The sequence below is a fragment of the Campylobacter sp. RM16192 genome, assembly GCF_004803855.2.
GTDB lineage: Bacteria > Campylobacterota > Campylobacteria > Campylobacterales > Campylobacteraceae > Campylobacter_A.
The window spans coordinates 804,877-859,805 of the sequence record NZ_CP012552.1 but is presented as its reverse complement, the minus strand read 5'-3'; the positions used below and the strand labels follow the sequence as shown (position 1 = coordinate 859,805).

Genomic DNA, 54,929 nt, shown 5'->3' with positions numbered 1-54,929 from the left:
CTTCTCTATCGGGGGTGATAAGCTTATTTTGATAATCAAAAAATAACTTTATAAACTTAGCATATGACAGATCTCTAGTCTTTGGTATGTTTGCCATGTAGTAGTCTAAATTTGAAATAAAGCCTTCGTCCCAAACATAATAGTTGTCTATAGCACTATTTATATCGTAAGGTTTTGCCCAGCCTTTTGCTCTCAAGGATGAGTCAAGATCATAACTTCGCTCGTCAAAATTATTTAACTCATAATTTATTAAAGCCTTGTTGTAGTCTTTAATATATTTTTTATATCTATTTGTATCTATACATCTTTTTAGTGCTATTCCGCAAAGCAAGGCTCTTATAAGCATTTGGTCAAAAAAATCTATCTCAAAATTATTATTATCTTCTAAATCCTTAAATTTCCTCACAAAATACTTATCGTCTATAAAATAATCCGCCTCAAAATGCTTAGTGTCTATCTCTATCTTTTCAAGTGGAGTCACGGCTATGTGTATCTCTCTTGCCACTTCGCTCGCAAGCTCGCTAAGCTCGCTAAAATCAGGGGGATTTATATCCCCTCTTGTATATAGCGTTAATTTATCTCTAAATTCGGCTAATTTCATTAACTAGCCTTTAAATTTTTTAACCAACAAAACGCAAAAGGAGTACATACTCTAAGCGTAAACTCACTGATAATCTCTTTTTTGATAGCATCATCTGTTGTTACTCTGTCTTTTGTATGCATAGCTCTCCAGTTCACCTTATATATGTCTTCAGGGCGGTAAACTATGATCTCGTTTTGCGCTAAGAACGGGTTTAGCAGTATTTTTATATTAGATCCGTAGCTTGTGTTTTTTATACTCTGCACGACGGTACCTAAGAAATTTGTATCCATAGTCGCTCTTGTTTTGCTGTCGAGCAAAGCATTGAGTCTGTCTGTCTGCTTATCTGCAAGCATCAGAATTTTATACGGCGCTCCGTTTAAGTAACCTATTTTTAAAATTTCTAATATATGCTTCCACTCAAGTTCGGCTCCGCCTGCGTCTATACTGTTTGCAGAAGTTGCAAAGCTTTTTAGCCCTCCGCACTTTCCGGCAGATAAAGATCCCGGCGTATTTACTCTAGCCTTCGCTGCTTGATCGCTTAACAATATTTTTTCTAGCGTCTTTTTATGGATATTGCTAGTTGCCTCAAGCTGCTTTGCAAGACTAGGGCTACCGTCTACATTTGTTCCCACGTCCTCACTTCCGGTTACTCCGTAAGCGTTTTTGACTATCTGAAAGTGATTTGACAAACTTCCGCCGCTAACTTTTTTTATCTCTGCCATCGCTCCGCCCTCTACGTGAGCGTTGTCAAGCTCACCGTCAGGAATTTGATCATAAAACCACTTGTGACCCAAAGCTACGTTTGAACTTCTATCACTTGGTGCAGCTGTTGATATAGTTGCCAAAAACGGCGTTTCAGCCCAGCCTATCTTCTTTATCGTATTTTCAAGCATTACGCCTTTTTTACCAAAAGCCTCTTCAGTGCTTACTAGCCCTGCTCTAATTGCTACTCCCATCTGTCTATCCTTTTTTAACTAAATTTCGCATACAAGGAGAGTGTGTCTTCGTAGCTCGCCTCTCCACTATTTATCTTGGATATAAGCTCATCCTGGCTTATTCCACCGTTTATCCCTCTACTCACGTCAAACTCATCATCAGTCTCTACGCTTTTGCCTTTAAAATGATTTAGGTATATATTCTCGATGCCTATCTCGTTAAAATACATCTGCGCGACTCCCGGGTCCTTTTCGTCCATGTCAAGAATCTTTTGGGTAATCTTTTCCATATTAAAGTCCGGGTATTTCTTTTTAAAATTAGACTCTAGATCCCTCAGCGCCTCTTGTTGTTGCATCCTCTTAAGCGCCGTATATTCATCCTGGCTTAGCCTTATGCCTTTGTCTTCAGTAGTTTTTACAGGCTCTTTCGGTGCTTTTTCCTCCGCTTTTTTTGGAGTGGTTTCACTCTGCGCAGGAGCAGCTTCTGCCTCTTGAGTATCTTCCGACTCTGCCGCATCTATTCCGTCCAACTCTTGATCATAAATATCAGGCATCTTTACTCCTTGTCCTTCTCGTTATTTTCTAAAAACTCGTCTTTAGCGCCTATAGCTGGTTTTTCGTCTTTAGCGCTATTGTCCGCTTTATCGCTCTTTTTAGCTTTGGCTTTTTTTAGTTCTTCTTCAAGCTCGGCTATTTTGTTTTTGGCCTTTGTAAGCTCATCTTTTAAATTCTCCTGGCTTCTGCTAGCCTCTTCTATCTCGACTGCTGTCTTTTCATCTTTTGGCATCGCCTCCCACTCCTCTTCTGTGATTATCATTATGGAGGTTGGCCCACCGTCAATCTCCCTAACCACCACATCGCCGATATTGCCTCCGCTGACTCTTCCCTCCTCTTTGCCCTTTTTATAAAGAGAAAGTCCGTTTGTTTCCATGGCAACGATAGTCCCCAAAAACAAAAACATAGCCTTATGTCGCATCTTTTTACTCCTTTTAAAATTTTTATAGTTATTTTATGTATGAGCGTCCTAATTTTTTTATACTTTTCGAGCACTCACACCCCTCCGTTCATTAGCGCCATCATCTCCATCTCTTCTTCGCTTGGTGGCACTTCCTCTTGTGGCGCGCCCGCCTCCGCCATAGCTTGCTCGCTGGCAACAGCCATCATCTCTTGCATGGCTATATCTATCTCTTCTATTGGTGCATTTTCACCAAGGATTAACGTTAAAATTTGTTTCAAAATTTGAGAAGTTATTGCAGGAGCATTCATTCTGTTTTGCGCAAGCACACCAAGAAGCCCGTTAAGTTGATTTATTTTTACTTCATTTGCTATCGTAGTGCCAAAATTTACACTCACATCAAAATCAAGTTTTAGTTTCTTGCGCTCGTTTAGAGTTCCGATTTTTGAGATTATCTCTACATCTTCGGTTAGTTTTATAAACTCTTCATCACTTACATATCTATATAAAAGCTCCACAAAGTGCTGAGCATAGCTTTGAAGCATTGTTTCAAGCAGGGTTTGTAGCATTGATTCTATTCTCATCGAGCTTGCGGCATTAACTGTTTGAAGCGCGCCCATAGCTCTTCTATCGCTTGGGCTGGTTTGCCCTGTCATCACGCTATTGACACCTGTTGCTATCTCATACTCTTTACTTAGCATCGCTATCTCTTCACTAAGTTGATATGTGCCGGGAACAGGCATTGGCATTATCACATCGCTTATTCTAACTCCAGTCCCAAGCTGCGTTCTCACGACTTTTTTTCTCTGCACCAGATCGCTTACTGCGATACTTCCGTCTCCGCTTGTATTAACGGCTACTGGCGGATCTATTTGATTTTCTGTTATGTCTATCTTTTGATTTCTTTTGATGTTGTATTCTTCTTGGATTTCAGCGGCAATTTCAGGCACGCATGAACCGTATACGGCGTTTTCGTTTTCACGCTCATCAAGCGCAATGCTTGGCATCGCCTCTATGCAGTATCCGAAGTGAAAAGGTAGTCTCGAGAACGTAGCCTCTCTTACAAGAACGCCATTCGCATAGCTTTTTAAATTCCACCTTACTTCGCCGTTTTCATAGCTTTTTTCATAAAGATCTTCCATCTTTACTCTGTCGCTAGCCCTTGAATTGTAAGCGAATATCAAGTCTTTGTCTTTTTGCTTGTAAAATTTGCTGCTTAACTTTTGCCTTACTTCCCTAACCGACTGATTCCACCTGTAAGCCACGTATTCTATGTCATTTATATCGCTTGCTCTTTTATCAAATGCCAAATCAGTTATTGGTATAAACCTGGTTCTTATGTCATTCATCTGCTTGTCAAAAAACAGACTCACAATCCCAAGCGGCAGATACAAAGACGACAGCACCGCCTTAGATAGCCCTATCTTGTGTTCTTTTTTCGCCCATCTGTTTTTAAGCGCAACTGTAAGAGCGTTTTGAAGTATCAGATCGCTTTCATTTCTTAGTCCGATTCTGGTTATCTCTATCGGGCAACGATCCGACATAAACGAGGTTTTAAATATTGCGTGGATGATAAATACGGTAGTTTTTACAAGCGGTATATATAGTTTTGAGCGTGAACGATCGCCTGCCTTTAGTTTAGTAGTGCGGCCTTTTTTATCCTCTTTATATTTGGCCTTAAATATCCTTTCACACTTTAAAAATCTATTCTTTTGCTCTTCAAGATTATCAAACGCTTCTTTTATAAGCTCAAGATCATAACTCATCTAAACTGCTCCAATGTTTTTAGAGTAGTTTAAAAGTGATTTTCCTAAATTTTATATATTTTATTGATTTATTTTCTAAAAAGCTGTATTATTATATGTATTATGATATGGTAAAGGAAAAACAATGACACAGGTTAAAAAGATTACCGTTACGCTTCCTGAAGGCTTAGTTCTAGGGCTTAACGACTTTTCTAAAGAGCTTGGCAGATCAAAAAGTGGGCTTATTAAAGAGGCTATCGAATACTACTTTGATATTTTGGATTTGAAGATAGCTGAACACAGAGCCTCGACAAAAGGTAAAACATACACGCTAGATGAAGTCAAGGCGTTGATAAATGAATAAATGGTCACTAGAGTTTGAAGAAAGAGCAGTAAAAGAGCTTAAAAATTTAGACAAGCCTATTGCAAATTTTATTCTCGCAGCACTTGAGGAATTCATAATAAATTTTAGCCACGACTATGAAAAGGAACTCATAAAAACAGGCAAGATAAAACATCTTAAAGGCAGTCTGTCAGGTCTTTATAGACTTCGCCTTAGAAGTTTTAGAATAGTTTATGAAAAACTAGAAGATAGACTTATTATCTATGTCTTATCAGCCGCAGATCGTAAAGATGTATATAAAAAACTAAACAAATAAATAAAAATTTTAGCTATATTTTAACGTTTTCTCCACTCCCACGGGGCGATAGGCTCTTTATCAGCCCACAGTCCAAATTTCTTTGACACTGCGTATTCTTGGAGCTTTACGTAGTCTTTTGAGTATTTTACAAACGCCCAAGCATAGCCGTTTGATACCATTTGAGCGTTTATGTCTTGTCCGCTACGATAAACTATCCCTAAAACACGTTTATATTTATCTTTGCCTTTTTCTTTGACTTCTACATTTTTGCCGGCTATCATCTCAGCTAAAAATTTTCTTGACTTCTCACCATACGCCTGCTTTCTCTCCGGCGCATCTATGCCAAAAAGTCTTACTTTTATTTGTTGTTTCTGTGAGTTTAATATAGTAATAGTATCGCCGTCAGCTACTTTGATAACTTTACCAGAAAAGGCGAAGAGAGGCAAAAGGGATAACATAAATATAAAAAAATATTTATTTATTGAATATTTTTTTCTTGATTTTTTCAAAGCAGCCTTTAATTTTATTTTTAAAATTTAAAAACCCCCAATGGCCTTCTGCATACTCCATAAATGGTATTTCCGCATCATATATTTTTTCAATAAGTATTTTATAATCACTCGCAAAAGCCTCTTCCCCTATGATTTCATATTTAAAATCATTTAAAGATAATATAAATTTTTTAAGCTCATTCTCTATGTTGTTAATCCTTATAATACTTAGATAGCACAGGTTCTCTACATTAGAGTTTAGTTCTGTATAATTAATATTAACTCTGTTTATAGCTTTTGAAAAACATTCTTTTAAAACAGATAAACATTCTTTTCTTTCATTTTCCGCCTTTAGCAACCTATCTTTAGACAATAAGTATAAAAAATTGATAGATGTAAAAAAAATTGCAATTACAGATAATATAAAAGAAGATCCATTAGACATTTTAAGCAACCGGTTTCGCGAACAGTTTAAATTTTTCTTCTAGTTTTTTGTTGTCCGTACTAAATAGCTTTACTCTTCTAAAAAACTCATTCTCACCATATTTTTCATATAAAGGCGAAAAAGCTTCTGACAAAAAAGATGGGTTAAACGATGTCTTTATGCCAGTCCCGTCTATTTCTATTACATCATACTCATCTAAAAGTTTTTTCAAAACACTTTCCCTAAACTCTTCACCAGATTTGTCCCCTAAGATTATATATCTAGGGCCAGGTGCATCTGTAAAATTTTTCACAAAATTATATATTATTTTTTCTTTCATTTTTTTACACTCCTACACTTACACCTCTTATAGACCACCTAACAAAGGTTCCTTGCATTTTGGATTTTAGCCTTATTATTGTATCGTTTTTTGTTGAATATAAAAATTCATCTGTAGCAACTTCTAGTGACGCATCCCTATTGCTGCTATTTTTTATCGTGTCTATAAAATTTTTAAAAGCTATCATGCCAAAGCCTCTGTTTTTGTTTTTATCTTTATATTTTGATAAATTTGACTTACATAGGGTTCTAAGAGTGTTTGCTTTCCCAATGCGCCTTGATAACCGATGGAAAGCTTTTGAAAATTTATTTTTTTCACTTTCTAGAGATTTAAATATACCAATCCCCGTATCATAGAATATAAATTCTAGCTCTTTTTCGTCTTTATTATACGCCCCCATAAACCAAATCTTTTTATCTCCATCAAAATCAATAAAAGCATGCTCTTTTGAGTTTGCCATAGCCTCAAAAATTGCATCATATAAACCATCTCTATAGTCATAAAGCATTTTGTCTTTGCTTGTAAAAAATTCAATAATATCATGATGAAAAATATTGTTTATACTACTTCCATCCCTATAATCAATTTTTAAATATTCAAGATCGCATTTATTTCCAAAGCACTTAGGGTTTATACACAATGCATCCCAATACCCTATAGCGTAAAGACGTTCGTTTATTGGGTCTTTAGGGGCTATTTTTTTATTTTTTATTAGCTTTTCCCCTTTAAAAATGCTATTAATACCAACTGTCATCAATAAGATAGATGTATTATCTATAGTTAACATATTTCTATGATCTATGGATATTGTATGGCTGTGGCGTTTTTTTGCATAATCTCTTAGCTCCCCAAGCTTAGAAGTTAACATTTTAAAGTCATCAGGGAAAGTCATTTTTTCAGGTATGGTTATTTTGTATGGAATTTTCTTTTTATAAAAAAAATTCTCTTTTGGCATTATAAAATGTTCTCGCCTGTCCTTTATTTTGTTTCTTTTAAAAAATTTTCTAATCTTTCTTTTTGCATTCGAGATATTCTTTGTTGAAGAAAATTTGCTAAATTTTATTATAACCCTCATTGTCCCATACTACCCTTTTTATAAACCATCCTTTATCTGTTTTATTAGCTCTTTTTCGTTTGTCATATTTTTTTACCTTAAAAATATTTATTTCTCAAAAGTCGCCGTTATAGTTTTCTGCAAATAAAATTTTTAAATTCCCCAATATAACCTTTGTAGCCATATAGGTAGTCTCCCACTCCCCTTTGTCTATTTTTCTTTTTGCCGCAGCCTCCAAAGCCTCTTTGTGTTTAGGTGAATATGCGGATAGCTCTAAATTGTACTCTTGTATCATTTTTTTATATTCGCTGTCTGCAAGATAATAAAAATCATCTCTTTTCATTAAGCTTGTGCTGTCAGCCATATATTGTGTATATTTTGAAGTAGGTTTTATCTGTTTTGCTTCATAAGAGTTTAAAACAGATTTAAAAAATTCAATCTGCAACAACAAATTTGTATAGACGCCATTCTTCATAATTGCTAAAAGCTTTTTCTTGTCCTTTTGTTTATTTGCAAATTCCCAAAAATCACTATATTTTTCTTTTGTCAGTACTTCTCCTTGAGCCACGCCTATAACCAAATTTTGGAATTCTTGTGGCGTAAGTTGTTTTGCCCAGACTAAGCTTGCCATCAAAAACAATAAAAACAAAACCTTTCTCATCTGCATCTCCTTATTTTTTTAGCTTTTTTGATTTAAAATTTATTTCGTTTTATCAAAAAAATAGTAGTAATAATAATTAGTAACCAAATCGCAAAAGTTATGTACCCGTACATAGTAAGTTTGCCAATTTTAAAAAACTCAAAAACTGCATACCAAATATTATGTAAAAACCAAATTTGTGGAGCGCCGTTTAAAACCACAACTGCCAATATGGATATCAATATCGAATCATAAATTTGGTATAACCCAATTCCCGCAGCCAATCCGCCGATTAAATTCAATATAAACATAAGCATTTTCAAAAAACCTCTCAAAACACCTTCATATTGATAGAAAAATTTCGCACTCTTTCCTACCACCTTTTACTCTTCTATCTTCCGTTATTTTGGGTATTGTTGTCGCCTATTTGATTATTTCCGCCGATTATTATCGTCGATCCGCCACCACCGCCGTCTCTTTTGTTTTTATCGTTGCGCCCTCTTCTTTTCTTTTTAAAATAGTCTATTAGCGCGCACAAAGCGAACAGCCCCAAAAACAGCGCAGTTACTCTATATCCTCCCATACTAGGATCTGGGTGATTATTCAAAAGCTTCACAAAGCTCACCAGCGAATCAAGCAAAAAGGTAACTAACGATCCCATCATGTTACCAAAGCCTTCAAAAACATATTTAAGTATCTGATCCAGCACAGCTAACCTCTCTTATTTTTTTAGCATATCTCTTATTTTGTCAAATTTTGCTACAACTTAGTCTTATCTGCTTTTTTGTGTTTTATTTGCCAAGACCTTAACCCAAAGCTCTATGCAGTCCCTTTTGTCTTTTTGTTTAAATTTAGCCTCTACAATCTCCTCATACTCGACATCCAAAAACTCAAGATACTCCTCAGCCATTATCAAAGCATCAAAGCTGCATACATTACAAAGCCTATCCTGTCTAACAAAGACATACTCCTTTACTTCATAGCAATCCACCTTCACATCTTTGTCATTGATGCTTATTGCAAACTCTCTTTTTTCTTCCATCTCTATAACATTTCAAACTTCTCTTTTTCGTCTTTAAGTGTTGCTATGAAATTTTTTAGTAGCGCCTTGCTACCGTATTCGTCAAACAGCTTCACAAACTCATCCCACTCTTTGCCTCTGTTGGTTTCGTAGCCGTAATTGTTTTGAGTATTTGAGCTTCCCATCTGGTTATTTCCGCCGTTTATGATATTTATGCCGCTTTCAAGATACTCAGGCGTTACCTCAAGCCTGTTAGCTATCTCAAATAGCTTACCTTTAGGGATCTTTTTTCTATCTTTCCAAGTTCCTATTGTTGCATATGGGATATCTAAAATTTCAGACATCTGTTTATCCGTCTTTATCCCTAAAACAGCCCTTATCCTTGCAAAAATAGCTTCTAAACTTTCCATTTTTTACCGCCTTTTTAGATAAAATGAGTAATTTACTATTGACAATTTATCCAAATGAGGTTATAATTACCTCAAAATATTTAAAGTTATCGTTAAATATTTTTACATTATACCAAAATAACACTAAAGGGATTTAAGATGCAAAACAAAAAAGTCCGTTTTAAAATTTCCATATCAAGATTTCTCGTAGACGATCTTGAAGGGTTTGTAGACACCATAAAAAGAGTTGAAACGACATTTGCAGATCTTTTAGACAGATACCCGACCTCTTGGATAGGCATAACGCCTATGATTACAAATCGAACCAGCGAGGTATCGGAAAACGGCATCATCACTAGGATAAACTATTCCGACGTTTTAAAAAAGGCTCCATCTCCTCTGCCTAGATATAACCTAAGCTTTCAAATAGAGCTTAAAGACGTTTTAATCCCTGCCGGAGAAGAGATTTCTTTCTTTAATTATCTTGAGACGCTCATCTCTTCTTTATCAGACAAAAGATATATAAAAGCGACGATAGAGCCTTCTTTGTATTTGAACCAAGATAAAGATACCCCCGGCAGACTAAAAATCATTAGAAGAAACTACCCTAGTAGATTTTTTATGCCACAAGAAGAGTATGAAAAGGTAGTTAAATCCAAAATAAATTCTATCGATTTTTGCGACTATACTGATTATTCATCTGAATATAAAGACGAGAAATAAAAATGAACATCGTATATCCCGTCACTCCAAACGACCTAAGCACCCCGGGCAAAAGGCTTGATATGGCTAGGATGGCGCTTGGACTTCCAAAGGTTGAGTTGGCGGTGAGAATTTTCCGCAGCTCTATGTTTATCTATAACCAAGTTATAAAAGGCAAAGTCCTCTTCCCTCTTGAGTGGGCGTATATGCTTAAAGACTACTACGGCATCAACATGGACTGGCTCTACTACGGCAAAGGCGAAATTTATATTAAAAATTTAGGAGATGAAAATGCCTGATTTTCAAAAGCAAAAGAGCGATATAAAGCTATTTTTGCAAGCGGATATAAGTGCGAATGAGCTTGAAATTTTAAAGCTTCAAGCTCAGATAGCTAAGTGTGAGGCTCGAGTAGCAAAAGCTAAAGAGCTTCTGGAAGTAGTTGAGTCTAAAAAGAGCTTGCAAGAGGTTAAAGATCTCCTTACAAACATCTTTAGACAAAGAAAATACTCGGCTGAGAGCTTAGAGAGGTCTCTTTCTAGCTTCATTTATGAGGTCGTGGGCGAGATCGGCAAGGGGGACTAGTTCGGCCTCTCTGCCGTCCTGCTCAAAAAACTTGCCGAAAAACATGCTGACATCGGCGTTATATTTCAGCATGAGTTCTAAAATTTTTAAGTCGTTTGACACTTTGAGCTCTTCAAGAAGTTTTTCTAAGAGCTCAGTTTGTTTTTGACTATCGTTCATTGTTTTGGCTCCTTTTGGGTTAGTGTTTTGAGGACTCCATTCTATCCCAAAGGAGCTTAAAGAGTGAATTTTAAAGGAGGGCAATATGCCTGATTTCATATTTTACGGGTGGCGCTTTAATCGGTGGCATCGCATTTTATCTTTTTTCAGGGGATTAAGATGAGCCGCGAATTTATCTCGCTTAACGCCGTAGAAACCTACTTTGAGACCACCAAAAAGGACATACAAAACTTATCTTATTTGGATAAGAAAAACGGCAGGCAAGATAGATTTATCTTTAAAGACGGGCTTTTGTACGTTCATAGCAACTACAAATGCCCTCATTTTGAAGAGATTTCAGAGCTTTATTATAAAGCCCTTGAGTGTGGCGCTAGTGAGAAAGACATTGCCCGTTTTGTAGCCAAAAGAGTCGGCAAAAGCGAGCATTGCGTCTATCACTATTTTAGGAATTTTAAGTTTAAAAATCCTGATTTTGCACGCATTGTCGGCAAACTTTTAAAAATTTACATCAAGCAAAGCAGCCTATTTGCGGATGAAATTTTAGCAGAGAGTAAAAATGGATAATATATTTCAGACTATAAAACAAACCGTATCAAAAGAGCAGTTTAAAGATTTTGTTACCTCTATTTACGGCATGGAGTTTAGAGGCACAAATGCTTTTTGCCCTTTTCACGATCATAACCGGTCTACTCCAAGCCTTGGTATTACCTCAAACGGAGACGGAGCCTTTTTTAAATGTTTTGCATGCAATACAAGCGGTGATATAGTTAAATTTATAGAGCTCAAAGAGCAGCTTAGCCCAACACAGGCGGCTAAAAAGGTATGTGATTTTTTCAATATCCCAAACAACATCAACGTAAAAGCCATGAGTGAAGAAGAGCGTGCCGCTTATGAAGCGCACCAAAAGCTTATGCGCGAAGAAAACGAAGCAAGATTGGCTAAAGAGGCGGCAGAGAAAGAAAAGCGCGTTAAAAATTTAAAATTCCGCCTTGCAAAGACAGCACCGGAGCTTTTACTAGCAAGGAAAAATAACTACGATCTGTTAAAAGATAAGATTGAGGACCTTTTCCCTGCATATTTTTCGCAGACTTTTGAGGCCTATTCAAAAGAGCTTTTAGGTTACGACATGGAGCAAAAAAGCTTTGTCGTCATCATAAGAGACGAAAAAGGCGAGCCTGTAAATTTTAAATATAGACAAAAATTCAGATGGGACAAAGAGGCTAAAACCCTTACAAGCGAGAGGATGCCCGGCAAGTGGATAGGCGAAGCTGACGCAAGCGCATATCCGTTTCCTATATCCTACTTTAAAGCGCATACCGACGATAGAGTTATCATCTGCGAAGGTGAAAAAGATGCGCTAAATTTGCTAAGTTTTGATGTAAACGTGCTTACTCTAGGTGGGGTTACGGCAAGTTTTGAACCTCACAAAGAGCTTTTAAGGGACAAACATGTCTATATATGGTTTGATCATGACGAGGCAGGATATAAAAACGCTATTAAGAAATTTTATGAGCTAAAAGATATTGCAAAAAGCGTGCAGATAGTTTTGTTTTACGCCATAGCAAAAAACCTACCGCACAACTACGACATAAGCGATTTTATAGCCTCAAATATGCCAAGGCTTGCCACAAACCCTATATTTGATCTTATCGCTTTTAGCTGTTTTAAACCTACAAATGCGATACTGGATGAAATTTGCGAATACTATCCGGAGGCAAGAAAAGAATTTGAAGCGTTTAAACAAAAGAAAATCGTTAAGTATTTTGATGAAGTTACAAACGAATTTTTAGCGCGCGATGAAAACGGAAACTATATCAACATCTTCCCGGTTAAAGGCGAACTTGACGATGAATATATCGATAGTGTTTTAGATAACGCAAAAGCTCTTAAAAAATCCATAGGCAGCGAAAGATACGAATGCTTTAAAAATGAGTATCTTAAAAATTTCCTTGTAACCGAGGTAGAAGAAGAGAGGTTTGATCGTTTTGCAAAGGCGTTTGATGAAGCCTTTAAAATATCCTCAACTCTTCGCAAGAACTACCACCAAACGCATATTATAGATATGGTGGCTAGTTTTGAAAGCTCTCTTTATAAGCTAGGCTATCACTTGGCCCAATATCAAAACGAGCTTTATTTTTGGACGGGAACACACTACGCGAGGCTAAATTTGACTACGCTTAGCAACTTCTTGCAAAACGTTTGGATGAATATAGCCTACGTAGATACTAAAAAACGTAGCGTAAATAATTCAAAAGAGATTATTGAAAACCTTGTAAACAAAGCCTATGTGCTAGATCATATAAAAAGAGACGAGCAAAGACGTATCATAAATTTATTAAACGGCACGATTTTTATAAGCAAAAACGGGCATATCACCTTTAAAACGCACCACGACATAAAAGACGGAGCACTAAACATACTTGAATTTAAATATGACAAAGACGCCAAGTGTCCTAAGTGGGATAAATTTTTAAAAGATGTTATGAGCGATGAAGACGACATCAAGACGCTAATGGAATTTATCGGTTATTGCTTTTTGCCAAGTCACGATTTTGAAAGCTTTTTGTTTTTATACGGTAAAAGCGGTGCCAACGGCAAGAGTGTTATACTTGATACTATTCGCAACTTCTTCGGAGAAGACAACGTGTCAAGTCTCCAGCTGCAACAATTTGAAGGACACCAGCTATATGGGCTTGCCAATAAGCTTATAAATATAGGTAGCGAGATCGATAAAAACGGAACCGACAAGGGGCAGATGGCCAACCTTAAAGCCCTAGTCTCTACAAAAGACTCCATCATGATCAACCCGAAAAACGAAAAACCGTTTAACCTAATGCCAAACGAAAAACCAAAGCTAGCCTTTGCCGGCAACGAAAAACCGCGCCAAGGCATAGACAACGGCGTATTTAGACGTATGGTTTTGATTAGTTTTGATAAAGAGGTAAAAGATAGCCAAAAGATAAGAGGTCTATCTGAGCGCTTTAACGACGAGATGGCGGGCATTTTTAACCTTGCTCTTAGCGGTCTTAAACGCCTTATCACTCAGGGCAAATTTACACGCTCTAAACGCATGTTGGCAGAGCTTGAAGAGTATAAAGATGAAGTAAATCCTATACGCGCTTTTGTTAGAGATGCGATTGTTGCAGATGAAAACTATATGGTGCCAAACAAGTATCTATATGGAGTTTATAAAAGCTTCATAGAGGAAAAAGGCGGCACACCGCTTAAAGAGAAAAACTTCTTTAGAGCTTTGCGCGATGAGTGTCTGATTAATAACATTGTCATAAGTGGCGGACAAAAGCGGCTGCAAAAGTGCTATGTCGGGCTTACGAACGATAGACCGTATTGCACTTTCGGTATTAAGCTTAATTCAAATTTAGACTTTGACACCGTGAATTTTGGCGGTCAAGCGGTTATGATTGAAAGCATGAGTATATACCAAGCAAACGGAGCAAAAGCAGATGTTTAGGCTTGCTGTCTTGCGATTGTCTTATGATTTTTTATCCATCACGAGCCAAGCAAAAAGCGATTTTATAGGGGCTAGGTCTGCCTTGTCTTATTGTCACACGATTTTTGCCCACATATTACTTTTGAAAAATATTTTTTGTTTTTATTTTTTTATTTCTATAAGTAATATAGTAAAAATCATAAGACAGATAAAAAACTTAATAAAGAAAGTAAAGATAGTATCGTATTTAAATGCTGTCTTACGATTTTTAAACTTAAAAAGACAAGTTTTTATTAAATATCCTATTTTAGGCGTTTTAGCTGTCTTACGATTTTTTTCAAATCATAAGACAGACAAGACAAAGGGTTAAAAGATGAACGAAATTCAAAAAATCGCCTTTGAAATGTTTTTAGATAGCGCTTGCTACGAAAACGACTTTAAGCCTATAAGCGAAGAGGCTCTGGCTGAGAAATTAAAGGATCGTGGGTTAAAAGCTTCAAGCTCAAGCATAAATCGCTGGAAAGCTAAATTTAACTGGAATGAAGCGGTTAAAAACAAAGTAACTCTAGCCATGAGTGAAAACAAAGATGTAGTAGCTCTTATCACAAGAAGCTCTCTTGAAAGCGCGGTTAAAAATACCAAAGTCGACATCGAGCGAAATAATGTCTTGATAGCGGCAAGTTACGAGGCACTTGAGATTGAAGCTCTTGAAATTTTAGAGAAGAAAAAACGTGGCGAGAAATTAACCAAAGAGCAAGCAGACATGCTTAAGTTTATAAGCACTCTTAGCACTATGCGCCATGACAAGATGCTTGATCGCCAAGCCATGATGCCGCCTGAAGCGGTAAGCGCAAATGAGATTATAGAGAGATTTAATCAAATAGAAATCGAGGTAGAAGATGATGTCATTGAAGCAGAAATTAGCAGTGATGATAACTAGAGCTTTTATAGCTACCTTGGTTATAGGTTTTGTAATAGTTACGCAAATTTTAGTTAATTTATTATAAGGAGTATAAGGTGAAAAATTTTAGGGGAACCCCGCTTGCGGGGACTTTAGGTGGTTCGTCCCAAGCCAAAAGGGCGACGGTAGCGACCGAATGGAAGCTAAGGGAGCAAAGCTCCTTGCCGCAAAGCGGGCTTTTCCCGATTGAGGAATAAAAAATGAACGTAGGATATTTCAAACGTATGGAGTACGTTAATGAAAACGGCGATAAGATAGGCTATACAGGCGGGATGTTAAATTTCCCGTTTCTTAGACCGCTTCAAGTAGCTCTTTTAAGGACAAGCAAAGAGGATAAAGCCAAAAACGCGAATTTCCCTGATTATCAGATTGCGCTTCAAAAGCCTAAAGGCTACGAAGGCGCTAGGCAGATCATAGGTGCTTTATGGCACAGACAAAGCAAGGATGGGGCTAAAAACTTCATTAGCGGCTATATAGAAAGTCCGCTAATTCCCGGATATAAAGCCTATATCGCGCTTTTTAACGTAGGGCAAAACGCTAAAGAAGACATGCTTTATGATGTAGTTTGGAGCGCTCCGCAGACAAGAGAGCGCCAAGACGTGCCGCCTGCGGATGCAAATTTAGACGCTTCACCTTACGCAGAAGATGATGTTATACCGTTTTAAGGATTTAAGATGACAATAAGAGTAGACGTAGACCTAGAAGAGATATTAGAGGAGGTAAGCGAAGATGAACTCCTTGAGCGCTTTGAAACAGAGGAAATTACAAACCACTTAAAGAGACGATTTAAAGATTACGGGCATGAGGCTTGCTTAGAAACTATAGCCGACACTATAAACAATATCAGCGATCCCAATACTATTAAATCTATAGCTTTTTATTTAAAAGAAGATGTTGCAAAGCTCCTTATGCAAGGCATAAAATTTTACTACGGAGATCATGATGAAAAACGTTAAAAAGATATATGTTTGCTCGCCGTATACAGAGCTTAAGGAGATAGGAGACGGCGACGTCCGTGCCGCCGCTCTTGCCTCGATGAAAAGTGCTAGCACTTTTTACGCAGATGAGCGCGTGGAGCTTTTTAGCCCAGTACTTACAAATATGTATACCTGCGAGCACTTAAGCCACGACGAGGCTATGAAGGTATGCTTTAATCAGCTTAAAAGTTGCGATGAAATTTTTATCAGCGCAGGCGGTAACTCCATGAGAGAGATAATGTTTGCACTAGGCTCTAAAGGCATAAAGATGGAGTATGAGTTCGCCAAAGAAAACGGCATAAAAGTATCTTTCGGCGATATATATTTTAGATTTATATACGAAAAGGAGTTAGCCTATGCAAAAGCTTGAAGCCAAAATTCCGTATTTAGGCTCCTTGCCTGATCAAGATAAATTTTACGAAGTTATCAGCGTTGATTACGAGGAAGCATGGATTAGAGTTTGGACGGATGAAAGGCACACAAAGATTGCAGGCGGGGAGTTTGACCCGGCATATTGTGAACTTCGTATAGCCAAAGACGGACTGTTTGATTAAAGCGATAAAAGACTCTCAAATGCAAATTTTAGATTTATTTAGCGGTATCGGTGGTTTTTCTGTAGGTTTTGAGAGTGCAAACTACCAAGACTATGACTTTACCAAGCTACCTATAAATCAAAAATATAAAAGTGATGGTTTTTATAAAACTATCGCTTTTTGTGAAACAGACAAGAATTGCCAAAAAGTTCTTAAAAAACATTGGGCTAATGTGCCTATTTTTGAGGACGTCCATACTCTTGATAAGCCTACGCTTGATAAGTTGGGAGAAATAGACATAATTACCGGCGGCTTTCCTTGCCAAGACTTAAGCTTAGCCGGCAAAAGAGTAGGCATACAAGGAAGCAGAAGTAGTTTATTTATTGAAATTTTAAGGATAGCAAATGTCACAAAGCCAAAGTTTATTTTGTTTGAGAACACTCCCGAACTTGTCAGAAACAAACAATACTTCAAAATTTTTACGCAAGAGCTTAGGGAGCGTGGATATAGATGTAGAGCTTTTTTACTACGAGCAGATGCCTTTGGATACCCACATAAAAGACAAAGAGCGTATATTGTTGCCTACTCCGACGAAATCGGACAGTTTTGTGTTGAAACGCTTTTCGATTGCCTCTCAAATGGAAACACACAAAAACCATCAGAAGAAATTATTTCCATATATCGTCGATACCTTTGGCGAAACAAAAACGGATATAAAAACAATATCCGAGACATACGAAACGATAATGGGTTTCCCGAAAACGTGGAGCGAGTTGGAATATTAGGCAATAGCGTAGTGCCTGAAATAGTTGCGAGATTTGCAAGGTTTATAAAATACATATAAAAGGAACAAGCATGATAACCAAAAACGAGCTCAAAGATGTCGCGCTATTTTCTATCGCCTACTCTATGCTTGAGTATGACGATGGCGATGATAAGTACATCACCAAGCAAATCACCGCAGATCTTGAAAGGCTAAAAACCGAGATGCTTGACATCTTGCAAATTTATAAAAGCGAAAGCAAGCGCATTATGAACATCATAGATAAAGTTCATCACGCAGTAGCGGTTAAAAAAGGTAACTTCTGTATAACCGCTCCGCAACTTGCGCTATCTTTGCTTTGTCTATTTTTGCCGCCAAACGAGCGCAAATTTAAGAGACTTTGCGAACCGCTAACGAACTTTTGGGTAAAGAATGAAGAGCTTATCCGCTCGATTATTGTTAGAGCAAACGACGGCAAATATGAAAATTATGCCCAGGCCAGCGAGCAGATAGCCTATATCTATATAGAAAATATTTGAAGGACAAAAGATGAGAGAATTAAAATTTAGAGTGTGGAACACAATAGACAGAAAAATGCTTAAGTGGGGCGATATTTTTCACTTGCCAGCTTGGGAAATTTTTCCAGGCACGCCAGAGCAAAGAGCATTTGATATTATGCAATACACAGGGTTAAGAGACAAGAACGGCAAGGAAATTTACGAGGGGGATATTATCAAAAAAATAGGAGACATTAAAACCTACTCTATTGTTTTTGATGGTGTGTTAGCCGCCTATCTCATGGATGACGGCACGGGCGGCTACGGGTTAAATCAAATGCTACTGCGGGATTTTGAGGTTATAGGTAATATCTACGAAAACCCAGAATTATTAAAGGATAAAAAAATGAAATACAGAAAAAGACCAGTAGAGGTAGAGGCTTTTAGGCTGGGTTGTGAGCCTATGCCAGGTTGGTTTTTAAATGAGGTTAAAAAAAACAATATAAAAACTAGTACCTTTGGTTATACACCGAACGAATCCGGGGATTCGTTTTACCGTGATGAACTACAAGCACGAATAAAAACCTCAGAAGGCACAATGTATGCAGAGGACGGAGACTACATTATCAAGGGCATCAAAGGAGAAATTTACCCTTGTAAACCTGATATTTTTGAGGCAACTTATGAGAAAGTTGAGGACAGTCAATGCTAGATAAAAACACAGCTTTATCATTAAGAGCAATAATGCATAGAATCGATACAGTAAGGCACGATTTGTCAGAGATGGGTATGTCTATTCAAAAGACAAGCCTCGATGACAAAGAAAAACTAAAAATGCTTAGATCTTTAAGACACGCTCAATCAGAGTTATACGACATAAACCACGAAAAGGAGCTAAAATGAACGATACATGGATAACATCAAAGGAAGCCAGAGAATTACTAAGGCTTAAGGGGGCAAATATTTTATGGACATTGTCAAAAAAAGGGCTTATCAAGCGAAACAAAGTTAATTCCAGAGTATGTTATTATTCCAAAAACAGCATACTTGCTTATATATCAGGACAAAGCCTTGAGAGATAATCTGCCCACCACTGCATTAAAGCCGCTCGCTCTTTTAAATTTTTCGCATGATTGTAGGCGGCTTTTATCTTATTTCGCTCCGTATGGTCCAAACAGAGCTCTATTATGCGCTCGCTTAAACCATGTTCCACCATATGTTCGTGGCAAATAGTACTAAACATGGCTCTAAATCCATGCGGGGTTATCTCTTCGTTACTATACCCTAAATTTCTAAGCATTGATCTAACCGAATTATCACTTATAGGTTGTTTAGTTGTTTTTACCGAAGGGAAGATATACTCGCTTTTAAACTCAAATTTTTTAAAGTCTTTCAAAAGCTTAACAGCTTGATTTGATAACGGCACACTATGAGGCTCTTTCATCTTCATTGAATTGCCAGGAATTATCCACATTTTATTTTCTAGATCTATCTCAGACCACTTTACGGCCCTTGCGTTAAAAGGTCTTTGTGCTGTTAAAAGCCCAAAAAGAGCAGATGTTATAACCCTAACATCTCCATAATATCCTTGTATATTTTTTATTAAATTTCTAATCCCGTTTTCGTCAAGTATAGCCGCATAATGAGTCACTTTAGGTTTTTTAAAAAGAGCTTTTTTCTCTATATCAAGAGCTACATTATGTTCTAAATAATCTTTAACCAAAGCCCATTTAAATAAAGATGTGATACTGGCAAGCGCTCTATCAAGCGTTTCAAATTTTCCATCTTTATTTAACTCTTCAGTAGCCTCTATAATGTCTTTTCTTGTTATGCTTTTTACATCCTTACTTCCAAATTTGGGTATAAAAAATCTTTCATAATACCTCATATGAGTAAAGGCTTGTTTAGCACTAACCTCCTTGCGTTTATAATCAAACCACTCCTCAAAAACATCCTTAAAAGTTATGACGTTCTTATTATTTTGGACTTGAGGCTCCAGTCCACTTACTAGCATCTTTTGAAATTCAAGCCTTTTCTCTCTGGCCTTTAATAGACTCACTGCAGGGTAAGCGCCAAGACTTATGCGCTTGTATTTTCCGCTCTCTTTACTTTTGAATTCATATATAAAAGTCTTTGTTCCGCTTGGCATAACTTGGATATATAAATTATCCCCATCACTAATCTTATACCTCTTCTCTTTAGGCTTCAATCCCTTGATTTTGGTATCATTGAGCATTTTACGGACACCTACCTTTTTTTATTTCGACATTTATTAAAATGTCCGTGTTATTGTCCGCTATTTTTCCTTATGATAATATAAAATTAAAAGTGATAAAAAGTTTAAAAAAGTGATAAAAATACAGGCGAAATATCGATTTTATCGAAGCTATATATTAAAAAAGAGTGATAAAAAAAGATAAAAGATTTTTAAAAGTGTATAAAATTGGTTGCGGAGGATGGACTTGAACCACCGACCTTCGGGTTATGAGCCCGACGAGCTACCACTGCTCTACTCCGCGATAATAAAAGTGGATGGGGTAAGAGGATTCGAACCTCTGAATGTCAGGACCAAAACCTGATGCCTTACCGCTTGGCGATACCCCAATACCAAATAAGAAAACGTGATTATAGTGATTTTTTTGAATTTTGTCAAGGTTTTATCGCAAAATAGCATATTAAAATACAAAATTCAATTAGAAATTATTTTAAAAACACAATAGATTGACTTAAAGTATTTGCATATATGATGTATCATAAATTCCATCGATACGCTTTTTTACATCATCTTTCCATCGATCACTCAAGCTATCTAAACTCATAAATTTATCCATCAAAGACATATTATCTTTAGGCGAATAAAAAAGACGATTTACTTCCATTACGCTCATTCCAACTTTATCTCTTTGTATAATTTGTACTATATCGCCGGCCTTGCAATAACCATTTTCAAGAACTCTATAATACCATCCGCTAAGCCCGCTTCTAAAAATTTCTTTTGCCATTCCTGCATTCATCCAACGTTTTGATAGTTTAAAACAAGGTTTTCTAGGTTGACTTATCTGAAGCACAATTGAGCCTATTTTATGGATATCGCCGATACATACATTATTTTCATGCATTCCTGAAATCGTAAGATTTTCTCCCATTGCACCAAAAGGCAAATTTGATAAACCCAAGAACTCACTCCATGCAAGATAATTCTCATAAGAATTTGCAAATATAGCCTTTTGCTCTCCACCATGATGCTTTTTATCAGCAACCTCATCTCCATTAAAACCAAATTTATCGGCATAAATTTCATCTTTTGTCGCCACTTTAAAGATTGCGCTTTGCCAAATTTTATTTATTGAGTTAGCTGAATTTGCGTCTCCATAAGTTTGAACTTTGCCTATCAATAAAGCCTTTACAACTGCCATTATCTGCCTTTTTATAAATTGATTAAATTTTATCTACTTTACTTTTATAGCATATTGGCAAGTATCAATATACAAATATTAAGCAAATTTGCAAGCAAGAAAAGCTATAAAGGCTTTTCTAAATAAGGAATATTTTAAAAATTAGACTAATTTTTAAGCTACGTTTTGTAAATTCAGCCTTGCACCAAGCGGTTCATCATCGTCATGAAACTCAAATTTCAATGCCCTAGCCCCAAAACTTTTAGCGATAGCTTCAAGCGTATCTCGAGCGGATTTATGAATTTTACTTTGAAGTTCTGATATCAGCTTGACAGACATCTTCTCGACCTCATTTCTAGCCTCTTCTATAAGCCTATTTTTATCCTCTTCTCTAAATGTGCTTCCAAAAAAGCCGTTTAGCGAATCAGGTAACAAAAATGGGATAAATTTACCGTTTTTTTCATCGTAAAATTTCATATTTGCAATCGAAAATTTATATTTACATGGAGGCATTACTATTAGGTATTCGCTATTTGCCGTATTTATGATATCCATCTTTGGACTAGTTAGATCATATATGAAATTTATCTCAAATTCAAATATCATCGATAGCTTTTTCTCGCTTACCAGCCATCTTAAATACTCTTTACCAAAGCTTCCAAACGCGTGATCGGTCTTTGTGACTATCTCTTTGCTATAGACTTGAAAAACGGAAAGCTCACCAATAGACTTAAGCTGTAATATCTCATTGCTTATAGAAGATTTACTGGATCTATTGCTACTTGAAATTTTAACAATTTTAAACAGCATAAAAACTACAACCAATAAAAAAGCCATAAGTGCTAAAATCATATAATCAATCATATATTCTCCTTTTTTAAAGCTTTTTAGCAAAAAATAATGAATTTAGTATTAATATCACTACTTTATATTAAAAAATTTGTCTAAACTCAAATCCTGCGCCTTTTAAGCTTTTGCTAACCTGCTCTTGATGATCCTTGCCTTTTGTCTCAAGCGTTATGATAATACTTGCATCGCCATACTCAAGCTCAGTGGAGAAGCGATCGTAATCTATCTTAACGATATTGGCATTTGCGGCTTTAAGCGCATCTGTTAAGCTTAAAAGTGCGCCGGGCTTATCTATCAATGTTACTTGTATAATCATCTTGCGAGATGACTTGATAAGGCCTTTTTCTATTATTATATTTAACATCTGCACATCGATATTACCGCCACTTAAGACTATGCCTACTTTAGAGCCTTTTTTGATCTTTGCCTTACCGTGCATAACACATGCTACGCCTACGGCTCCTGCACCTTCTACGACTATCTTTTGATTTTCCAAAAGATACAAGATCGCATTAGCTATCTCTTCATCATCTACTTGCACTATCTCGTCAACGCACTCAACAATATGAGCCAAGGTTATCTCACTAGCGTCTCTAACAGCAATTCCATCGGCTATTGTACGAACCGATTTTGAGTTTATGACTTTTTTTGCGTTAAAGCTATTATACATTGCAGGTGCGCCCTTTGCGCTTACTCCGATTACTTTGATATCCGGATTTACCTGCTTAACACAGCTTGCTATGCCGCTTATTAGCCCGCCGCCGCCGACAGGAACTATTATCATATCAAGATCTGCTATCTCATCAAGCATTTCAAGCCCTACTGTTCCTTGACCAGCCATTACAAATTCATCATTAAATGGATGTATGAAGCTCATGCCGTTTTCTTTGGCATAGGACACAGCGAATTCATAAGCTTCGTCAAAATTATCTCCGCTTAGTAAAACCTCTGCACCAAGAGCCTTAGTACCGGCAACCTTTAAAAGTGGTGTAGATTCAGGCATAACGATAATAGCCTTAGCTCCAAACTCTCTAGCGCTTAAAGCGACACCTTGCGCATGATTTCCTGCACTTGCAGCAACTACACCCTTATTGCGCTCCTCTTCGCTCAAATTTGCTATCTTATTATATGCACCTCTTATTTTATAAGCTCCGGTACGTTGCAAATTCTCTTTTTTTAGATATACGCTAGCTCCGCTCATCTGGCTAAGTCTAGTGCTATATGCAAACGGAGTTTTATCTACAAATCCGCTTATGGTGCGTTTGGCTTGTATTATTTTATTTAACGATATCATTTTTAAACCTCTCTAACTCTATTTTTATACATTTATCTTCGACAAAATTTATATTATTTTCTTTAGCTATTATTTTAGCATTTTTATTTGTGATACCAAGTTGAAGCCAAAGAGTTTTAATGCCTAAATTTATGACTTCCATTATCAAATTTTCAGCAAATTCGCCTTTTCTAAACATAACGGCTATATCTATCTTTTCATCTATCTCACTTAAGTTTCTATAGACTTTGCGACCTAAAATTTCATCCTCTTTGGGATAAATTGGAAAGATATTAAATCCCTCTTTGATTAGAAATTTAGCTACCATATGGCTAGCCTTGCTCTCGTCTGGACTTAGACCTACTATAGCTATATTTTTAGATGTTTTTAATATATCATCAATTATCATTTTTGCTCCTTAAAAGCACTCCGCACTCTATATGAGTAGTATTGGCAAACTGATCAAAAATTGCGAATTTACTTACTTTATGGCTCTTGGAAAGCTCTTTTAGATTCTCTTTTAAAGTGGTCGGATTACAGGATATGTAGATTATATTTTCATAATTTTTTATAAAATTTATTACACTTGACTCAAGACCTGCGCGAGGAGGATCTACTAAGATATGAGAAAAGTTAAATTCGCTCAAATTTATTTCTTTTAAGCGATTAAATTCTCTCACACCGGCAAAAGCTTGCATAAGCTCATCTGCCGAAAGTCTAATAAATTTTATATTATCGACACCGTTTAATTCACAATTTTTAAGTGCGTTTTCAATTGACTTCTTTGAAATCTCCGTGGCTAAAATTTTATTAAATTTATCAGCCATCGGAATAGTAAAATTTCCATGTCCGCAATACATCTCAAGCATATCACGGCTATCTTTTACACAATCTTTAGCCCAACCTATCATCTTTTCATTGACGGCTCTATTTGGTTGAATAAAGGCTCCATCACCCAAGATAAATTTATACTCTCTTTGAAGTATATTCAATCTTTCTTTTAAATTTTCGCTTCCAGTTATCAGTTTTTTGCCTCTACTTCTTGCGATAACAAAAATTCCAAATTCTTGTGCCATGCCATCAAATTCGCTCTTTAAATTTGAAATATCCTTGTGGTACAAAAGCACTACCAAAAGTTCATCTTTGGTTGATATAAACTCGATTCCAAAAATTTTATCTCTTAAATTTCTATTTGTTTCTATATATCTTAAAAGAGGCGGCATAAGAACGACTATTTTAGAATCAACCTTCAAACACTCATCAATCATTACAAATTTTTGATTTTTACCGCGCATAGAGTAGCTTATCTTGTCTTTGTCGTGATAAATTCCAAACTCTGCTCTACTACGATAACAAATTGGTTCCGAAGCAAAAAATTCAAACTCTCCGGCATAAAAATCTTTAAATTCTCGCTCAATATACTCTTTTTTGAACTCTATTTGCTCGGTATAAGGTAAATTCAGAGTGCAGCTTCCGCACTCTGAAACAAATTTACAATCCAAACTCAAATTAAACTTTCTGTCCTACAAATCTAACCAATAACACTACTGCCAAAAAGCCAAGAGGAAGAGCAAGCCATATACTAAGCCCTAAAGATACAGGCATATAACCTACAAGAATACTTACTGCGCATATGCTTAGAGCATAAGGCATCTGTGTTTGAACGTGATCTATGTGATTACATCCTGCACCCATTGATGAAAGTATCGTTGTGTCTGATATCGGCGAACAGTGATCGCCAAATATGGCTCCGGTTAAAACAGCTGAGATATTTACTATCATATAGGCATGAAGTGCGTCTCCTTCAAGTCCACTATTTACTCCTACAGCATTTGCAAGAGGAATGGCAAGAGGCATTAAAATTCCCATTGTTCCATAGCTTGTACCTGTAGAAAAAGATATAAATGAACCAAGAATAAATACAGCTGCAGGAAGGACTATCTTAGGCGTAGAGGCAGATAGCATATCGACAAGATATCTTGATGTGCCAAGCTCTTTTATAACAGAGCTTAAGCTCCAAGCAAGAAGCAAGATAACAATCGTTACTATCATTGTTTTCCAGCCTTTAACCCATGTCTCGATAGCCTCTTTTACGCTAAATATTTTTCTATATATACCTAAAAAGATTGCAACTATAGTCGCTAAAAGCGCGGATTGGAATAGAGCAACGGACGCATCGGCGTTACCAAATGTCTCTCTAAACGTTTCAAACGTAAACGGATTTGCCGTGGCTTTTTCAAGAGCCTCTCCTTGCAAGGCATTTAATCCGCTGAAATAAAAGCTAACAAATGCGCCTATTATAAGGACTAAAAGTGGAATAACAGCATTTGAACTTTGAAGCTTTATACCCTCCTTTGGCTCAAGAGTCTTATCTTCGACATCCACCATTCTTGACTTGGTTGAGTGAAGCTCTCCTGTGCGAGCTCTCCTTTCAGCCTTTAACATACCTCCGAATTCTCGCCCCATAAAAGCGGTACAAACTATAAAAAAGAGCATAAATAAATTGTAAAATCTATAAGGAATTGTCTCGACAAATATTCCAAAGGCATTGATATCTGTTACTCCTATTAGTTCATAACCGTTTTTAATAAGTGAGATTTCAAGCCCCACCCATGTAGAAATGATAGCAATACCGGCTATAGGAGCAGCGGTAGCGTCTATAATGAACGCTAATTTTTCACGACTAACTTTAAATTTATCCGTTATAGGGCGCATAATTGGACCTACGATCAAAGCATTTGCATAGTCGTCAAAAAACACAAATAGACCCATAACCCAGGTTGAAATCTGTGCCGAAATTCCAGTCTTTGCTCTTTTGCTAAGCCATAAAGCTACAGCCTTTGTGCCGCCCATTTTTGTAATTAAGGCAACAACACCTCCGATACAAAGAACTTGAAGAATAATACCGGCATTCCAACTATCTGCCATTGAGCCTACTATGCGTTGAACTATACTTATAAAGCCCTTTACAAAAGAGGTAAAAACACCGTTATTTGCAATACTTATCAAATAAGTTCCACTAAAAACACCTATGAAAAGCGATAAAATAACATCTTTTGTTATAAAAGCCAAAACTATAGCCACTATAGGTGGTACAAGCGTCCAAATACCAAACGTCTGAGCGTTTTTTGCCGCTACTTCAGGATCTACAGCAAAAGCTAAGATAGGTAATAAAAATAAGAATAAAAACCTCTGCACTCTCTTTCCTTTGTATTAAATTTAATTTTTCTCCACATGAAGCCCAGCCCATGTCTGAGCAGTAGCCATCAACTCTATAACATTTATATTAACATGCTTTGGCATATTTATACAATTTACCACAATAGTTGCTATATCCTGAGAGGTTATAGGCTCAAAGCCGGCATAAACCTCATTAGCACGCTCTATATCGCCCTTAAACCTAACCTCGCTGAATTCGGTCTTGCAAATACCAGGCGCAATCTCTGTAACGCGAATACCACTACCTTTTAAATCATTTCTTATATTTCTACTAAACTGTTTTACAAAAGCCTTAGAAGCACCGTAAACATGACTTCCAGGATATGGCCAAGCGCCGGCAGTAGATCCTAAGTTAAATACATATCCGCTCTTTCTGGCAGCCATGATAGGCAAAATGGCTTTAGTAGAATATAAAAGTCCTTTTATATTGGTATCCACCATAGTTTCAAGATCTTCTACATTTGTTTGCAATATGCCTTCCACTCCAAGCGCAAGACCTGCATTATTAACTAAAATTTCAATATCCCTATAAGATTCCGGAATATTTTTTACAGCCTCAAAAACAGCATCTTTATCCCTGATATCACACTCTATTATATGAGTATTTTTTAGCTCCTGAGCCAATTTTTTCAATCTATCAATTCGGCGACCTATAGCGATTATTTTATACCCCTCTTTTGATAGTCTTCTGGCTATCGCATCGCCAAATCCAGATGTGGCTCCGGTTATAAAAGCCGTTCCTTTCACTAGCAACTCCTTCTAATTATCAAAATTTGACTTTAAGCCAAGAGCTTTTAGATACTGTAAATTCGCCTCTTTTTTACCCATTATCGCATAATCAAAAGCATTAAATCCAGCATCATCTACAGCATTTAAATCGACACCTATGGCTATTAAAAATTTTAAAATTTCAACATCGCTTTTACGAGCGGCTTCCATAAAAATAGTCCTTGAAGTATGTTCAAAATCACAAGGTTTTATATAGCTTGGCAAAACCTCACCTAAATTTGAAGTATAAGCAAGCTTTGTATTTATATCAATCGTCCTCTTACTCACATCAGCTCCGTGATCAACAAGTAGCTTTACTAGATTAATATCGTTTAGTCCTACGGCTCTAAAAAGAGGGGTTTGTCCAAGTAAATTGGAATAATTTACATCAGCTCCATTTTCAAGTAAAAGCTCAACACTCTTTAAATTATTAAGAGCGAAAAAAAGAGGACTCTCATATCCGCTATTAATATCTACTCCTATTTGTATAAATTCTTTAAGAATATCTATATTTTTATCATAAAGAAGTGCAGTTTCAAAAGCTTTTTGCAATGAATCTTTAGAAATTTTTCCAGAATATAAAAGCTCATTTATATCATGCTTTGAGAATTGAGGATCGCTTACGCGTTTTTGCACCTCGCTAATATCTGGAATATTGGCTAAGAAATTCTCTTTTTGTATTGCAATCGCAAATTTTAAAAACTCATTTACAATCTTTGTGGCATAGTAAATAGCACTGCCTTCATCCATTCTAAAGCTACCCATATAGTGCTTTATCATGGGAGCAAGAGCTTCATTGTAGTTTTTATTAAATGCTTTAAACAGTAAAAAATTTGAAAGAGTTTGATGCCCCCAATATCTAAAAAATGCTCTATTTTGCTCAAGCTCTTTTTCGTATTGTTCAGCTTCACTAAGTGTTTTTGCATAAATTTCAGGCACAATTCCGGCTTTTAAAAGCATAAATTTAAAATTATTTAAATTTATATCCGCAATTTTGCCTACACAAGAACGACTCTCTGATCTTATTTTGCTTGATATATCAAGCAAATTCTCTATATGTTTTAAATTTAAAAGAGAGCTTGAACACTTAAAGTCAATATCCGTTAATCCAGCCGCTTGAAGATTGAAATTATCAAAAAAAACGCGAGATTTATTTGCTAAAATTTCATCGCAATCAAGCCTGCCGTCATCTAATATACTTCCGAAAGCAAGGGGTACAAAAAATAAAAATAACAAGATAGCCTTGATGGCAGATCTCATTTTGCAACTCCTCTTTTTAAGAATTAGATTAAATCCGAGCCAATCACTCTCATTTTTATAAAATTTTTAAAACAAAATTTTAGTTATGAGATTCTACAAAATTTCGTTTTATACTTTCATAAAGTCCGATTATATAACAATATTTTTTAAATGAGAATGGCTTTTTGCAATATTTAGATAAAACATCTTAAAGAATTTAAATTATTTCTATATTTTACTCAAATTTAACACTTTCAAAAGCATTTTTCAGATTCTCATATAGCGGATGAAAAGGCACTCCATTGACTCTTAGATCGGCAATAGATGTTATAAAATTAGTATCTCTCTCCCATCTTGGCACCAGATGATAATGCACATGCTCAGCTATCCCTGCTCCTGCGGCTTTTCCTAAATTCATACCGATATTTACACCCATTGCGCCAAGCTCTTTTTTTAAAATTTCCACACCTTTTCTTACAAATCTGCTCATCTCAATCCAAGTTTCATCATTTAGGCTTTCAATTTTTTCGACATGCTCGTAAGGTATGACCATAAAATGTCCTGGAGTATATGGATAGAGGTTCATTACACCAAAGCAATATTTAGCACGAAACAAAACTCCGGTTTTTGCGTCATTTTCAGGATGCTTTACAACATCGCAAAATACACATCCGGACATTTTCTTGCTAAAATATTCACTTCTCCAAGGCGCACAAAGATGCTCCATCTCACCCCTCCTTTATGGTTTTAACCGCTTTTACAATATCATCTTGTCTCATAAAATGCTCTCCGATCAAGAAAGCATCGACACCTATTTTATTTAAATTTACAAGTTGTTCGTGATCAAATAGTCCGCTTTCAGCCACTATGATTTTATTGTGAGGCAAAAGCGGTATAAGACGCTCACATAAACTCATATCCATTTCAAAAGTTTGCAGGTTTCTATGATTTATTCCTATTATATTCGCTCCAGCAAAAATCGCCTTAGCGATATCTTCCTTATCGTGCGTCTCCACAAGAACCTCAAGCCCAAGATGATGAGCATATTCAAGAAGCTCTTTTAGCCTAACCCTGCTTAGAGCCTTAGCTATCAAAAGTATAAAATCGGCCCCATAAACAAGAGCCTCAACTATCTGATATTTATCTATGATAAAATCTTTTCTAAGTAGAGGAGTTGCCGTATATCTTCTAATCTGAGTTAAAAACTCCAAATTTCCCTTAAAGTAATGAGGCTCAGTTAAAACAGAGATCGCATTAGCTCCACCATCTTCATAGTTTTTGGCTATAAAAATAGGCTCAAATTCACTTCTAATAATACCTTTACTGGGGCTAGCTTTTTTAACCTCAGCGATTATTTTAAGAGGCTCATTTTCATTAGACTTTAATACGCTCATAACATCTCTAGGCGCATAAGGATTATAAGCAAGACTTCTACCTAGCCACTCAAGAGGAAATTTGGCCTTTCTTTGCTCTAAATCCTCTTTTGTTCGCTCTATGATCTGATCAAGTATCATTTTTTATTCTTCTGCAAACACTCTTTTATCATTCTTATATGATCTTTTGCTTCATCGCTTTCTATAAAATCACTATCATGCATAACTCCTTGCATAAGCTCATCGGCTTTCTTGCAATCTCCAAGTTTAAAGTAACCCCACGCAAGAGAGTCTATATAATATACAGATTTTGGATCTTTTTCAAGAGCTTTTTTAACGAGCTCTATGCCTTTTTTAATATCCACATCGTAATCTATAAGCAAATATCCGTAATAGTTAAAATATACAGGATTATCAAGCTTGCCTACAGACTTTTCAAAGTTATAAATGATCTCATCAAGGCTTTTTTTAGTCATTTTTTTAGAATCGCGCTCGTATTGATATATTGCCATTTTAACCTGATATTCTATATTAAAGCTCTTGTCAAAAATCTCTTTTGCCTTATTATACGCACCATCAAAATCTCCTGTCATAGCATAAATTTCCATCAAAGCATCATTGTTATGATTATATTTTTTTAGAAATTTAATAGCATCTTCATAGTTTTTTTGATAAACATAAATTCCAAGAGCCTTATTTAGAAAATCTTTTTCCTTTGTAATTTCATACAAATTTTCGTAGATTTCAATCGTATTATTAAACTGTTGCATATGGATATAAAAGTCTATCAAAGTCATGCACGCATGCACGCTACAACCATTGATTCTTCTTGATGTCTCAAGATAGCTTATCGCCTCTTGATTTCTACCCATCTTATTATAAAGAAAATCAGCAATCCTGATCAAATTCTCGTCGCTTTTTTCTATATCATAAGCTTTTTGAAACTGAGCCAGCGCCTCTTCATTCTTATGCTGCATAGAAAAAAGAGAGCCAAGCATTATATGACTTCTAGGCTTAGGATCTTTCTTGACCAAATTTTCCAATACCTCTTTAGCCTCTTCAAATCTGTTTTGTCCCATTAGTTTTGCGCCTTTGATGCGCAAAAAATCAGGATCGTCTTTTAAATTTTGCTCAGCAAGTTTTAAAATTTCATTAAAATCAGAGCTATTTGAAACAAATGCGAATTTCAAAGCCTCTTTTAAATAGGTTGTTTTATTAGTTTTTTTAAAAAGCTCTTTATAGATACCAACGGCATCTTCGTGTTTAGAATTATCAACCGCCATAAGCGCTTCAAGTATATAGAGATTTTCATCAAATTTTTTATCTTCGTTAGCCGCTCCTATGCAAAACATGGAAAATATTAATAAAATTCCTACAATCGCCTTATTCCCACGCATTCTCTCTCCAATTCATCAAAATGATTTTTAAAATAATCCCAAAAAGGAAAACTCATACACTGTTTTGGCCTAAACTCGTAAATAGAGCAATTTTTTTCGCTCTCATTAAAAAATATACAGGCATAGCCATCGTTATAATTTTTCTCTTTTATACTAAATTTATAACCATGCTTTTCTAAAAATTTGCTTCTAAATTCGCCTTCATCAAGACTAAGATATCCAGCAAGAGCTGAAATTTCATTTGGACTTATCCATATATATCCACTTTCGCCCGTGCAACACCTACCGCCACACTCAGAGCACTTAGTAGAGTCAAATTCGTAATCAAATCCATCTTGTCTTAGCAATCAAAATCCTCACTAAGAGTATTTGCTCTAGCAAAAATTTCACTAGCAACCTCACTATATCTATCATTTTCAAAAACAAAAACAGGGGGCAATATCTTCATTAGCGCCTTTGAACTCTTTTTCGCCTCTATCATAACTAAATTTGCTTCAATAGTTGCTTTGGGATGAATAAAGCATAGCCTTGAGGGCGTAAATTTATACTTTTTTAAACATATTAAAATTTCACTAAGCTGCTTTGCATCATAACAAAACACAAAAGCTCCATGAGGTTTTAGAAGCGAATTTGACGACTTGATCAAATTTTCAAGAGGCAAAAATTCATTATATCTACTAATTTTTATATGTTCATTCTCGCTTTTTTTGGACCCATCGTGATAAAAAGGCGGATTTGAGACTATAAGATCATATCTTTTATCGCTTTTAAAATTAGAAAAATCGGCTGTAATAAAATTTGCCTCAATAGAGTTTGTGTCGGCATTTTGTTTTGCCAAATTTATATTTGACTCCTGAATATCAAGCATATCAATATTAATACTAGCAAAATCACGTTTTAACAAAAGCCCCAATATACCACATCCGCATCCTACATCAAGGACTTTGCCTTTTGGCTTTATTTTTGACACAAAGTCATAGAGCATCATTGTATCGGAGTTGTACCGATACCCTGTTTTAGGCTGCATGAGCCTCATCGATACACCTTTATAACAAAACCCTGCTTATTATCTGATGTTATTATTTCATTACTATAAGATATGCGAGAAAAGTCTCCAAATTCATCTTTTATAAGCTCTCCGGCAGTTTTTGCCCTCTCTCTTCCTATACCAAAATTCGCATATAAATTTATCTTTTCAAGCTCGTTTTTTGGTATCAGTTGAGCTACTTTAGAGGTAGCTATAAAATTTCCATGACTAACTATAGGTATAATCTCAAAAAAATAGTTTGAATTATAGCGCTGAATAAACTCACTTACTCTATTTTTACACATTGTAGTTGGCTTATCTGAGCCTATAACCATATCATCGCACTCTATAGATGCTATAAAAACCACTTTTTTAGGTACTTCAGCCTTAAAATTTAGCTGAATTATCTTTTTTAAATTATCATTTTCGTTACTTAGATATTCGCTCTCTTGCATAAGCTGTGAAATCTTGGTTTTAAGCTCGGATACTTCCAACGAGAGTGGATTTTGATTATTTTTTAAACTCTGCGTCAATGTTTCATTTTTTTTGGTTTGAATTTCAAGGCTGTTTTTTATTTTTTCTAGCCTTAAATTTATCTCACTTATCTCTTTATCTTTAAGAGCAAGAGTAGAATTTAGCTCATCAATGGTTTTTTTATGAATTTCTACGGCAATTTCCGCATTATCTACTCGTTTTTTCGCCTCCTTGCTTATAATTGCATTACCTTGTATTAAAGATGTGATCTTATCGTTTAATATTTTGTAGTTTTGAATATTTTTTTTATTTGCAAATATCTCACTCTCAAGCCTCTCTTTTTGAGTGGCTAACATTGCATTAAGAGAGGTTATATTTGACTCGCTTTGAATTATCTGTTCATCTTTTTTTAAATTTTGCTCTTTTAATTTAGTTATCTCTTTCTCAAGCTCATCTTTTGTATTTTGCAAATTTGAGCTTAATTCATTAAGCTGTTTTTTAAGTTTTTCAACCTCTTTTTTATGCAAGCTCCACATCCCGGCAACTTCCTTCTCAAAACCACTTCTTTCAATCTGAAGTCTTGACTTAAGATTTTCTATCGTGGCATTTTGCTCTTTATTTAAAGATATAAATTTATCATTTTTTTCGTTTATTAAATTTAACTCCGCAAGCTTTTTCTCAAGCTCTTTTGACTTTAAATCAAGCGATTCTTTAAGCAAATTTTGCTCTCTTTTAAGAGCCTCTATTTCATTAAGTTTTGATTTTATATCTTTTTCGTATTCATTTTTTTTGACTTCAAATTCCTTATTTAAAGTATTTATCATATCTTGACTTGCAGCCTGTATCTTTAAGACCTTATCCTTTTGCTCGGTTTCTACTCTTTTAAATTCAAACTCTTTTAAACTTAATGAATCGGTCATTCTAGCATTTTCATCTTTTATCTTAGAGAGCTCGCCGGTGATCTTTAAAAGCTCTTTTTCAAGTCTTAGCTTTTCATCCATCTGAGTCTTTAGATTTTTGCTCATTTCGTCACTATTTTTTGAGATTAGCTGAGCCTTATCCCCTTCAAACTGATTAAGCCTATTAACCATTTCGTTTCTTAAAGAATCAATCTCATTTTGAAGCTTGACAATCTTTTGAGATGAAATTTTAGAGCTTTGCAAATTTTCGTTTTGGCTCTCCTCTAGTTTTTTCGTAAGATCATTTATTGTCTCCAAATACTTCTCAGAGTCCATTATCATTCTTAAATTTATATTTTTATATGATAGGCTTGCATCTTTAGAACTTAGTAAATTTGCTATCTCTAAATTTTTACTCACTAAATCTATATTGTCATCATAAAGTATCTTGTTTTGAACTCTTAGGTCGCTTACTTGACGTTTTAATTCCTCTAAATCACTAGGTATAGGCTCGTTTATGCTGCTAATTTTTAAATTTTTCTCATAGCTTTTTGGCGTTAGAAATTTACCGTAAGTATCAAGATTATCTTTTTTAACATATTTTTCCTGCTCGTTTCTAGGAAGCTCATCAAAGCTTAAAACATGGATAGCAACCTCATTTTGATCTTGCCTAGGATTATATTTTTTACCGGTATTTATATATACAAAATATAAGCTAAGTGCAAGTAAAATGCCAAACAGTGCAAATAGAGTTAAATTTACAATTTTAAGCCTATTCAATTAGATATTGCCTTTATCCTTAATGCTTTGTATTACTTTATGCGCGTGATTTAAAGCTAAAACTATAGAACCGCCATGTTTTAGCACTATATCACCACCTATATAAAGCCCTTTTACACTACTTTCATAGTCATCATCTACGATTGGATCCTTATCGGCATCTAGCTTTACACCGCATTTTTGTAAAAAATCAACGGGAGTAGAGCCACCTATAGCATATATTATACGATCAAAGATCTCACTTGTTCCATCAGTAAAAATGACTTTTACCTTTCCAGACTCATTTTCAAGCCCTTCAATATCTACGCCAAGCTTTAAATTTAACTTATTGGCATTAAAAAGTGCCATAACAGCAGCCTCATTTATATCGTTTAATCTGGTAAATTTATCTTTTCTATAATTTAGAGTTACATCGTTTCTTTCGCTAAGATCTACCGCATATTCTGCAGCAGAGTTTCCTCCGCCCACTACAATTATTTTTTCATTGCTAGAGCAAGAATCAAGGTTAAAATTTACAACAGAATTTAAAGATGGCGGAATTTTGTAGCTAGGTTTATTAGGACGCCCCATTTTGCCTATTGAAATTACCACATTTTTAGCTCCGTATCCTGCTGTTGATGTAGTTATATGAAATATGCCGCTATCTTCTTTTTTAACACTCTCAACCTCTGAATTAAACGCGGTATCAATCTCATTGTTATCAAGCAACTCATCAAAATAATCAAGCGTGCTCTCTTTAGTGCCATCATCGAAACCAACTATTCCGTGAATAGTGCTATCTTGACCCTTGTAGCTTTTATCTACACGTTTATTGTCTTTATAAAATTTCCTTATCGTTTGACTATGATTATCGCCTTTTTCCAGTAATAAAACGTTTTTAAATCCATTTGCTTTGGCCTCCACAACGGTAGCGATTCCACATGGACCTCCGCCTATTACAACTATATCATATACACATCTCATATACTTTCTCCATTATTTAATAATTTTTATTGATAATTTAGCAAAATTTCTATTAAAAGTTAAGTAAATTTATAAAATTTTAAAATATTTAAAGTATGAAGCTTGGTAATTGTTATCTTTAAATACCAAAACAGCCAATATGACTGCCTTGGTATTAAATAATAAGTATATTAGTTTTTCTTTACAAAATCAGCTATTAAGAAAGCAAGTTCAAGAGCCTGATCAGCATTTAGCCTTGGATCACACTGAGTCTCATAGCGATTTTCTAAGCTCTTTTCGGTTATATTAAACGCGCCGCCCACGCACTCTGTTACATCTTGACCGGTCATCTCCAGATGAACTCCGCTAGCATAAGTGCCTTCAGCCTTATGAATTTCAAAGAAGCTCTTAACTTCCGATAAAATTTTATTAAATTCACGAGTTTTGTAGTTATTTGACGCTTTTACGGTATTTCCGTGCATAGGATCTATGCTGTATAGTATATTTAGCCCCTCTTTTTTAGTCTCTCTAAGTATCAAAGGAAGCCTATCTCCTATCTTATCAGCACCCATTCTAACGATGATATTTAGTCTTCCCGCTTCGTTGTTTGGATTTAGCTTTTGACTTAGTTTTATTACATCTTCTCCGGTTGTATTAGGTCCGATTTTAACTCCGACTGGATTATGAACTCCACTTAAAAAATGCACATGAGCATCATTTAGTCCTCTTGTTCTTTCGCCTATCCAAAGCATATGTGCTGAGCAGTCATACCAATCTCCGGTCAAGCTATCCTCTCTGGTTAAAGCCTCTTCATAAGGTAGAAGCAAAGCCTCGTGAGAGGTATAAACTACTGTCTGATTTATCTCTTGGGTATTTTGAGAATTTATACCGCAAGCCTCCATGAAAGCAAGCGCTTGACTAAGTTGCCCAGCTAGTTCGTCATATCTTTTTCCAAGCTCGGCTTTTTTAATAAAGCCCAAATTCCATCTATTCACCTCGTGAAGATCGGCTAAACCTCCACGCGCAAAGGCACGAAGCAGGTTCATCGTGGAAGCTGATTGATAATAAGCCTCTATCATCCTCTTTGGATCAGGAACTCTGGCGGCTTCGTTAAATTCAAAACCGTTTATGATATCGCCTCGGTAACTTGGCAACTTTACACCATCAACCTCTTCAAAATCGCTACTTCTAGGCTTTGCAAACTGTCCTGCAACTCGCCCTACTTTTACGACCGGGCAACGTCCGGCAAAAGTAAGAACAATGGCCATTTGAAGCAGAACCTTAAACATATCTCTAATATTATTTGCATTAAAATTTGAAAAGCTCTCGGCGCAATCTCCACCTTGAAGCAAAAAAGCATCACCGGCGCAAACCTTAGCCAAATCTCTTTTTAGATTTCTAGCTTCACCGGCAAAAACAAGAGGAGGAAGTGATTTTAATTTATCTTCTACGCTTTTTAACTCTTGCGAATCAGGATATACTGGCTGCTGTAAAATATTATATTCTCTCCAAGAGCTTCTAGTCCAATTCATATCATACCTTTTAAAAATAAGCTAGATTCTAGCCAAAAAGAACTTTTATTACAAATAAAAACAGCTTTTGAACCAAATTTGGCTCTATCAAGTAACATTTTTCGCTCTCTCAGTTTTGATTAATTACACAAAGAATAAAATGCACCTTAAAAAATAAAAAAGTAAATTTTATGAAAAACTACGAAAACGAAACAAAATCAGGGATGATATATGGTCTTAGCGCATTTTTGCTATGGGGGCTATTTCCAATATATTTCAAACAACTATATGAGCTAAATTTTGCCGAGATAGTATCTCACCGCATTATTTGGTCGGTAGTGTTTTTGTATATCTTGCTAAAATTTGGCAAAAAGCTTTTGCAAACTAAGGCTCTGTTTTTAAATAAAAAAACAGCAATTTTATTATTTGTAAGCGGAATTCTTATAGCACTAAACTGGTCTATCTATATTTACGCCGTGAATATAAACAAAATAGTAGACGCCAGTCTTGGTTATTTCATAAATCCGCTATTAACTATGCTTCTTGGCGTAATAGTATTAAAAGAGAAAATTTCAAACGCAGGAAAAATTGCGATATTGATTGTTTTTATCGCTATTTCTATCCAAATTTATGATGTGGGCGGACTTCCTTTTATATCTATTATCTTGCCACTATCATTTGCTGTATATTCGCTTGTTAGAAAACAAATTAAGATCCCTTCATTAGAAGGATTGTTTGTAGAGACTACTATGGTAGCACCAATAGCACTTATAGCCCTGTCTTTCATCGGTGCAAGCGGAGATGGACACTTTGGCTTTTCGTGGTTTGGGATTTTTATAACACTTTGCGGACCACTTACTGTGATACCTCTTCTACTCTTTAATTCAGCCACACTAAGACTGAATTTAAGCACAATTGGTTATATGCAGTATATCTCTCCGACTATGCAACTTTTAATAGCAATATTTTTTTATAACGAGCAGATAAATAACGCCAAAATTATATCTTTTATACTTATTTGGATTGCCCTTGCTATAGTTAGCGTATCTTCAGTGTATGCGAATAAAAAAGCAAAAATTTAGTATAATCTGGCTTTAAATTTAGGTAAAGGAAATTTATGGATATTTTTACTATGACTATTATAGTCTCTCTTGCGGTAGTTGCAATTATTTATATGCAAATTCAAAAAATAACACAAAATATCGATGCAAGCGGAGTAGTAGCAAATAATTCTCCTGAAAATTTAAGACAAATTTCTGTAGATAAATATAAGAAATTTTGCGAGCTGATTAACAATGAACTAAGAGAACTTAAAAATATGGCACTTTATGACGATGCCTTAAAAAGCGATGATTTAAAAGACAAATTTTTAGAAAGTCTGAGCGAAATGAGTAAGAAATTAACTTTTATAGAGACTATGAATGCCAATAAAGATAGTGAAAAATGGGAAGCGGAGCTATTTGAAATTCTAAACAAACTTGATACTTTAATAGATGAAAATTTAAAAGACAGTGAGAGAATCAATGATGAAATCAGAGATAGACTCAAGAGCGAATTTGATAGGATTTAAGGCTAAAATATTAAAAATTAAGTAAATTTGGTGTAGTATTGCTTTTTTGATTTAACAGTCAAAAAAAAGGAACCACATATGAGCTACACCAAAAAAGACCTCATAACAACTTCAAATTTAACCAAAGATGAGATTTACCACTTCTTAAATTTAGCCAAAGAGTTTAAAGCTCTAAACAATTCAGACGTGAAAAAAGCAAAATCTCTTTACGGCAAAACGACGGTAAATGCGTTTTTTGAAAACTCCACGCGCACAAGAACCAGCTTTGAAATCGCAGCCAAACGCCTTGGAGCGGACGCCATAAATTTTAGCTCTTCGCAAAGCAGTACTAAAAAAGGCGAAACTCTAATTGACACTATAAACAACATAGTTGCGATGAAAACCGATATCGTGGTAGTTAGGCACTATAGCTCAGGCGCTGCGAAATTTGTCGCGGCAAACACTGACGCTCACGTGGTAAATGCAGGCGACGGACTAAACGAACATCCAAGTCAAGCCCTGCTTGATCTTTTTACCATACTTGAACACAGAGGAAATTTAGAAAATTTAACCGTAGCCATAATCGGAGATATATTTCACAGCCGCGTAGCTCGCTCAAACATCTACGCCATGCAAACTCTTGGTATAAAGGTTAAGCTGTTTGGACCGCCTATGATGCTAACTGGCATGGAGGCTTTTGGTTGCAGGATTTGCAAAAGCATGCAAGAAGCTCTTGAAGATACCGACGTAATCATCATGCTAAGGATCCAGCTTGAGCGCCAAGATGACGAGGTTACCTTCCCATCCGTGCGCGAATACTCAAATTTCTTTGGCCTTACCAGAGCCAAGATGAAATTTGCCAAAGATGACGTGATGATACTTCACCCGGGACCTATCAACCGCGGAGTAGAGATAAACTCGGACGTTGCCGACGATCCGCGCTACACTCACATACTAAATCAAGTCGAAAACGGAGTTGCCGTAAGAATGGCGATCCTTCACACTCTAATCTCAAACAAACAAGGCTAAAGATGACAACGCTTATAAAAAACGCAACTATAGTAAATTTTAACGAAACCAAAAAAGCAAATATTCTAATAGAAAGCGAAATGATCGCTGATATCACCACCGATGAGCCAAAGACGGACACTATCATAGACGCAAATGGCAAGCTTGTGATGCCTGGACTCATCGACATGCACGTGCATTTTCGCGATCCCGGGCTTGAATATAAAGACGATATAAACTCAGGTAGCGAAAGCGCGGTCGCCGGAGGTGTCACAACCTGCCTTCCTATGGCAAATACAAACCCGATCAACGATAATGCCGTAATCACTCGCGATATGATCGCCAAAGCAAAGGCAAGAGGGCTTATCGACCTGCTTCCGATAGGTGCTATCACAAAGAGCATGGACGGAAACAAAGTCGTAGAAATGGGCGATATGATAAACGCAGGCGCAGTTGCCTTTAGCGATGACGGCTTACCCGTAGCAAGCAGCGACGTGATGAGATATGCGCTTGAATACTCCAAGCACTTTGGCTCGTTTGTGATAAACCACTCGCAAGACTGCTCGCTGTGCCACGGCGGACATATGAACGAGGGGCGAGTCTCGGCGATTTTGGGTATAAAAGGCATGCCAAGAGAGCAAGAGGAGATCATGGTATCGCGCGACCTGCTTCTTGCAAAGCTAACAGGCGGACATATCCACATAGCCCACGTCAGCTCAGAGTGGTCGCTAAAGCTCATTAAACAAGCTCGCGATGAGGGCATAAACGTCACTTGCGAGGTTACGCCGCACCACTTTACATACACCGAAGATGAGCTTATGAACTACGATACAAATTTCAAGATGTCACCACCGCTTCGAACCAAAAGCGACGTAACAGCCGTAAGGGAAGCCATCGCAAACGGCCTAGTGGACGTTATCGTAACTGATCATGCCCCGCACCATGACGATGAGAAATTTATAGAATTTGATAAGGCTCCGTTTGGAATTTTAGGGCTTCAGACTTTAATACCGCTAACATTAAATTTAGTAAGAGACGGGCTCATAAGCTATGAAAAAATGGTCGAGCTAACCTCTACAAACGCAGCTAAAATGCTAAATTTAAAAGATAAAGGTGTGATAGCCAAAGGAATGCTTGCTGATCTTGTCATAGTAGATCCTGATATGGAGTATGTCTACGATAAAAATTTAAATAAATCCAAATCAAGCAACTCTCCGCTCATAGGCAAAACCCTAAAAGGCGCTGCCGTAAAGACAATAAAAAGCGGAAAAGTGGTGTTTGATTTCCCTAATGTAGTGGCGTGAAGTTAAAATAAAAACCAAGCTTACAAGCTAAGCAAATTTAAAGCTTGGCTTGTAAATTCTGCTCTACCACTAAATTTAATCCTGTTGCCACGCGCGCAATGGAACAAAATTTTCTCAGTCAAAGTTGTAGATTAGGTAGTTGATATTTTTATACTATAAAGCAAAAGGATAAAGCTCAAATTTTTCCTATTGAGTTGGCAAAATAAGCTAACTACTAATATATTCAAAAATTTAAGCCAAAATTTCAGTAAAATTTGCAAGCCCAAAATAATCGGGCCTGCAAATCAAATTTTATTTGCCGTTAAGCATATAAACCGAGCGTAAAAATACATCCACGCCGGCCAGCAAGGCATTTTCATCAAAGTCAAAGCAGCAGTTATGATGACCTGCAGCAAGGTTTGTGCCTATCATGAGATAGCCGCTCTTGCCGCCCGCTTTTTGCACCGCTTGCATGAAGTGCGCGAAGTCCTCGCAAGCTCCGAAGTCAAATTCTTTCACGATAAGCTCATTTTTGATATATGGCGACTCTAGAGCAGCCTTTTCATAAAGCTCAGTCACTTCTTTGCTACTATCTCCGCCGCTTGTGCCGCCTGTTAGCTTCACGTCATACTCAACGCCATGCATGATGCTAACGCCTTTTATGATATCCATACATCGTTGATACATAAACTCATTTAGCTCGGTTGTTTCGCCGCGAGTTTCGCAGGCTATGTAGCCGTTTGGCGCGATTACGTTTCTGCCCTCGCCAGCTCTTAAAACACCAACGTTTATGCGAGTTACTCCATCGGCGTGACGCGTGATAGCATGCATATTTATAGCAGCCTCGGCAGCTGCAAGTAGTGCATTAGCTCCCTCTTGTGGTGCACCTGCTGCGTGAGCCGATCTGCCTTTAAAATTTACGTCAAATTTTGATGTGGCTAGAAGTTTGTTTGTGCCGCAAATTATGCTGCCACTCTTTTTTGCCTGAAAGCCGATATGCCCGCCAAGTAAATAATCAATCCCTTCAAGTATACCGGTTGGCTCCATTCCGACAGCACCTCTTGTGCCCTCTTCTGCGGTTTGAAAGATAAACCTAAATTTGCCGTTAAAGTCATCTAAATTTTCGCTTATGATCCTAGCAAGCGCAAGCCCGATCGTGATATGTCCGTCATGTCCGCAAGCGTGCATAATGCCGTCTATATCGGCTCCAAAGCCATCTTTGCTCGCTCTATGTGAAGCCTCTCTACTCTCGGTAACATCTACACCGTCTATGTCAAATCTAAACGCAGTAGTAAGACCTGCTCTTCCGGTATCTATCTCGGCCACAAGCCCGGTTAAGCCGTCTTCCATCACAGGCAAAAACTCCTGCTCCTCTTTGCTTAGCAAGCTTTTTGCTCTTTCTAGATACTTTTGCATGGCTTCTTTTGTGCCAAGCCCTTGTCTGGCTTCAGGTTTTACTACTTCGCGACCCATTTTTAGACTATATCCGTAGCCTTTCATTATGGAAGCGATCTTTGCGGTAGTAAAAAATGTAAACCAACCAGTTTCCGGATGAGAGTGGAAAAATCGCCTGTTTGCAATCATCTCTTCTTTTAAATTTTCAACTTTAGTTTGAATATGATCCATATTTTCGCTCCTTATATTAAATTAGAAATCTTAATTGAATATTATAACTCAAATTTAATTCTAAAAACTTAAAAATCAAATTAAATTTAATAAATCGTATTTAAAAATAACTATTTTTTAATCAAATATTTAAAAGTTTATTTAAGTTCAGATTTTAGCTTAATTATGCGATCATAAGACTCTTCTATGCGCTCTTTTTTGATCTTTTTGGAATTTATGGCATCGACAATCACTTGAGTAATATACTCGCTAGTTCTGCGCTCTCCTATCATAAATTCGCTAAATAGCAGTATATCTCCACCGGCATTTATGAAATTTACAACTTTTTGCGTCATGCTAAAACCATTCAGTCCGCCCATCAACATATCATCGCTTATAACTACACCATCAAATTTCAAATCTTTTCTAAGTAAATTGCCTATAATATCATTCGACATAGAGGCAGGAAACTGCGTATCTCTATCTAACAAATAGACATGAGATATCATTATTAGCTTGGACTTATCCCTTTTAATCGCATCATAATAAGGTTTAAGCTCGCTATAATCAAAATTTTCTATCACTGTCTTTTCTATATGTGAATCTGTTTTTGCCGAACCATGACCCGGAAAATGCTTAAGAGTCGTTAAAACTCCAACCTCACTAAAGGCATCTAAAAATTCATTAGCGTATAAAGAAACCTCATCTATATTTTTACTAAACGCTCTATTTTTTGAGGCAATTATCGGAGAATTTGTATTTAGCAGATCAACAACGGGAGCAAAATTTAAATTTATACCAAGATCTTTTAGCTGCTTTGCCATCTTTTTATATAGCTCGTTGGCACCGTTTAAATCAAGAGTCTTGGCAACCTCGCTGGCAGAGATAAAGGTATTAAATCCTTTTTTATCCTTAAATCTAGTGACATTCCCACCCTCTTCATCAATTGCAATAAAAATTCCACTTTGAGCTGATTTTAATGCAGAAGTTATCTTTTTTAAATTGTCTTTTGTGCTTATATTTTTTCCGAATACAATAACTCCGCCAAAACGTTGATATTTTGCATCTGATACTACGGACATGGTATCATTTAAGCTTGAGCCATTAAAGCCAACCATTATCATCTGAGCTATCATTTTGCGAAGCGTAGGTCTCTCTTCCGCAAAGGAAATACAACTAAAAAACGTAAAACAAAGAAATAAATTTAAAATTTTTTTCAAATTTTATCCTTTCATAGGAGGCTTTAAGCCAAATTTGAATTAGAAGTTAGTGAAATTATGCCTTCTATTCAGAAGATCGTTTAAGCTTTTTTGAATCTCTTTTCCATTTAGCATTGCAGCTACTTCATTTACAATAGGAGTATAAATTCCCTCTTTTTTAGCAATTTTTTCTATGGCATAAGATGTATCTATACCTTCAGCCACTTCTCCTAAATCGTTTAGTATCTTATTTAGGCTCTCATTTTTGGCAAGTCCTAAACCAACTCTATAATTGCGAGAAAGAACGCTTGAAGCGGTTAAAAATAGATCTCCAGCCCCGCTAAGTCCTAAAAATGTCTCATCTTTAGCTCCAAAATATTTGCCAAATCTAGCCATTTCCACAAGCCCTCTGGATATAAGGCTGGCTCTGGCATTATTTCCAAGTCCAAGCCCATCGCAAACTCCACCGGCTATAGCTATGACATTTTTATAAGCTCCGCAAATTTCAGCTCCTATAACGTCATCTGAAACATAAGCTTTCATATATTTTGGAAATAGTTTTGAAATCTCACTTGCAAGCTCTAAATTTGTAGAATTTACAACAAGAGCACAAGGCATTTCATTTTGGACCTCTTTTGAGAAAGTTGGTCCTGAAAGAAAAGCTAAGTTTTCTTTTTCTGTATGTTCTTCATAGATTTCGTTTAGAAATTTTGAACTTTTAGTCTCTATTCCTTTAGATGCTACTAAAATTTTTTGATTGTAATTTTTAAAATTTGCCTTTAGCCAATCACTTGTAGCTTGAGTAGGGATGGTTATAACCAATAATTCAGCCTTCATAGCCTCATCAACACTCACAAAATGTGAAATTTCACGAGCAGTACGAGAGCTTATTATACACTGATTGTTTCTAGAAAGGGCATGAAATAGTGCGCTTCCCCATTTTCCAGCCCCAATGACAGCTATTTTCATCTTAAAGCTTTGTTTTTAAGAGCTCGTTTACTTTTGCTGGATTAAATGCACCCTTGCCCTCTTTCATAATCTGTCCTACGAAGAAGCCAAAGAGCTTATCCTTGCCACTTTTATACTCGGCAACCTTATCAGCATTAGCATTTAAAACAGAGTCTATTATAGACAATATAGCTCCGTCATCGCTTACTTGTTTAAGTCCTAATTTTTCTATGGTATCATCTACGCTTATATCGTTTTCCATAAGAAAATCAAGAACATCTTTAGCAGCCTTTCCGCTTATAGTGCCGTCCTCTATTCTATTTAAAAGAGTTGCCATTTTAGCACTATTAACTGGGGAATTTTCAATAGTAACTCCGTTTTTAAGTCTGCCAAGAAGCTCAACCAATACCCATGTGACACATAATTTAGGAGAGATTTTAGCCTCTATTAGATCCTCAAAATATCTGGCCGTCTCGACGGTGCTTACAAGATTATTGGCATCATCTTCTTTAATTCCATAATCTTTAATATATCTAGCTACTTTTTGCTCCGCAAGCTCAGGAATCTTAATCGCTTCATTATACATATCATCAGGAATTTCTACAGGAAGCAGGTCGGGATCTGGAAAATATCTGTATTCAGCACTATCCTCTTTACCTCTCATGGATCTAGTTACTAAATTTACAGTATCAAAAAGGCGTGTTTCTTGGCAAACTTCCTTACTGTAAGTGCCGTCTTCCCACGCTATACTTTGACGTTCTACCTCATAATCAATTGCTTTTTGAATAAATCTAAAAGAATTTAGATTTTTAATCTCAACTCTTGTATAAAGCTTAGTGTCGCCTTTTGGTCTAATGCTTACGTTAGCATCGCAACGAAAGCTTCCTTCTTGCATATTTGCATCACTGATATTTAAAAATCTTAAAATAGAGTGAAGCTTTTTAAGGTATGCTACGGCTTCGTCACTGCTTCTCATGTCAGGCTCGCTTACTATCTCAAGCAGAGGAGTTCCGGCGCGATTTAAATCCACAAAACTCACACTTCCTTCGTGAACGTTTTTGCCAGCATCTTCTTCAAGATGCGCACGGTTTATGCCTATTCTTTTTTTCTTTCCATCTACATCTATATATAGTTCGCCTTTTTCTACGATAGGAACTTCAAATTGAGAAATTTGATAAGCCTTTGGAAGATCCGGATAAAAATAGTTTTTTCTATTAAAAATCGATCTTTTATTAATAGTTGCATTTATAGCGGTTCCGAAACTAATGGCCTTTTTTACAACCTCTTTATTTAGTACTGGTAAAGCTCCAGGCAGAGCTAAGCATATAGGACAAACATGAGTATTTGGCTCATCTCCAAAACTTGTAGAGCAAGAACAGAAAATTTTAGTCTTCGTATTGAGCTGGGTATGAACCTCAAGACCAATTACAACTTCAAACATAATTAACCTTTGTATTTCTTAAATTTTGGAAAATATTTTATCAATTATTTCTTTTAACTTATCTAAAATTCGTTATTTTGAGTTGATTTTATAAGTTGCAATAGAGATAGTAGTGTTTAAAAAAGAAAAAATACCGCCTAAATTTAGGCGGTATAAGTTTAAAATCAGTGTTCTTCTGTTGCCAATGCACCAGCAAGATACACAAAGGTAAGCATCATAAAAATAAATGTTTGGAGAATTGCCATAAGTGTCAAAAGTGCGTATGCAGGAAGTGGCGCTATAAAAGGTGCCAAAGCAAGCATAACAAGCAAGAATAAATCGTCTCCTTTGATATTTCCAAAAAGACGGAAAGATAAAGATACTATACGTGATAGATGCGATATAATCTCAACGAAAAACATAAGAGGAGCAAGAGCCTTGCTAGGCCCCATAAAATGAGCAAAATACTTAATAACTCCGTTTTTCTTAATACCCTCAAAATGATAAAACACAAATACAATCAAAGCCAAAGTAAGAGTCATATTTAAACTAGCAGTTGGCGACTCAAAACCAGGAATTATACCCATTACGTTGCTTGTAAAGATTATTAATCCTATAGTAGCAACAAGAGGAAGATATTTTCTAGCTAAACTCTCGCTTCCCAACACATCTTTACCCATAGATATAACAGCTTCCAAATATGCCTCTAAAACATTTTGAGTACCGCGCGGAACAAGTTGCATGTTTTTAACCGCAAGTTTAGAAAAAGCTATAACTATAACAGCAGCCAACAAAAAGTGCATTGCATAAGTAAACATGTGCATAACGTGCTTATCGCTTGTAAATTGAGAAGCGATTACATTAGAGAATAAAAATAAATTTTCTTCCATGTGCTAACCTTAAATTTATAAATTTTCAGGTGATTTTAGCAAAATTATTGTTAAAAGTTTTTTAAGATTTTTGAGTTTTGTCTCTATGTTTAGGCGATTTCGTTAAATTATAAATTTCACTCTAAAAAGTAAGAGTAAAAAAGCTTCAAAATAGTAGCCCCTACCACAATCAAAAACATGGTTTTAATAAATTTAACTTCTTTTTTAATAACCAAATTTGATCCTATAAATGCTCCAAAAATTTGCCCTACTCCCATTAAGATTCCAACTATCCAGAGCATATTTCCAGAAATAATAAATACGCCCAAAGAGACTACATTGCTAATAAAATTTAAAAGCTTAGTATGGGCAACAGCCTTTTTCATATTAAGACCTATTAAAGCAACCATTGCAAATGTCCAAAACGATCCTGCTCCTGGTCCGAAAAAGCCATCATAAAATCCCAAAATAAGTCCAAAAGCAACATAAAAAACCTTATAATTCATTCTAGAAGCCTTATCGCTATCTCCTATTTTGGGCATAAAAATAGTATATATAAAGATTGCTATCAATAAAAATGGTATCACGATTTGTAAAAATTTTGGATTCAAAAACAATATCAAAGTAGCACCGGTAGCCGCTCCAATAAAAGTAAAAATAATACCCAAAAAGGCTTCTTTATAATTAATCATTCCCTTTCTAGTAAAATTTAAAGTCGCAGTAAAGCTTCCAAATGTGCCTTGAAGCTTATTTGTGGCAAGTGCCATATGAGGAGGAACTCCCATAGCCATAATAGCAGGAAGAGTGATAAGCCCACCACCTCCTGCAATAGCATCTATAAAACCGCCCAAAAATGCCGCTCCGAAAAAAATGCAGTAAGCCAAGAAATCAAATTCCATAAATTTCCCATATTATAAAGTTAATGGCAAAATAGTATTATAAATTTTAAAAATTTTTAATTAAATCACGATTGAAAGAAAGAAAAAATATAATAGTTATAAAGAAGAAGCAGATATCGATCAAAATGACCGATATCCTTAAATTTTATAAAAATTAGTTGATAACACCGCAAACTAATCTAGGACCGCCACCGCCCAATGGCTTTGGATGATCGTGGTGATTGTCTCCGCCAACATGAACCATTAAAGAGTGTCCTTTAAGCTCGTCAAGTTTTTTGATCTTAGGAGCTAGTACAGGATAAACTGCATTGCCGTCGTGGTCAGCAAAAAGTGCAGGCAAATCACCTTTGTGTCCTTTATCGTCCCATGGAAATGAGTGTTTTTTCGCATCTGTTGGATCCCAGTGTCCGCCAGCTTTCATACCTAGACCTTTTTCTGTTGCTCCACAATCTGGGTTAACATGAATATGAAATCCATGCATTCCGGCGTCAATACCTTTTAAATTTGGGAAAAATGCTATACCATAATTTGTCTCTATAGCAACCACCTCTCCTACTTTAATATTGCCCTTCTCGCTTAGTTGCTCCATAGGGATAACTATATGTTTTTGAGCCTTTGGATCAAAATGACCCTCGTGCGCAAAAAGCATGCTGCTTAAAACAGCACTTGCCAATAATAATTTTTTCATTTACTCTCCTTTGAAAAATTTAATGTAAATATATCACAAGATTGTAAATAATTTTTGATAAAAAGTATCGATTTTAAATTATTTTATATATTTTTATTTATATTAATTTTTTAAAAATATTTTATCTATTTCGCCGCTTTGTCCGATTCTATACAGAGCAAAATCATATTTAATAGGATCAAGATTGTCAAATTCTCGAAGTTTGTTTGTTAGCTCCAAAACAGCATTAAAATCATAACTCTTTCTATCTATAAGTCCAAGTCTTAAAGATACTCTGTGAGTATGAACATCAAGCGGCATCAAAAGCTCGCTCTTAGGTAAATTTTTAAAAATTCCAAGATCAATATCGGTATCTCTTACCATCCAGCGCATAAACATATTGTAGCGCTTATAAGGAGAAATCGGCTTGCCATCAAAGGCTCTGCCAAAGAAAAATTCATACCCATCAGAACGGTAAGAATTTAAAGAATATATAAATTTTACAAGTTCGTTTATCCCATCTATCATGAGCCCGCTTTTATCAAAGCCGCTTTTAATGATAGCCTCTATATCACCCTCTTTTTTAAGCCGGCAAAAAGTTATAAAAATTTGCCTCACATCCTCTATATTCTGGAAGCGATATTTAAAATTTTGCAAATTTTCACAGATGTTTTTTTCACTCTCATCAAGAAGGCTAAAATTTAAAGACTTTAAAAATTTAACTATCTGTTTAGCACTGCCGTATCCAAACAATGCACAAATCAATGCAATATTTGGCTCTTTGTAAATAGTTGCCACCTGAAGCGGATCATCTGCATTATAAAGCCCGTCCTTGGTGTTTTTACTAAGAACGTGGCTATCAAGAAGCTCTTTTAAATCCGTCATCATTGTTTAAGAGTAAGTAGAGTATCCAGCATCTTCTCTACCGTAGTTATTACTTTGGCTGCAGCACCATAGCTTGACTGAAATCGGATCAAATTCGTAAGCTCTTCATTTAAATTTACTCCGCTAATTGACTGATGTTCGCTCATAGCAATCTTATTTATAGCGGTATTCGCATCATTTAGCTCATTTGTAGCCTGAGTTTCGCTTGCAATATCTGTTGTAACAAATCTATAAAATCCCTCTATGGTTTCGATTTTATCGGCATGCTTGTTAGAATAAAAATATATCTTATTATATTGAAGCTGAACCATTTCATTTGCTACATCATTATTACCAGGAGTTGGGTTTGAATAGGCTTTAAGCTTATGAGGGTTACTGGCAAGCTCACTTTTTACGCTCATATCCCTTGCATCTGTGCCCTCAAAAAATCTATTTATACCGATAATTCCCGGGAAATTTGTTCCATTGTCAATAAATGCGATACTATACTCACCCGAATGTCTAATAGGAGAAACTCCAAACATTCCTTTATTAGACACTGGATCATATTGATAATAAGCTTTAAAATAATCATTAACGTCGTTTAATATGTTATTGTCGTTGTTATCGTCGGTATCCGCATTAAACTCTTTTACTATAGAAGGTCCTCTCGTAGGATCGTTCATAGTAGTAGAAGCATCTATTTTTATACTCTTTCTAGCAACCTCTTGCCCTTGATTGTTATAAACCACTACATCAAAGCTTCCGTGTTTTATATCGTCATTAAAGTTCATTAGAGTTCTGGATGGATCTAAAAACGATAATTCATCGGTATTGATGCCCTCTACAGCAGATTTTGAATAGATATTATTGGTTTCGTTTATTATGCCTTTGGCAAGAGTATTTAGATTATCGATATACTTTTGTATAATTCCATCCTGAAATTCGCCACTATCATCGATATATCTTCCTCTTAGATCCAAGGCTGCACCAAGTTTACCTCCGGTTATCTTACCAGCCATATCTACTCGCTTGCCATCTTCTCTTTCGTAATAGATATTGTTAAAGTCAAATTTATTAGCCGAGCTATCTAGAGCAAGAGGATGAAATGTCACACCATCTACTATAGTAAATCCAGAAATATTTAGATTATATTTTGCGCCTGTATCGGTAACAGTAGGATCTATATCTGCTCTGCCTTGAAGCTCGCCTTTAAACGCAGTCGCGTTTACAAGCCTTGAGATTGCAAGCTCAAGCTGATCCCTTTTATCTCTAAGGTCATTGGCTCTAGTTGTTCCTATTAATTCTACGCGCATTATCTGCTTATTTATCTCAGATATCTCTTTTGCGTATTTATTTATCTCATTTACAGTAACTTCTATTTGAGAATTCACGTCTTGTTGTATTTTATATAGCATCTTTACGCTATCTTGAATACTCTTTGATAGAGTTGAGGCTGAATTTAATAGATGTATCTTTTGAGAAGCTTCAGTAGGATTTGAAGCAAATTTATTCCATGCATCAAAATAATTTTGTATATCGCGACCTATTCCTACGCTTTGCAAATCGGGAAATCTCTTTGAAATTTCCTCAAGCATTCTCTTTTTGTATTCGGAAAATTCAAGATTACTTCCGGCACTTCTTAGCCTAGTAAATGTAAATTCGTCATGAACTCTTATTATAGTATCTACCTGAGTTCCTCTGCCGACATCTCCTGGGATGCTATGTTCTGGCTCTCTAGCCGACTGAACCACACGTTGCCTTGTGTAGTGCTCATTATCTGCATTTGTTATATTGTGACCTGTTGTTGTTATCTGCATTTGAGCAGCATCAAGCCCACTTATACCTATATGTAAAGATGAAAAAATACTACCGGCCATCTTTTAAACCCTTGCTTTAAATAGACTTTCAGGAGTCGGCTGACTCTTAAAATATCCATTGCTATCGTTTTTATTTTGAAACATATTAGAAACCAAGCTATCAAAAAACTCTTTAACAACCACAACATATTTTGCGTATTCTTTGTTTTTTTCGTGAAGCTCTTCGAGTTTGCCACGCATTTTTACCAAATTTGACTTTATGTCATCGTCTAAAATACTTGCCAAATCGGTGCTATTATGTTCCTTTGAAACTCTTACAAGCTCTTTATCAAGCATTGATTTTGTAGCTTCAAATTTTTTTACGAGTTGATTTTTTTTACTTACACTCTCTTCTACAGTTGAGTGCTTGGCTTCTTTTATGTTTTTTATATCTTGCGTAGTTATAGCTATAAGCTCATCAAGCACGCCTATAGCCTCTTGTAAATATTTTTTAAGCATTTTGTCCCTTCTGTTTTTACATCAAGGACAAAAGCTTATCAGATAATCTCATCTGCAATAGCGCGTGCAGTTTTCGATAGATCTATCTTGTAAGTTCCATTAGCGATAGATTCGGCTATTTTAGCTACTTTGCTCTCGCTCTTATCCTGAATGTTCTCTTTGTTTTCGTTCTTTTTAATTTCACTGTTAGGTGAAAGTTGGCTCGGGCTAACCCCAGCTTTTACGCCGATTGAACCTAGCATTTTCATACCTTTAAATATATTTATTGCTAAATCGGCATATTTTTTAAATACTTAAGTCCTCTCTTTTAAAAAATTAAATAGCAATTCACTAAATCCTAAATTTCCGCTCAAAGCTCTACTCATAGTATCGTTATACATAGACGAGTAAATTTTATCTCCGGCATCTTTTGGAAATAGAGGATTTTCGTCCTTTAAGGCAATATCTAACACGCTTTTAACTAAAAACGCTTCAAAGGCATCGGTTTGCTCTTTTAAAAGCTTATCGTTTTCGCTTTTGCTTCTATTTGTGATCGAATTTGTAGCTATATTATTATATGCGTTTATAGCCAACTGGTTGTCTATATTCATTATATTATCTCCAAATCAACGTGTATTGCACCAACTCTTTTTAAATTTTCTATTATTGCTATTATGTCGCTCGGACTAGCTCCTAGCTTGCTTAGAGCCCTTGCTATGCTTGCTATAGTTGTGCGCTCGCCACTAACCTTTAGCATATTTGCATTTGCATCCAAAGCCATTCCGTCTTGCAAGTCAATCGCTGCATTTCCGGCATCATAATAAGAATTTGGCTCAATTTTTATAGTAATTTCTTTATGTGTTATCACAACAGGATCAACCGTAACATTTACTCCGCTTACTATAGTGCCTGTTTTTTCGTCTATTATGACCTTGTCAAGCGCCTTATATTCGACGTCAATATTTAAAACTTGAGCCAAAAATTCAACCATGCTAACGCCATTTGGTCTATTTATCTTAACAGTTCTTGGATCAATTGCTATTGCGGTTTCACCGCCTACTTTTAAATTTATAGCGTTTTGTATATTTGAAGCGGTACTAAAATTTGACTCTTTAAGGCTTAAAAATATAGCCTCTTGATTATATATATCATAGGTTATCTCACGCTCCACAAAAGCTCCACCAAAGATAGTTCCAGCCGTTGCGTGATTTCCAGAACCCCTACCCTGACTCTTGCCGCCTATTGTAAGAGAGCCTTGAGCCAGAGCGTATATATCTCCATCGACACCCTTTAAAGGAGTCATCAGAAGAGTTCCGCCTTGCAAGCTTTTAGCATCACCGATAGATGATATAGTTACATCCAGCTTATCGCCTTGCCTTGCAAAAGCGGGCAATTTTGCCGTTACTATTACGGCTGCTGTATTTTTAGATTTTATATCATCAGGACTTATCTTTACGTTTACTGTTTGAAGCATATTTGAAAGCGATTGAATCGTAAATTCCGAGCTTGAACCATCTCCTGAACCATTAAGCCCTACCACTAATCCATAGCCTATGAGTTGGTTCTCTCTTACTCCTACGACATTTGCTATATCTTTAATCTGCGCAGCATTTGCAAAAGCACCGAGAGATAAAGCAAGCAACATCGATGAAATTAGCTTCATAGCAATCCTTTTTTATTTTAAAAGGATAAAAGCAATAAATATTCCAAAATTTATGAATAATACGTAAGAGTTGTATTTCCGAATTTTTTTGATTTTTGAAGAGTAAATTTTCCAATGTCTTCAGGAAATTGATAGCTGCTAATATGCTCTATTACGACCATATAAATTCGTTTTTTGTCTAAATTTCTTATCAAATTTATACACTTTTCATAAATTTGACCAAATCCCTCCCTAATATCAAATGGTGGGTCAAGATATAAGATAACATCTTTTAAATCTCGTCTATTTAAAATTTCAAGAGTAAGCTCAAAGGTGTCTCCATTAAGAATCTCCAAATTTGACTCATCTATATTTTTTGCATTCTCTCGCGCTATCTTAAAAGCATTTTTATCAAGTTCTATTGCGATTGCGCTTTTGGCATCATTACTAAGCGCTTCAGCCGCCATAAGAGCGCTTCCACCAAATGCCTCTATAAAAATTTTACTTCTTAAATCATACCTCATGCTATCAAAAAAAGAGCCCTTGACTATACTTTTAGTGCTTCTTGTAGTATCAAGAGATGGCAAAAGAAGCTTTTTGCCTTTAAATTTACCGCTTGAAATTGTACTAAAAAGTTTTTTCATCTATAAAGCTTTATAAGATTGATGAGATCTTTTTTAAATTTATCTATAAGGATGCTAATTTCATGCTCAATATCTAAATTTTGAGCCATTTGCTTAGTGCCGACATTTGGGATTTGAATGGCTGAGTAAAATTCCTCAAGTGTATTTAAAAGCATCTCTTTAGTAAATGGGATTTTTAAATGAGCAGAATTCGAAGATATAATAAATACGGGTTTTTTGCTCTCGATCTTTCTATCCGATATTATAAAATCACAATCCTTTTTATGCGCTACATAATCTTTCAAAAATAATTTAAGCGAATTTTCAAGCAAAATACAATCACAGTCAAATGAAATTTTCATATACATTCCTTATAAATTAAGCAAAATCTTAACAAATTTAAGCGTAAATTTTAATTAACTATATAGTATAAAGAAATTTTAGATATAGCCGATATAACAAAGTAGTATATTTATAAGGAGAAAATATGGAAATTTTCAAAGTTGCAAGTCAGCCGATAAATACGGCTCTATCAACAAGCAACACACATTCACAGCCTCAAACAAGGGAAGTTGAGCAAACACAAATTCAACCAAATATTGTCGAAAATCAAACAGAGCAAAACAATGAAGATCTAGTCAAAAAGCTAAACGAAGCCACGGAAAAACTAAATAGACAGATGGAAGCGCTGGATACAAATATACGTTTTGCTTACAATGACAAGATAAATTTTCTTTACGTTAACGTAATGGAGATGAAAACAGGCGAAATAATAAGAAAAATTCCAAGCGAGCAAGTAATGAAACTTAGTGAATATTTTAGAGAGGCAGTCGGAGTACTATTCGATAAGGAGAGCTAAGATGGGGTTTGGCAAAATTTCTTCTCTTGGGCTTGGAAGTAACGTTTTAACTCAAGATGTTATAGACAAACTAAAATCGGCAGATAGGGCGGGTATAATAAACCCTATCACACAAAATATGGAGAAAAACGTAACAAAGCAAAAAGATCTATCTGCAATTAAAACACTAATAAGTTCGTTTAAATTATCTGTTTCTGCACTTAGCGATGAG

Annotated in this window: 70 protein-coding genes and 2 tRNA genes (2 of these 72 only partly in view); 23 read left to right on the top strand and 49 right to left on the bottom strand. The window is 35.8% G+C overall.

Annotated elements, in window-relative coordinates:
• The 5 genes from CDOMC_RS04485 to CDOMC_RS04465 all read right to left on the bottom strand — a co-directional run.
• A protein-coding gene (locus CDOMC_RS04485; protein ID WP_172128296.1) for a hypothetical protein crosses the window boundary here: on the bottom strand, positions 1-601 show its 5' portion. Its footprint begins 59 nt before the window's first position; only the first 601 of its 660 coding nucleotides appear in the window; it begins with the start codon at positions 599-601; its stop codon lies beyond the left edge, outside the window.
• The gene (locus tag CDOMC_RS04480) at positions 601-1,539 is read right to left on the bottom strand and encodes an SU10 major capsid protein (RefSeq protein ID WP_172128294.1); all 939 of its coding nucleotides are present in this window, start codon (positions 1,537-1,539) and stop codon (positions 601-603) included. Before CDOMC_RS04480 ends, CDOMC_RS04485 begins: the two co-directional genes overlap by 1 nt.
• 14 nt (positions 1,540-1,553) lie before the next feature.
• Complete coding sequence (locus tag CDOMC_RS04475) at positions 1,554-2,072, bottom strand: hypothetical protein (RefSeq protein ID WP_172128292.1); 519 nt, start codon at positions 2,070-2,072, stop codon at positions 1,554-1,556.
• 2 nt (positions 2,073-2,074) lie between these two features.
• Entirely contained in the window at positions 2,075-2,494 is a 420-nt protein-coding gene (locus CDOMC_RS04470) for a hypothetical protein (RefSeq protein WP_172128290.1), read from the bottom strand.
• Between the two features lie 74 nt (positions 2,495-2,568).
• Positions 2,569-4,239 (bottom strand): portal protein, encoded by a 1,671-nt coding sequence (locus CDOMC_RS04465; protein ID WP_172128288.1) that lies wholly within the window; start codon positions 4,237-4,239, stop codon positions 2,569-2,571.
• Positions 4,240-4,363: 124 nt separating this feature from the next.
• On the opposite strand from CDOMC_RS04465, the gene CDOMC_RS04460 reads away from it, so the two are divergent.
• Both CDOMC_RS04460 and CDOMC_RS04455 read left to right on the top strand, forming a co-directional pair.
• Positions 4,364-4,582: a hypothetical protein gene (locus tag CDOMC_RS04460; protein WP_172128286.1), complete on the top strand. Its 219-nt coding sequence runs from the start codon at positions 4,364-4,366 to the stop codon at positions 4,580-4,582.
• The gene (locus tag CDOMC_RS04455) at positions 4,575-4,877 is read left to right on the top strand and encodes a type II toxin-antitoxin system RelE family toxin (RefSeq protein WP_172128284.1); all 303 of its coding nucleotides are present in this window, start codon (positions 4,575-4,577) and stop codon (positions 4,875-4,877) included. Before CDOMC_RS04460 ends, CDOMC_RS04455 begins: the two co-directional genes overlap by 8 nt.
• 20 nt (positions 4,878-4,897) lie before the next feature.
• On the opposite strand, the gene CDOMC_RS04450 is transcribed toward CDOMC_RS04455, so the two are convergent.
• The 9 genes from CDOMC_RS04450 to CDOMC_RS04410 all read right to left on the bottom strand — a co-directional run bounded on the left by CDOMC_RS04450 (position 4,898) and on the right by CDOMC_RS04410 (position 9,239).
• Positions 4,898-5,317 (bottom strand): thermonuclease family protein, encoded by a 420-nt coding sequence (locus CDOMC_RS04450; RefSeq protein ID WP_172129645.1) that lies wholly within the window; start codon positions 5,315-5,317, stop codon positions 4,898-4,900.
• A gap of 16 nt (positions 5,318-5,333) precedes the next feature.
• Positions 5,334-5,723 carry a hypothetical protein gene (locus CDOMC_RS04445; RefSeq protein ID WP_185768478.1) on the bottom strand — a complete coding sequence of 130 codons (390 nt, stop codon included), beginning with the start codon at positions 5,721-5,723 and terminating at the stop codon, positions 5,334-5,336.
• Between the two features lie 73 nt (positions 5,724-5,796).
• Positions 5,797-6,114: an STAS-like domain-containing protein gene (locus tag CDOMC_RS04440; protein ID WP_172128280.1), complete on the bottom strand. Its 318-nt coding sequence runs from the start codon at positions 6,112-6,114 to the stop codon at positions 5,797-5,799.
• A gap of 4 nt (positions 6,115-6,118) precedes the next feature.
• Positions 6,119-7,189 carry a hypothetical protein gene (locus CDOMC_RS04435; RefSeq protein WP_172128278.1) on the bottom strand — a complete coding sequence of 357 codons (1,071 nt, stop codon included), beginning with the start codon at positions 7,187-7,189 and terminating at the stop codon, positions 6,119-6,121.
• Between the two features lie 94 nt (positions 7,190-7,283).
• Positions 7,284-7,829 carry a hypothetical protein gene (locus CDOMC_RS04430; protein WP_172128276.1) on the bottom strand — a complete coding sequence of 182 codons (546 nt, stop codon included), beginning with the start codon at positions 7,827-7,829 and terminating at the stop codon, positions 7,284-7,286.
• 32 nt (positions 7,830-7,861) lie between these two features.
• A complete protein-coding gene (locus CDOMC_RS04425) occupies positions 7,862-8,188 on the bottom strand; it encodes a hypothetical protein (RefSeq protein WP_172128274.1) in 327 nt (108 codons plus the stop codon).
• An 11-nt stretch (positions 8,189-8,199) separates the two neighbouring features.
• Positions 8,200-8,517, bottom strand: a complete 318-nt coding sequence (locus CDOMC_RS04420; RefSeq protein WP_172128272.1) for a hypothetical protein — start codon at positions 8,515-8,517, stop codon at positions 8,200-8,202.
• Between the two features lie 63 nt (positions 8,518-8,580).
• Complete coding sequence (locus CDOMC_RS04415) at positions 8,581-8,850, bottom strand: hypothetical protein (RefSeq protein ID WP_172128270.1); 270 nt, start codon at positions 8,848-8,850, stop codon at positions 8,581-8,583.
• Between the two features lie 2 nt (positions 8,851-8,852).
• Entirely contained in the window at positions 8,853-9,239 is a 387-nt protein-coding gene (locus tag CDOMC_RS04410; RefSeq protein ID WP_172128268.1) for a helix-turn-helix domain-containing protein, read from the bottom strand.
• Positions 9,240-9,377: 138 nt separating this feature from the next.
• Here CDOMC_RS04410 and CDOMC_RS04405 point away from each other — a divergent pair, with 138 nt between their 5' ends.
• From CDOMC_RS04405 to CDOMC_RS04395, 3 genes are read left to right on the top strand one after another with little or no spacing between them, the layout of a single operon-like run.
• Positions 9,378-9,941, top strand: a complete 564-nt coding sequence (locus CDOMC_RS04405) for a hypothetical protein (protein WP_172128266.1) — start codon at positions 9,378-9,380, stop codon at positions 9,939-9,941.
• A 2-nt stretch (positions 9,942-9,943) separates the two neighbouring features.
• The gene (locus CDOMC_RS04400) at positions 9,944-10,219 is read left to right on the top strand and encodes a hypothetical protein (protein ID WP_172128264.1); all 276 of its coding nucleotides are present in this window, start codon (positions 9,944-9,946) and stop codon (positions 10,217-10,219) included.
• Positions 10,212-10,502 (top strand): hypothetical protein, encoded by a 291-nt coding sequence (locus CDOMC_RS04395; RefSeq protein WP_172128262.1) that lies wholly within the window; start codon positions 10,212-10,214, stop codon positions 10,500-10,502. The genes CDOMC_RS04400 and CDOMC_RS04395 overlap by 8 nt, the downstream gene beginning before the upstream one ends.
• Here CDOMC_RS04395 and CDOMC_RS04390 read toward each other — a convergent pair.
• A complete protein-coding gene (locus tag CDOMC_RS04390; RefSeq protein WP_172128260.1) occupies positions 10,440-10,661 on the bottom strand; it encodes a hypothetical protein in 222 nt (73 codons plus the stop codon). The genes CDOMC_RS04395 and CDOMC_RS04390 overlap by 63 nt on opposite strands.
• A gap of 159 nt (positions 10,662-10,820) precedes the next feature.
• Here CDOMC_RS04390 and CDOMC_RS04385 point away from each other — a divergent pair, with 159 nt between their 5' ends.
• The 12 genes from CDOMC_RS04385 (at position 10,821) to CDOMC_RS04330 (ending at position 18,922) form a co-directional block, all read left to right on the top strand.
• The gene (locus CDOMC_RS04385) at positions 10,821-11,225 is read left to right on the top strand and encodes a hypothetical protein (protein WP_172128258.1); all 405 of its coding nucleotides are present in this window, start codon (positions 10,821-10,823) and stop codon (positions 11,223-11,225) included.
• Entirely contained in the window at positions 11,218-14,130 is a 2,913-nt protein-coding gene (locus tag CDOMC_RS04380; RefSeq protein WP_172128256.1) for a phage/plasmid primase, P4 family, read from the top strand. Before CDOMC_RS04385 ends, CDOMC_RS04380 begins: the two co-directional genes overlap by 8 nt.
• A gap of 352 nt (positions 14,131-14,482) precedes the next feature.
• Positions 14,483-15,049 (top strand): hypothetical protein, encoded by a 567-nt coding sequence (locus CDOMC_RS04375; protein WP_172128254.1) that lies wholly within the window; start codon positions 14,483-14,485, stop codon positions 15,047-15,049.
• Between the two features lie 221 nt (positions 15,050-15,270).
• The gene (locus CDOMC_RS04370; RefSeq protein ID WP_172128252.1) at positions 15,271-15,735 is read left to right on the top strand and encodes a DUF736 family protein; all 465 of its coding nucleotides are present in this window, start codon (positions 15,271-15,273) and stop codon (positions 15,733-15,735) included.
• A 9-nt stretch (positions 15,736-15,744) separates the two neighbouring features.
• Entirely contained in the window at positions 15,745-16,026 is a 282-nt protein-coding gene (locus tag CDOMC_RS04365) for a hypothetical protein (RefSeq protein ID WP_172128250.1), read from the top strand.
• Entirely contained in the window at positions 16,013-16,417 is a 405-nt protein-coding gene (locus CDOMC_RS04360) for a DUF4406 domain-containing protein (RefSeq protein WP_172128248.1), read from the top strand. The genes CDOMC_RS04365 and CDOMC_RS04360 overlap by 14 nt, the downstream gene beginning before the upstream one ends.
• Complete coding sequence (locus CDOMC_RS04355) at positions 16,404-16,601, top strand: hypothetical protein (protein ID WP_172128246.1); 198 nt, start codon at positions 16,404-16,406, stop codon at positions 16,599-16,601. Before CDOMC_RS04360 ends, CDOMC_RS04355 begins: the two co-directional genes overlap by 14 nt.
• Positions 16,602-16,620: 19 nt before the next feature.
• Positions 16,621-17,424 carry a DNA cytosine methyltransferase gene (locus CDOMC_RS04350; RefSeq protein ID WP_172128244.1) on the top strand — a complete coding sequence of 268 codons (804 nt, stop codon included), beginning with the start codon at positions 16,621-16,623 and terminating at the stop codon, positions 17,422-17,424.
• A gap of 11 nt (positions 17,425-17,435) precedes the next feature.
• Positions 17,436-17,882, top strand: coding sequence for a hypothetical protein (locus CDOMC_RS04345; protein WP_172128242.1), 447 nt, complete (start codon positions 17,436-17,438; stop codon positions 17,880-17,882).
• Between the two features lie 10 nt (positions 17,883-17,892).
• Positions 17,893-18,552, top strand: coding sequence for a YopX family protein (locus CDOMC_RS10145; protein ID WP_185768477.1), 660 nt, complete (start codon positions 17,893-17,895; stop codon positions 18,550-18,552).
• Positions 18,546-18,743, top strand: a complete 198-nt coding sequence (locus tag CDOMC_RS04335; RefSeq protein WP_172128239.1) for a hypothetical protein — start codon at positions 18,546-18,548, stop codon at positions 18,741-18,743. Before CDOMC_RS10145 ends, CDOMC_RS04335 begins: the two co-directional genes overlap by 7 nt.
• Positions 18,740-18,922, top strand: a complete 183-nt coding sequence (locus tag CDOMC_RS04330; protein ID WP_172128237.1) for a hypothetical protein — start codon at positions 18,740-18,742, stop codon at positions 18,920-18,922. Before CDOMC_RS04335 ends, CDOMC_RS04330 begins: the two co-directional genes overlap by 4 nt.
• Here the strand turns inward: CDOMC_RS04330 and CDOMC_RS04325 are convergent.
• From CDOMC_RS04325 to CDOMC_RS04235, 19 genes are all read right to left on the bottom strand, one after another.
• On the bottom strand, positions 18,892-20,076 hold the full coding sequence (locus tag CDOMC_RS04325; RefSeq protein ID WP_172128235.1) for a tyrosine-type recombinase/integrase: 1,185 nt from the start codon (positions 20,074-20,076) through the stop codon (positions 18,892-18,894). The genes CDOMC_RS04330 and CDOMC_RS04325 overlap by 31 nt on opposite strands.
• 208 nt (positions 20,077-20,284) lie before the next feature.
• Positions 20,285-20,359, bottom strand: a tRNA-Met gene (locus CDOMC_RS04320).
• Between the two features lie 10 nt (positions 20,360-20,369).
• A tRNA-Gln gene (locus CDOMC_RS04315) sits at positions 20,370-20,444 on the bottom strand.
• 122 nt (positions 20,445-20,566) lie between these two features.
• Complete coding sequence (locus CDOMC_RS04310; RefSeq protein WP_172128233.1) at positions 20,567-21,256, bottom strand: MOSC domain-containing protein; 690 nt, start codon at positions 21,254-21,256, stop codon at positions 20,567-20,569.
• A 153-nt stretch (positions 21,257-21,409) separates the two neighbouring features.
• The gene (locus CDOMC_RS04305) at positions 21,410-22,045 is read right to left on the bottom strand and encodes a DUF4230 domain-containing protein (RefSeq protein ID WP_442861617.1); all 636 of its coding nucleotides are present in this window, start codon (positions 22,043-22,045) and stop codon (positions 21,410-21,412) included.
• Between the two features lie 121 nt (positions 22,046-22,166).
• Positions 22,167-23,378: a threonine ammonia-lyase gene (gene ilvA / locus CDOMC_RS04300; RefSeq protein ID WP_172128229.1), complete on the bottom strand. Its 1,212-nt coding sequence runs from the start codon at positions 23,376-23,378 to the stop codon at positions 22,167-22,169.
• Positions 23,362-23,766, bottom strand: a complete 405-nt coding sequence (locus tag CDOMC_RS04295; protein ID WP_172128227.1) for a CoA-binding protein — start codon at positions 23,764-23,766, stop codon at positions 23,362-23,364. The genes ilvA and CDOMC_RS04295 overlap by 17 nt, the downstream gene beginning before the upstream one ends.
• Positions 23,756-24,859, bottom strand: a complete 1,104-nt coding sequence (trmA, locus tag CDOMC_RS04290) for a tRNA (uridine(54)-C5)-methyltransferase TrmA (protein ID WP_172129643.1) — start codon at positions 24,857-24,859, stop codon at positions 23,756-23,758. The genes CDOMC_RS04295 and trmA overlap by 11 nt, the downstream gene beginning before the upstream one ends.
• A 7-nt stretch (positions 24,860-24,866) precedes the next feature.
• Positions 24,867-26,555 (bottom strand): Na+/H+ antiporter NhaC family protein, encoded by a 1,689-nt coding sequence (locus CDOMC_RS04285; RefSeq protein ID WP_172128225.1) that lies wholly within the window; start codon positions 26,553-26,555, stop codon positions 24,867-24,869.
• 21 nt (positions 26,556-26,576) lie between these two features.
• Positions 26,577-27,323: an SDR family NAD(P)-dependent oxidoreductase gene (locus CDOMC_RS04280; RefSeq protein ID WP_172128223.1), complete on the bottom strand. Its 747-nt coding sequence runs from the start codon at positions 27,321-27,323 to the stop codon at positions 26,577-26,579.
• A gap of 12 nt (positions 27,324-27,335) precedes the next feature.
• Positions 27,336-28,604: an ankyrin repeat domain-containing protein gene (locus tag CDOMC_RS04275; protein WP_172128221.1), complete on the bottom strand. Its 1,269-nt coding sequence runs from the start codon at positions 28,602-28,604 to the stop codon at positions 27,336-27,338.
• 214 nt (positions 28,605-28,818) lie between these two features.
• Entirely contained in the window at positions 28,819-29,310 is a 492-nt protein-coding gene (locus tag CDOMC_RS04270) for an HIT family protein (RefSeq protein WP_172128219.1), read from the bottom strand.
• Position 29,311: 1 nt separating this feature from the next.
• Complete coding sequence (gene trpC, locus CDOMC_RS04265) at positions 29,312-30,097, bottom strand: indole-3-glycerol phosphate synthase TrpC (RefSeq protein WP_172128217.1); 786 nt, start codon at positions 30,095-30,097, stop codon at positions 29,312-29,314.
• Positions 30,094-31,353 (bottom strand): tetratricopeptide repeat protein, encoded by a 1,260-nt coding sequence (locus CDOMC_RS04260; protein ID WP_172128215.1) that lies wholly within the window; start codon positions 31,351-31,353, stop codon positions 30,094-30,096. The genes trpC and CDOMC_RS04260 overlap by 4 nt, the downstream gene beginning before the upstream one ends.
• Entirely contained in the window at positions 31,329-31,700 is a 372-nt protein-coding gene (locus tag CDOMC_RS04255; RefSeq protein ID WP_172128213.1) for a YkgJ family cysteine cluster protein, read from the bottom strand. The genes CDOMC_RS04260 and CDOMC_RS04255 overlap by 25 nt, the downstream gene beginning before the upstream one ends.
• Positions 31,694-32,389, bottom strand: coding sequence for a tRNA1(Val) (adenine(37)-N6)-methyltransferase (locus CDOMC_RS04250; protein ID WP_172128211.1), 696 nt, complete (start codon positions 32,387-32,389; stop codon positions 31,694-31,696). The genes CDOMC_RS04255 and CDOMC_RS04250 overlap by 7 nt, the downstream gene beginning before the upstream one ends.
• The gene (locus tag CDOMC_RS04245; RefSeq protein ID WP_172128209.1) at positions 32,386-34,533 is read right to left on the bottom strand and encodes a vesicular transport factor Uso1p; all 2,148 of its coding nucleotides are present in this window, start codon (positions 34,531-34,533) and stop codon (positions 32,386-32,388) included. The genes CDOMC_RS04250 and CDOMC_RS04245 overlap by 4 nt, the downstream gene beginning before the upstream one ends.
• A complete protein-coding gene (locus CDOMC_RS04240; protein ID WP_172128207.1) occupies positions 34,534-35,496 on the bottom strand; it encodes an NAD(P)-binding domain-containing protein in 963 nt (320 codons plus the stop codon).
• Positions 35,497-35,666: 170 nt separating this feature from the next.
• Complete coding sequence (locus CDOMC_RS04235; RefSeq protein WP_172128205.1) at positions 35,667-37,007, bottom strand: class II 3-deoxy-7-phosphoheptulonate synthase; 1,341 nt, start codon at positions 37,005-37,007, stop codon at positions 35,667-35,669.
• A 170-nt stretch (positions 37,008-37,177) separates the two neighbouring features.
• Here CDOMC_RS04235 and rarD point away from each other — a divergent pair, with 170 nt between their 5' ends.
• The 4 genes from rarD to CDOMC_RS04215 all read left to right on the top strand — a co-directional run bounded on the left by rarD (position 37,178) and on the right by CDOMC_RS04215 (position 40,847).
• Positions 37,178-38,068, top strand: coding sequence for an EamA family transporter RarD (gene rarD / locus CDOMC_RS04230; RefSeq protein WP_172128203.1), 891 nt, complete (start codon positions 37,178-37,180; stop codon positions 38,066-38,068).
• Between the two features lie 35 nt (positions 38,069-38,103).
• Positions 38,104-38,556, top strand: a complete 453-nt coding sequence (locus tag CDOMC_RS04225; RefSeq protein WP_172128201.1) for a hypothetical protein — start codon at positions 38,104-38,106, stop codon at positions 38,554-38,556.
• 78 nt (positions 38,557-38,634) lie between these two features.
• On the top strand, positions 38,635-39,564 hold the full coding sequence (locus CDOMC_RS04220; protein ID WP_172128199.1) for an aspartate carbamoyltransferase catalytic subunit: 930 nt from the start codon (positions 38,635-38,637) through the stop codon (positions 39,562-39,564).
• Between the two features lie 2 nt (positions 39,565-39,566).
• Positions 39,567-40,847 carry a dihydroorotase gene (locus tag CDOMC_RS04215; RefSeq protein WP_172128197.1) on the top strand — a complete coding sequence of 427 codons (1,281 nt, stop codon included), beginning with the start codon at positions 39,567-39,569 and terminating at the stop codon, positions 40,845-40,847.
• A gap of 291 nt (positions 40,848-41,138) precedes the next feature.
• Here the strand turns inward: CDOMC_RS04215 and CDOMC_RS04210 are convergent, their stop codons facing one another.
• From CDOMC_RS04210 to CDOMC_RS04140, 15 genes are all read right to left on the bottom strand, one after another.
• Positions 41,139-42,452: an amidohydrolase gene (locus CDOMC_RS04210; protein WP_172128195.1), complete on the bottom strand. Its 1,314-nt coding sequence runs from the start codon at positions 42,450-42,452 to the stop codon at positions 41,139-41,141.
• A 137-nt stretch (positions 42,453-42,589) separates the two neighbouring features.
• On the bottom strand, positions 42,590-43,651 hold the full coding sequence (locus tag CDOMC_RS04205) for a glycoside hydrolase family 3 N-terminal domain-containing protein (protein WP_236861351.1): 1,062 nt from the start codon (positions 43,649-43,651) through the stop codon (positions 42,590-42,592).
• Positions 43,652-43,690: 39 nt separating this feature from the next.
• Positions 43,691-44,599, bottom strand: a complete 909-nt coding sequence (locus tag CDOMC_RS04200; protein WP_172128193.1) for an NAD(P)H-dependent glycerol-3-phosphate dehydrogenase — start codon at positions 44,597-44,599, stop codon at positions 43,691-43,693.
• Between the two features lies 1 nt (position 44,600).
• The gene (gene gatB / locus CDOMC_RS04195) at positions 44,601-46,019 is read right to left on the bottom strand and encodes an Asp-tRNA(Asn)/Glu-tRNA(Gln) amidotransferase subunit GatB (protein WP_172128191.1); all 1,419 of its coding nucleotides are present in this window, start codon (positions 46,017-46,019) and stop codon (positions 44,601-44,603) included.
• A 164-nt stretch (positions 46,020-46,183) separates the two neighbouring features.
• Positions 46,184-46,888 (bottom strand): F0F1 ATP synthase subunit A, encoded by a 705-nt coding sequence (locus tag CDOMC_RS04190; protein WP_172128189.1) that lies wholly within the window; start codon positions 46,886-46,888, stop codon positions 46,184-46,186.
• A 116-nt stretch (positions 46,889-47,004) separates the two neighbouring features.
• A complete protein-coding gene (locus CDOMC_RS04185) occupies positions 47,005-47,766 on the bottom strand; it encodes a TSUP family transporter (RefSeq protein WP_172128187.1) in 762 nt (253 codons plus the stop codon).
• A gap of 154 nt (positions 47,767-47,920) precedes the next feature.
• Positions 47,921-48,454 carry a superoxide dismutase family protein gene (locus tag CDOMC_RS04180; RefSeq protein WP_172128185.1) on the bottom strand — a complete coding sequence of 178 codons (534 nt, stop codon included), beginning with the start codon at positions 48,452-48,454 and terminating at the stop codon, positions 47,921-47,923.
• A 102-nt stretch (positions 48,455-48,556) separates the two neighbouring features.
• Positions 48,557-49,318, bottom strand: a complete 762-nt coding sequence (locus CDOMC_RS04175; RefSeq protein ID WP_172128183.1) for a TIGR02757 family protein — start codon at positions 49,316-49,318, stop codon at positions 48,557-48,559.
• The gene (gene flgK, locus CDOMC_RS04170; protein WP_172128181.1) at positions 49,318-51,177 is read right to left on the bottom strand and encodes a flagellar hook-associated protein FlgK; all 1,860 of its coding nucleotides are present in this window, start codon (positions 51,175-51,177) and stop codon (positions 49,318-49,320) included. Before flgK ends, CDOMC_RS04175 begins: the two co-directional genes overlap by 1 nt.
• 3 nt (positions 51,178-51,180) lie before the next feature.
• Positions 51,181-51,615, bottom strand: coding sequence for a flagellar export chaperone FlgN (flgN, locus tag CDOMC_RS04165; RefSeq protein ID WP_172128179.1), 435 nt, complete (start codon positions 51,613-51,615; stop codon positions 51,181-51,183).
• Positions 51,616-51,653: 38 nt separating this feature from the next.
• A complete protein-coding gene (locus CDOMC_RS04160) occupies positions 51,654-51,857 on the bottom strand; it encodes a flagellar biosynthesis anti-sigma factor FlgM (RefSeq protein WP_170018992.1) in 204 nt (67 codons plus the stop codon).
• 51 nt (positions 51,858-51,908) lie between these two features.
• On the bottom strand, positions 51,909-52,205 hold the full coding sequence (locus CDOMC_RS04155; RefSeq protein WP_172128177.1) for a rod-binding protein: 297 nt from the start codon (positions 52,203-52,205) through the stop codon (positions 51,909-51,911).
• The gene (locus CDOMC_RS04150) at positions 52,205-53,257 is read right to left on the bottom strand and encodes a flagellar basal body P-ring protein FlgI (RefSeq protein WP_172128175.1); all 1,053 of its coding nucleotides are present in this window, start codon (positions 53,255-53,257) and stop codon (positions 52,205-52,207) included. The genes CDOMC_RS04155 and CDOMC_RS04150 overlap by 1 nt, the downstream gene beginning before the upstream one ends.
• 50 nt (positions 53,258-53,307) lie before the next feature.
• Positions 53,308-53,880 carry an RsmD family RNA methyltransferase gene (locus CDOMC_RS04145; RefSeq protein ID WP_170018995.1) on the bottom strand — a complete coding sequence of 191 codons (573 nt, stop codon included), beginning with the start codon at positions 53,878-53,880 and terminating at the stop codon, positions 53,308-53,310.
• The gene (locus CDOMC_RS04140; protein WP_172128173.1) at positions 53,877-54,221 is read right to left on the bottom strand and encodes an ornithine carbamoyltransferase; all 345 of its coding nucleotides are present in this window, start codon (positions 54,219-54,221) and stop codon (positions 53,877-53,879) included. Before CDOMC_RS04140 ends, CDOMC_RS04145 begins: the two co-directional genes overlap by 4 nt.
• 125 nt (positions 54,222-54,346) lie before the next feature.
• Between CDOMC_RS04140 and CDOMC_RS04135 the strand changes: the two genes are divergently transcribed.
• Entirely contained in the window at positions 54,347-54,718 is a 372-nt protein-coding gene (locus tag CDOMC_RS04135; RefSeq protein ID WP_172128171.1) for a FlaG family protein, read from the top strand.
• Between the two features lies 1 nt (position 54,719).
• On the top strand, positions 54,720-54,929 hold the 5' end (the start) of the coding sequence (gene fliD / locus CDOMC_RS04130) for a flagellar filament capping protein FliD (protein ID WP_172128169.1). Its footprint extends 1,578 nt past the window's final position; the window shows 210 of its 1,788 coding nt (coding positions 1-210); the start codon lies at positions 54,720-54,722; its stop codon lies beyond the right edge, outside the window.

Excerpts from the sequence above, each read along its gene's own strand:
- CDOMC_RS04480 (WP_172128294.1), bottom strand. The coding sequence starts at position 1,539 with ATGGGAGTAGCAATTAGAGCAGGGCTAGTAAGCACTGAAGAGGCTTTT.
- CDOMC_RS04475 (WP_172128292.1), bottom strand. The coding sequence starts at position 2,072 with ATGCCTGATATTTATGATCAAGAGTTGGACGGAATAGATGCGGCAGAG.
- CDOMC_RS04470 (WP_172128290.1), bottom strand. The coding sequence starts at position 2,494 with ATGCGACATAAGGCTATGTTTTTGTTTTTGGGGACTATCGTTGCCATG.
- CDOMC_RS04465 (WP_172128288.1), bottom strand. The coding sequence starts at position 4,239 with ATGAGTTATGATCTTGAGCTTATAAAAGAAGCGTTTGATAATCTTGAA.
- CDOMC_RS04460 (WP_172128286.1), top strand. The coding sequence starts at position 4,364 with ATGACACAGGTTAAAAAGATTACCGTTACGCTTCCTGAAGGCTTAGTT.
- CDOMC_RS04455 (WP_172128284.1), top strand. The coding sequence starts at position 4,575 with ATGAATAAATGGTCACTAGAGTTTGAAGAAAGAGCAGTAAAAGAGCTT.
- CDOMC_RS04450 (WP_172129645.1), bottom strand. The coding sequence starts at position 5,317 with ATGTTATCCCTTTTGCCTCTCTTCGCCTTTTCTGGTAAAGTTATCAAA.
- CDOMC_RS04440 (WP_172128280.1), bottom strand. The coding sequence starts at position 6,114 with ATGAAAGAAAAAATAATATATAATTTTGTGAAAAATTTTACAGATGCA.
- CDOMC_RS04435 (WP_172128278.1), bottom strand. The coding sequence starts at position 7,189 with ATGAGGGTTATAATAAAATTTAGCAAATTTTCTTCAACAAAGAATATC.
- CDOMC_RS04430 (WP_172128276.1), bottom strand. The coding sequence starts at position 7,829 with ATGAGAAAGGTTTTGTTTTTATTGTTTTTGATGGCAAGCTTAGTCTGG.
- CDOMC_RS04415 (WP_172128270.1), bottom strand. The coding sequence starts at position 8,850 with ATGGAAGAAAAAAGAGAGTTTGCAATAAGCATCAATGACAAAGATGTG.
- CDOMC_RS04410 (WP_172128268.1), bottom strand. The coding sequence starts at position 9,239 with ATGGAAAGTTTAGAAGCTATTTTTGCAAGGATAAGGGCTGTTTTAGGG.
- CDOMC_RS04405 (WP_172128266.1), top strand. The coding sequence starts at position 9,378 with ATGCAAAACAAAAAAGTCCGTTTTAAAATTTCCATATCAAGATTTCTC.
- CDOMC_RS04400 (WP_172128264.1), top strand. The coding sequence starts at position 9,944 with ATGAACATCGTATATCCCGTCACTCCAAACGACCTAAGCACCCCGGGC.
- CDOMC_RS04395 (WP_172128262.1), top strand. The coding sequence starts at position 10,212 with ATGCCTGATTTTCAAAAGCAAAAGAGCGATATAAAGCTATTTTTGCAA.
- CDOMC_RS04390 (WP_172128260.1), bottom strand. The coding sequence starts at position 10,661 with ATGAACGATAGTCAAAAACAAACTGAGCTCTTAGAAAAACTTCTTGAA.
- CDOMC_RS04385 (WP_172128258.1), top strand. The coding sequence starts at position 10,821 with ATGAGCCGCGAATTTATCTCGCTTAACGCCGTAGAAACCTACTTTGAG.
- CDOMC_RS04380 (WP_172128256.1), top strand. The coding sequence starts at position 11,218 with ATGGATAATATATTTCAGACTATAAAACAAACCGTATCAAAAGAGCAG.
- CDOMC_RS04375 (WP_172128254.1), top strand. The coding sequence starts at position 14,483 with ATGAACGAAATTCAAAAAATCGCCTTTGAAATGTTTTTAGATAGCGCT.
- CDOMC_RS04370 (WP_172128252.1), top strand. The coding sequence starts at position 15,271 with ATGAACGTAGGATATTTCAAACGTATGGAGTACGTTAATGAAAACGGC.
- CDOMC_RS04365 (WP_172128250.1), top strand. The coding sequence starts at position 15,745 with ATGACAATAAGAGTAGACGTAGACCTAGAAGAGATATTAGAGGAGGTA.
- CDOMC_RS04360 (WP_172128248.1), top strand. The coding sequence starts at position 16,013 with ATGAAAAACGTTAAAAAGATATATGTTTGCTCGCCGTATACAGAGCTT.
- CDOMC_RS04355 (WP_172128246.1), top strand. The coding sequence starts at position 16,404 with ATGCAAAAGCTTGAAGCCAAAATTCCGTATTTAGGCTCCTTGCCTGAT.
- CDOMC_RS04350 (WP_172128244.1), top strand. The coding sequence starts at position 16,621 with ATGCAAATTTTAGATTTATTTAGCGGTATCGGTGGTTTTTCTGTAGGT.
- CDOMC_RS04345 (WP_172128242.1), top strand. The coding sequence starts at position 17,436 with ATGATAACCAAAAACGAGCTCAAAGATGTCGCGCTATTTTCTATCGCC.
- CDOMC_RS10145 (WP_185768477.1), top strand. The coding sequence starts at position 17,893 with ATGAGAGAATTAAAATTTAGAGTGTGGAACACAATAGACAGAAAAATG.
- CDOMC_RS04335 (WP_172128239.1), top strand. The coding sequence starts at position 18,546 with ATGCTAGATAAAAACACAGCTTTATCATTAAGAGCAATAATGCATAGA.
- CDOMC_RS04330 (WP_172128237.1), top strand. The coding sequence starts at position 18,740 with ATGAACGATACATGGATAACATCAAAGGAAGCCAGAGAATTACTAAGG.
- CDOMC_RS04325 (WP_172128235.1), bottom strand. The coding sequence starts at position 20,076 with ATGCTCAATGATACCAAAATCAAGGGATTGAAGCCTAAAGAGAAGAGG.
- CDOMC_RS04310 (WP_172128233.1), bottom strand. The coding sequence starts at position 21,256 with ATGGCAGTTGTAAAGGCTTTATTGATAGGCAAAGTTCAAACTTATGGA.
- CDOMC_RS04305 (WP_442861617.1), bottom strand. The coding sequence starts at position 22,045 with ATGCTGTTTAAAATTGTTAAAATTTCAAGTAGCAATAGATCCAGTAAA.
- ilvA (WP_172128229.1), bottom strand. The coding sequence starts at position 23,378 with ATGATATCGTTAAATAAAATAATACAAGCCAAACGCACCATAAGCGGA.
- CDOMC_RS04295 (WP_172128227.1), bottom strand. The coding sequence starts at position 23,766 with ATGATAATTGATGATATATTAAAAACATCTAAAAATATAGCTATAGTA.
- CDOMC_RS04275 (WP_172128221.1), bottom strand. The coding sequence starts at position 28,604 with ATGAGATCTGCCATCAAGGCTATCTTGTTATTTTTATTTTTTGTACCC.
- CDOMC_RS04270 (WP_172128219.1), bottom strand. The coding sequence starts at position 29,310 with ATGGAGCATCTTTGTGCGCCTTGGAGAAGTGAATATTTTAGCAAGAAA.
- trpC (WP_172128217.1), bottom strand. The coding sequence starts at position 30,097 with ATGATACTTGATCAGATCATAGAGCGAACAAAAGAGGATTTAGAGCAA.
- CDOMC_RS04260 (WP_172128215.1), bottom strand. The coding sequence starts at position 31,353 with ATGCGTGGGAATAAGGCGATTGTAGGAATTTTATTAATATTTTCCATG.
- CDOMC_RS04250 (WP_172128211.1), bottom strand. The coding sequence starts at position 32,389 with ATGAGGCTCATGCAGCCTAAAACAGGGTATCGGTACAACTCCGATACA.
- CDOMC_RS04240 (WP_172128207.1), bottom strand. The coding sequence starts at position 35,496 with ATGAGATGTGTATATGATATAGTTGTAATAGGCGGAGGTCCATGTGGA.
- CDOMC_RS04235 (WP_172128205.1), bottom strand. The coding sequence starts at position 37,007 with ATGAATTGGACTAGAAGCTCTTGGAGAGAATATAATATTTTACAGCAG.
- rarD (WP_172128203.1), top strand. The coding sequence starts at position 37,178 with ATGAAAAACTACGAAAACGAAACAAAATCAGGGATGATATATGGTCTT.
- CDOMC_RS04225 (WP_172128201.1), top strand. The coding sequence starts at position 38,104 with ATGGATATTTTTACTATGACTATTATAGTCTCTCTTGCGGTAGTTGCA.
- CDOMC_RS04220 (WP_172128199.1), top strand. The coding sequence starts at position 38,635 with ATGAGCTACACCAAAAAAGACCTCATAACAACTTCAAATTTAACCAAA.
- CDOMC_RS04215 (WP_172128197.1), top strand. The coding sequence starts at position 39,567 with ATGACAACGCTTATAAAAAACGCAACTATAGTAAATTTTAACGAAACC.
- CDOMC_RS04210 (WP_172128195.1), bottom strand. The coding sequence starts at position 42,452 with ATGGATCATATTCAAACTAAAGTTGAAAATTTAAAAGAAGAGATGATT.
- CDOMC_RS04200 (WP_172128193.1), bottom strand. The coding sequence starts at position 44,599 with ATGAAAATAGCTGTCATTGGGGCTGGAAAATGGGGAAGCGCACTATTT.
- gatB (WP_172128191.1), bottom strand. The coding sequence starts at position 46,019 with ATGTTTGAAGTTGTAATTGGTCTTGAGGTTCATACCCAGCTCAATACG.
- CDOMC_RS04190 (WP_172128189.1), bottom strand. The coding sequence starts at position 46,888 with ATGGAAGAAAATTTATTTTTATTCTCTAATGTAATCGCTTCTCAATTT.
- CDOMC_RS04185 (WP_172128187.1), bottom strand. The coding sequence starts at position 47,766 with ATGGAATTTGATTTCTTGGCTTACTGCATTTTTTTCGGAGCGGCATTT.
- CDOMC_RS04180 (WP_172128185.1), bottom strand. The coding sequence starts at position 48,454 with ATGAAAAAATTATTATTGGCAAGTGCTGTTTTAAGCAGCATGCTTTTT.
- CDOMC_RS04175 (WP_172128183.1), bottom strand. The coding sequence starts at position 49,318 with ATGACGGATTTAAAAGAGCTTCTTGATAGCCACGTTCTTAGTAAAAAC.
- flgK (WP_172128181.1), bottom strand. The coding sequence starts at position 51,177 with ATGGCCGGTAGTATTTTTTCATCTTTACATATAGGTATAAGTGGGCTT.
- flgN (WP_172128179.1), bottom strand. The coding sequence starts at position 51,615 with ATGCTTAAAAAATATTTACAAGAGGCTATAGGCGTGCTTGATGAGCTT.
- CDOMC_RS04160 (WP_170018992.1), bottom strand. The coding sequence starts at position 51,857 with ATGCTAGGTTCAATCGGCGTAAAAGCTGGGGTTAGCCCGAGCCAACTT.
- CDOMC_RS04155 (WP_172128177.1), bottom strand. The coding sequence starts at position 52,205 with ATGAATATAGACAACCAGTTGGCTATAAACGCATATAATAATATAGCT.
- CDOMC_RS04150 (WP_172128175.1), bottom strand. The coding sequence starts at position 53,257 with ATGAAGCTAATTTCATCGATGTTGCTTGCTTTATCTCTCGGTGCTTTT.
- CDOMC_RS04145 (WP_170018995.1), bottom strand. The coding sequence starts at position 53,880 with ATGAAAAAACTTTTTAGTACAATTTCAAGCGGTAAATTTAAAGGCAAA.
- CDOMC_RS04140 (WP_172128173.1), bottom strand. The coding sequence starts at position 54,221 with ATGAAAATTTCATTTGACTGTGATTGTATTTTGCTTGAAAATTCGCTT.
- CDOMC_RS04135 (WP_172128171.1), top strand. The coding sequence starts at position 54,347 with ATGGAAATTTTCAAAGTTGCAAGTCAGCCGATAAATACGGCTCTATCA.